General features: G+C 62.1%; 31 protein-coding genes. 11 read left to right on the plus strand and 20 right to left on the minus strand.

Features of this window, described 5'->3' with window-relative positions:
- Window positions 1–118 precede the first annotated feature (118 nt).
- The gene (locus APH41_RS17820; protein ID WP_032904207.1) at window positions 119–670 is read right to left on the minus strand and encodes an RNA polymerase factor sigma-70; all 552 of its coding nucleotides are present in this window, start codon (window positions 668–670) and stop codon (window positions 119–121) included.
- Window positions 671–971: 301 nt separating this feature from the next.
- On the opposite strand from APH41_RS17820, the gene APH41_RS17825 reads away from it, so the two are divergent.
- Both APH41_RS17825 and APH41_RS17830 read left to right on the plus strand, forming a co-directional pair.
- Window positions 972–1,724 carry a thioesterase II family protein gene (locus APH41_RS17825; protein WP_054920428.1) on the plus strand — a complete coding sequence of 251 codons (753 nt, stop codon included), beginning with the start codon at window positions 972–974 and terminating at the stop codon, window positions 1,722–1,724.
- Window positions 1,725–1,775: 51 nt separating this feature from the next.
- Window positions 1,776–14,672, plus strand: coding sequence for a non-ribosomal peptide synthetase (locus APH41_RS17830; protein WP_054920431.1), 12,897 nt, complete (start codon window positions 1,776–1,778; stop codon window positions 14,670–14,672).
- Between the two features lie 752 nt (window positions 14,673–15,424).
- Here APH41_RS17830 and dsbG read toward each other — a convergent pair.
- The 3 genes from dsbG to dsbD are packed head-to-tail and all read right to left on the minus strand — an operon-like array spanning window position 15,425 to window position 18,734.
- The gene (dsbG, locus tag APH41_RS17835; protein ID WP_020302229.1) at window positions 15,425–16,186 is read right to left on the minus strand and encodes a thiol:disulfide interchange protein DsbG; all 762 of its coding nucleotides are present in this window, start codon (window positions 16,184–16,186) and stop codon (window positions 15,425–15,427) included.
- Window positions 16,162–17,007, minus strand: coding sequence for a TlpA disulfide reductase family protein (locus APH41_RS17840; protein WP_034126122.1), 846 nt, complete (start codon window positions 17,005–17,007; stop codon window positions 16,162–16,164). Before APH41_RS17840 ends, dsbG begins: the two co-directional genes overlap by 25 nt.
- Window positions 17,007–18,734 carry a protein-disulfide reductase DsbD gene (gene dsbD, locus APH41_RS17845; protein WP_034126123.1) on the minus strand — a complete coding sequence of 576 codons (1,728 nt, stop codon included), beginning with the start codon at window positions 18,732–18,734 and terminating at the stop codon, window positions 17,007–17,009. The genes APH41_RS17840 and dsbD overlap by 1 nt, the downstream gene beginning before the upstream one ends.
- A gap of 175 nt (window positions 18,735–18,909) precedes the next feature.
- Between dsbD and APH41_RS17850 the strand changes: the two genes are divergently transcribed.
- The 5 genes from APH41_RS17850 to APH41_RS17870 all read left to right on the plus strand — a co-directional run bounded on the left by APH41_RS17850 (window position 18,910) and on the right by APH41_RS17870 (window position 23,782).
- Complete coding sequence (locus tag APH41_RS17850) at window positions 18,910–19,590, plus strand: response regulator (protein ID WP_014719307.1); 681 nt, start codon at window positions 18,910–18,912, stop codon at window positions 19,588–19,590.
- On the plus strand, window positions 19,590–20,909 hold the full coding sequence (locus APH41_RS17855; RefSeq protein ID WP_020302232.1) for an ATP-binding protein: 1,320 nt from the start codon (window positions 19,590–19,592) through the stop codon (window positions 20,907–20,909). Before APH41_RS17850 ends, APH41_RS17855 begins: the two co-directional genes overlap by 1 nt.
- 123 nt (window positions 20,910–21,032) lie before the next feature.
- Window positions 21,033–21,800, plus strand: a complete 768-nt coding sequence (locus tag APH41_RS17860; protein ID WP_054896342.1) for an N-acetylmuramoyl-L-alanine amidase — start codon at window positions 21,033–21,035, stop codon at window positions 21,798–21,800.
- 274 nt (window positions 21,801–22,074) lie between these two features.
- Window positions 22,075–23,475, plus strand: coding sequence for an aspartate aminotransferase family protein (locus tag APH41_RS17865; RefSeq protein ID WP_054896341.1), 1,401 nt, complete (start codon window positions 22,075–22,077; stop codon window positions 23,473–23,475).
- An 82-nt stretch (window positions 23,476–23,557) separates the two neighbouring features.
- Window positions 23,558–23,782, plus strand: coding sequence for an MbtH family protein (locus APH41_RS17870; RefSeq protein WP_003192847.1), 225 nt, complete (start codon window positions 23,558–23,560; stop codon window positions 23,780–23,782).
- Between the two features lie 109 nt (window positions 23,783–23,891).
- Here APH41_RS17870 and APH41_RS17875 read toward each other — a convergent pair whose 3' ends face one another.
- The 8 genes from APH41_RS17875 to minC all read right to left on the minus strand — a co-directional run bounded on the left by APH41_RS17875 (window position 23,892) and on the right by minC (window position 32,095).
- Window positions 23,892–25,238, minus strand: a complete 1,347-nt coding sequence (locus APH41_RS17875) for an amidohydrolase (RefSeq protein WP_054896340.1) — start codon at window positions 25,236–25,238, stop codon at window positions 23,892–23,894.
- Window positions 25,239–25,254: 16 nt separating this feature from the next.
- Window positions 25,255–27,420 (minus strand): mechanosensitive ion channel family protein, encoded by a 2,166-nt coding sequence (locus APH41_RS17880; RefSeq protein ID WP_034126128.1) that lies wholly within the window; start codon window positions 27,418–27,420, stop codon window positions 25,255–25,257.
- Between the two features lie 72 nt (window positions 27,421–27,492).
- Window positions 27,493–27,669 carry a hypothetical protein gene (locus tag APH41_RS29080; RefSeq protein ID WP_164692207.1) on the minus strand — a complete coding sequence of 59 codons (177 nt, stop codon included), beginning with the start codon at window positions 27,667–27,669 and terminating at the stop codon, window positions 27,493–27,495.
- Between the two features lie 191 nt (window positions 27,670–27,860).
- The gene (locus APH41_RS17885; RefSeq protein ID WP_054920433.1) at window positions 27,861–29,150 is read right to left on the minus strand and encodes a M18 family aminopeptidase; all 1,290 of its coding nucleotides are present in this window, start codon (window positions 29,148–29,150) and stop codon (window positions 27,861–27,863) included.
- 195 nt (window positions 29,151–29,345) lie between these two features.
- On the minus strand, window positions 29,346–29,981 hold the full coding sequence (locus APH41_RS17890; RefSeq protein WP_003192838.1) for an RluA family pseudouridine synthase: 636 nt from the start codon (window positions 29,979–29,981) through the stop codon (window positions 29,346–29,348).
- A gap of 106 nt (window positions 29,982–30,087) precedes the next feature.
- Window positions 30,088–30,342 carry a cell division topological specificity factor MinE gene (gene minE / locus APH41_RS17895; RefSeq protein ID WP_003175252.1) on the minus strand — a complete coding sequence of 85 codons (255 nt, stop codon included), beginning with the start codon at window positions 30,340–30,342 and terminating at the stop codon, window positions 30,088–30,090.
- Between the two features lie 3 nt (window positions 30,343–30,345).
- The gene (gene minD / locus APH41_RS17900; protein WP_003192835.1) at window positions 30,346–31,158 is read right to left on the minus strand and encodes a septum site-determining protein MinD; all 813 of its coding nucleotides are present in this window, start codon (window positions 31,156–31,158) and stop codon (window positions 30,346–30,348) included.
- Window positions 31,159–31,357: 199 nt separating this feature from the next.
- The gene (gene minC / locus APH41_RS17905) at window positions 31,358–32,095 is read right to left on the minus strand and encodes a septum site-determining protein MinC (RefSeq protein WP_014719299.1); all 738 of its coding nucleotides are present in this window, start codon (window positions 32,093–32,095) and stop codon (window positions 31,358–31,360) included.
- 119 nt (window positions 32,096–32,214) lie between these two features.
- Here minC and APH41_RS17910 point away from each other — a divergent pair, with 119 nt between their 5' ends.
- The gene (locus tag APH41_RS17910) at window positions 32,215–33,150 is read left to right on the plus strand and encodes a lipid A biosynthesis lauroyl acyltransferase (RefSeq protein WP_054920436.1); all 936 of its coding nucleotides are present in this window, start codon (window positions 32,215–32,217) and stop codon (window positions 33,148–33,150) included.
- Window positions 33,151–33,180: 30 nt separating this feature from the next.
- Complete coding sequence (locus APH41_RS17915; RefSeq protein ID WP_054920439.1) at window positions 33,181–34,329, plus strand: patatin-like phospholipase family protein; 1,149 nt, start codon at window positions 33,181–33,183, stop codon at window positions 34,327–34,329.
- 108 nt (window positions 34,330–34,437) lie between these two features.
- Here the strand turns inward: APH41_RS17915 and APH41_RS17920 are convergent, their stop codons facing one another.
- From APH41_RS17920 to puuE, 8 genes are all read right to left on the minus strand, one after another.
- The gene (locus APH41_RS17920; protein WP_003192827.1) at window positions 34,438–35,223 is read right to left on the minus strand and encodes an outer membrane protein OmpK; all 786 of its coding nucleotides are present in this window, start codon (window positions 35,221–35,223) and stop codon (window positions 34,438–34,440) included.
- Window positions 35,224–35,238: 15 nt separating this feature from the next.
- Complete coding sequence (locus tag APH41_RS28855; RefSeq protein WP_156359064.1) at window positions 35,239–35,616, minus strand: hypothetical protein; 378 nt, start codon at window positions 35,614–35,616, stop codon at window positions 35,239–35,241.
- A 44-nt stretch (window positions 35,617–35,660) separates the two neighbouring features.
- Window positions 35,661–37,004: a nucleobase:cation symporter-2 family protein gene (locus APH41_RS17930; RefSeq protein ID WP_054920444.1), complete on the minus strand. Its 1,344-nt coding sequence runs from the start codon at window positions 37,002–37,004 to the stop codon at window positions 35,661–35,663.
- Between the two features lie 195 nt (window positions 37,005–37,199).
- Window positions 37,200–38,483 (minus strand): urate hydroxylase PuuD, encoded by a 1,284-nt coding sequence (locus APH41_RS17935; RefSeq protein WP_003192825.1) that lies wholly within the window; start codon window positions 38,481–38,483, stop codon window positions 37,200–37,202.
- A gap of 51 nt (window positions 38,484–38,534) precedes the next feature.
- A complete protein-coding gene (locus tag APH41_RS17940; protein ID WP_003192823.1) occupies window positions 38,535–39,038 on the minus strand; it encodes an ureidoglycolate lyase in 504 nt (167 codons plus the stop codon).
- A gap of 135 nt (window positions 39,039–39,173) precedes the next feature.
- Window positions 39,174–40,169, minus strand: coding sequence for an allantoicase (gene alc / locus APH41_RS17945; RefSeq protein WP_017137848.1), 996 nt, complete (start codon window positions 40,167–40,169; stop codon window positions 39,174–39,176).
- Between the two features lie 41 nt (window positions 40,170–40,210).
- Window positions 40,211–40,726: a 2-oxo-4-hydroxy-4-carboxy-5-ureidoimidazoline decarboxylase gene (gene uraD, locus APH41_RS17950; protein WP_014719293.1), complete on the minus strand. Its 516-nt coding sequence runs from the start codon at window positions 40,724–40,726 to the stop codon at window positions 40,211–40,213.
- Window positions 40,723–41,649 (minus strand): allantoinase PuuE, encoded by a 927-nt coding sequence (gene puuE, locus APH41_RS17955; protein WP_054896335.1) that lies wholly within the window; start codon window positions 41,647–41,649, stop codon window positions 40,723–40,725. The genes uraD and puuE overlap by 4 nt, the downstream gene beginning before the upstream one ends.
- Window positions 41,650–42,090: 441 nt before the next feature.
- Here puuE and uraH point away from each other — a divergent pair, with 441 nt between their 5' ends.
- Both uraH and APH41_RS17970 read left to right on the plus strand, forming a co-directional pair.
- Window positions 42,091–42,444 (plus strand): hydroxyisourate hydrolase, encoded by a 354-nt coding sequence (uraH, locus tag APH41_RS17965; protein WP_034126134.1) that lies wholly within the window; start codon window positions 42,091–42,093, stop codon window positions 42,442–42,444.
- A gap of 158 nt (window positions 42,445–42,602) precedes the next feature.
- Window positions 42,603–47,111: dermonecrotic toxin domain-containing protein (locus APH41_RS17970; protein WP_054920448.1), on the plus strand; the 4,509-nt coding region annotated here is incomplete at its 3' end.

Genomic DNA, 47,111 nt, shown 5'->3' on the forward strand with positions numbered 1-47,111 from the left:
ATCAAAAGCCAGATCAAGATCACAAGCAGATCAAGATCACAAGCAGATCAAGATCAAGAGCGGCTCGCTTCTCATCGTAGTTTCCGTGGAGCCCTTACCCACATATGTCGGCGCTGCATTAAACCCGCCGCGCAAACGTATCACTATGACTGCCCGACACCTTGCGGCAATGCACCAGCGCATCGCGAATCATGAAGTTCACCAAGGTCGGAGACACCCCAAGCTCCTTGGCGATGTCTTTTTGCGGCACGCCATGCAAGCGGTACATCTCGAACGCGTAGCGGGTGCGCTGGGGCAGTTGCGTCAGGGCGTCGGCGATGTTTTCCAGGGTGTTGAAATTGATGTGCGAGGTTTCCGGTGAAGCGCCGTGAATAACCACATTCAAGCCTTCCTCTTCGGTCCCGGAGTATTTGAGCTCCAGGGCCTGCTTGCGGTAATGATCGATCGCCAGGTTGCGCACGATCTGAAACAGATAACTCAGTTGGGCCTTGAACGATGAGGTGATGGTCGGCGCCGACTGCAGCCGGAAGTAGGCGTCCTGCACCACGTCTTCGGCGCGGGAGCGGCACCCGGTGATACGGGCCGCGATCTTCACCAAAATCAGTCGATTGTCGACGAACGCCTGGAGAAGGGGTGAATCGCACCTGCCTGTGGATACTTGTTCCGTCATGGAAATCACCTTGCTGCGAATAGGTTAGGGGAGGGCATCCCTGCTGAGGCCTCCTACATATCGGGCAACAAATTATGCTTAATGATAATGATTGTCAAATGAGAAGACGAACTAATCTTATGCCTTGGGCGAAGGTGTGAACCGCGTCTCGCTCGCCCCCGGCGACTAATTATTTGAAGGCTCCGTCCGTTCTCATGGGTGACAGGTTCGTTAGTACAACGGCCAAGGATCAGCACCCGCAGGAGGACCAGATGGGTTTTTATCGTGCATTCAGCGTGTTTCAGTTCGGAGTCCTCGCGGGATGAGTACGTCCCTGCGGCTGCGCCTGTTTTGCCTGCCCCACTCAGGCGCCAGCGCCTCGGTCTACGCTCGCTGGCGCCGGGTCTTGCCGGACTGGCTGCAAGTGTGCCCGCTGGAATTGCCGGGACGCGGCATACGTATGGACGAGCCATTGCAGCGCGATATCAAGGCCTTGGCCGCGCAGCTTGCTGAAGAAATCAGCCGTGATCTCGATGGCCCCTATGCCTTGTTCGGCCACAGCCTTGGCGGGCTGTTGGCGTTTGAATTGGCTCACGCTTTAAACGCGCGCAATCTGCCCGCGCCCCTGGCGTTGTTCGTGTCCGGCACGGCGGGCCCGGCGCGTCGTGATGTGAGCGAGTACGCCGTCGAAAAGACCGATGCCCAACTCATTGCCCGACTGCGCGAATTGCAGGGCACCGCCGAAGAAGCCCTGGCCAACCCCGAGCTGATGCAACTGATGTTGCCGATCCTGCGCGCCGATTTCCTGCTGTGCGGCAGTTTCACCTATGGCGAGCGCCAGCCCCTGGCGCTGCCGATCCATGTGTTCGGTGGCAAGCAGGACAGCGTGCGTGCCGATCAGTTGCTCGACTGGCAACTCGACGCCGCCAGTGGGTTTTCCCTGGACATGTTTGACGGCCATCACTTCTTCCTCGTGCAGCACGAAAGCGCCGTGCTGCGCTGCGTGCGTCGCTATGCCGACGAGCACCTGGCGCGCTGGCGCATTGGCGCGGCGCGCCAGCTCGTCGCCGGCTGAACCCCACCGACTTCCCGAATTTCCCGTAAGCCGATTTCAGGCAGGAACCCCATGATGGACGCCTTCGAACTCCCCCGCACCTTGGCCCAGTCCCTTCAACAGCGTGCTGCGCAGACGCCGGACCAGGTGGCGTTGCGCTTCCTCGCCGAGAGCGCCGAGCACAGTGTGGTGCTCAGTTATCGCGACCTCGACCAACGCGCCCGCACCATCGCCGCTGCCTTGCAAGCCAACGCTGGCCTGGGCGAGCGTGCGGTGTTGCTGTTCCCGAGCGGCCCGGACTATGTGGCGGCGTTCTTTGGTTGCCTGTACGCCGGGGTGATCGCGGTGCCGGCGTATCCACCGGAATCCACGCGTCGTCATCACCAGGAGCGCCTGCTGTCGATCATCAGCGATGCCGAGCCGCGGCTGCTGTTGACCATTGCCAGCCTCAGCGAGGGCCTGGCGCAGATTGAAAACGCGCCCAAGGTGTTGAGCGTCGACACCCTGGAGGCGCAGCAGGCCGACCAGTGGGTCGAGCCCGACCTCAAGGCCGACGACATCGCGTTCCTGCAATACACCTCTGGCTCCACCGCATTGCCCAAAGGCGTGCAAGTCAGCCACGGCAACCTGGTGGCCAACGAAGTGCTGATCCGCCGTGGTTTTGGCATCGACCTCAACCCCGACGACGTGATCGTCAGTTGGTTGCCGCTGTACCACGACATGGGCCTGATCGGCGGCCTGCTGCAACCGATCTTCAGCGGCGTGCCCTGCGTGTTGATGTCGCCGGCCTACTTCCTTGGCCGACCTTTGCGCTGGCTGGAGGCGATCAGCGAATACGGCGGCACCATCAGCGGTGGCCCGGACTTCGCCTACCGCCTGTGCAGCGAACGAGTCAGTGAGTCGGCCCTGGAGCGCCTGGATTTGAGCCGCTGGCGCGTCGCCTATTCGGGTTCCGAGCCGATCCGCCTCGACACCCTGGAACGCTTCGCGGAAAAATTCGCGGCCTGTGGTTTCACCCCGAATAATTTCTTCGCCTCCTACGGCCTGGCCGAAGCCACCCTGTTTGTCGCCGGCGGTACCCGTGGCCGTGGCATTCCCGCCCTGCGCCTGGACGAACAGGCGCTGGCCGCCAACCGTGCCGAACCGGGGCAGGGCCCTGCGATCATGAGTTGCGGCACCAGCCAGCCGAACCACGCCGTGCTGATCGCCGACCCGCACACCCTCACCGAGCTGCCCGACCAGTGCGTCGGCGAACTCTGGGCCACGGGCCCGAGCATCGCCCACGGCTACTGGCGCAACCCGCAAGCCAGCGCCAAGACCTTCGTTCAGCATGCTGGCCGCACCTGGTTGCGCACCGGTGACCTGGGTTTTATCCGCGACGGTGAGGTGTACATCACCGGGCGCCTGAAAGACCTGCTGATCGTGCGCGGCCACAACCTCTACCCCCAGGACATCGAACAGACCATCGAGCGCGAAGTGGAAGTGGTGCGCAAGGGTCGGGTCGCCGCGTTTGCGGTCAATGACCAGGGCCTGGAAGGCATCGGCATCGCCGCGGAAATCAGCCGCAGCGTGCAGAAAATCCTGCCGCCCGAAGCGCTGATCAAAGCGATCCGCCAAGCCGTGGCCGAGGCCTGCCAGCAAGCTCCGAGCGTGGTGGTGCTGCTCAACCCAGGCGCTTTGCCGAAGACCTCCAGCGGCAAAGTGCAGCGTGCGGCCTGTGCGATTCGGCATGCCGATGGCAGCCTCGACAGCTACGCGCAGTTCCCCGGGCAGCCGGGGCAGGCGAGCGAAGTGGCGCTGGAATCGGACCTGCAACAGCAGATCGCGGCGATCTGGTGCGAACAACTGCAACTGGCTCATGTGGCGGGCGACGATCACTTTTTCCTGCTGGGGGGCAACTCCATCACCGCGACCCAAGTGGTCGCCCGCCTGCGCGAAAGCCTGGGGCTGGAACTGAGCCTGCGCCTGCTGTTCGAAGCGCCGACCCTCGCCGCCTTCGCCACGGCCGTCGCGCAACTGCAACAGGATGGCGGCGTGGCCCAAGGCGCAATCCACGTGCTGTCACGTCAAGAAGACCTGCCCCAATCCCTGGCACAGAACCGCCTGTGGATCACCTGGCAATTGGACCCTCACAGCAGTGCCTACACCATTCCCGGCGCCTTGCACCTGCGCGGCGAGCTGGATGAAGACGCACTGCGCCACAGCTTCCAGCAACTGATCCAGCGTCACGAAGCCCTGCGCACGCGCTTCTGCGAGCGCGACGGCCAGGCGTTCCAGCGTGTCGAGGCTACGGCGGATTTCGAACTGCCGATCATCGACCTCAGTGACCTGCCCAACACCGAGCGCGAAGCCCGTGCGCAAGAGGTTCGCGAAGACCAGGCGCGCAGCCCGTTCGACCTGGAAAAAGGCCCGTTGCTTCGGGTTACCCTGGTGCGCCTGGGCGATGAAGAGCACCAACTGCTGGTGACGCTGCACCACATCATTGCTGACGGTTGGTCGCTGAATATCCTGATCGACGAGTTCTCGCGCCTGTACGCCGCTGCCGCCCAAGGCCAGTCTCTGGAGCTGCCGCCGCTGGCCTTGCAATACGCCGACTACGGCAGCTGGCAGCGCCAATGGCTGGCCGAAGGCGAGGGCCAGCGACAGCTGACGTACTGGAAAGCGCAGTTGGGTGACGAGCATCCGGCCCTGAACCTGGCCACCGATCACCCGCGTGCAGCCCAGCATCGGCACAGCGCCTCGCGCCATAGCCAGCGCCTGGATGCGCGCCTCAGTGCGGCGATCCGCCAGACCGCCCAGGCCCATGACTCAACACCGTTCATGCTGCTGCTGGCGACGTTCCAGACCTTGCTCTATCGCTACAGCGGCCAGCGCGACATCCGTATCGGCGTGCCCAATGCCAACCGCCCACGCCATGAAACCCAGGGCCTGATCGGCTTCTTTATCAACACCCTGGTGCTGCGCGCCGAGCTGGACGGGCGCCTGCCGTTCAACCAACTGTTGGCCGCCACTCGCGAGACCACATTGGCCGCCCAGGCCCATCAGGACCTGCCCTTCGAACAACTGCTGGAAGCCTTCCCCCAGACCCGCGAACAGGGCCTGTTCCAGGTCATGTTCAACCACCAGCAGCGCGACCTCAGTGCCTTGCGCCGCCTGCCGGGCCTGCTGGCCGAAGAGTTGCCCTGGCACAGCCGCGAAGCCAAGTTCGACCTGCAACTGCACAGCGAAGAAGACCGCAATGGGCGCTTGAGCCTGTCGTTCGACTACGCCGACGAGCTGTTCGATTGCGCGACCATCCAGCGTCTGGCCGAGCACTTCATCCATCTACTTCAAGCTGTGTGTACGCAACCACAACACGCCATCGGCGATCTGCCGTTGATGCAGGCTGACGAACAGCAACCCTGGAGCGAAGCCCCCTGCGCGCCGGCCCGGCACTGGCTGCCCGAGCTGCTCAATCAGCAGACGTCGGACGCCACCGCATTGGTCTGGCAGGACGGCAGCCTGACATTCGCCCAATTGCACACCCAGGCCAACCGCCTGGCCCATTACCTGCGCGACAAAGGCGTCGGCCCGGACGTGTGCGTGGCCATCGCCGCCGAGCGTTCGCCGCAACTGCTGATCGGCCTGCTCGCCATCATCAAGGCCGGTGGCGCCTACGTGCCGCTGGACCCGGATTACCCCGCCGAACGCCTGGCCTACATGCTCAAGGACAGCGGCGTGCAACTGCTGCTCACCCAGACCGCGTTGCTGCCCCAACTGCCCAGCGCCGAAGGCGTGTGCGTGATTGCCATGGACAGCCTGCACCTCGACAGCTGGCCGACCCAGGCGCCAGGCTTGCACCTGCACGGCGATAACCTCGCCTACGTGATCTACACCTCCGGTTCCACCGGCCAACCCAAAGGCGTGGGCAACACCCACGGCGCCCTGGCCGAGCGTTTGCAGTGGATGCAGGCCACCTATCAACTGAACGAAACCGATGTGCTGATGCAAAAGGCGCCGATCAGTTTCGACGTGTCGGTGTGGGAATGCTTCTGGCCATTGATTGCCGGCTGCCGCCTGGTATTGGCCGGGCCGGGCGAACATCGCGACCCGCACCGCATCGCGCAGCTTGTGCAGGAACATGGGGTGACCACGCTGCACTTCGTGCCGCCGCTGTTGCAGCTGTTTATCGACGAGCCGCTGGTGGCCGAATGCACCAGCCTGCGTCGCCTGTTCTCCGGCGGCGAAGCCTTGCCCGCCGAACTGCGTAACCGTGTACTGGCGCGCTTGCCAGCGGTGCAATTGCACAACCGCTATGGCCCGACCGAAACCGCGATCAACGTCACCCACTGGCAGTGCGCCGCCTCGGATGGCGAGCGCTCGCCGATTGGCCGGCCGTTGGGCAATGTGATCTGCCGCGTACTGGACGAGCAGCTCAACCCGTTGCCGGCCGGTGTGCCGGGCGAACTGTGCATCGGCGGTATCGGCCTGGCGCGGGGTTACCTGGGCCGTGCCGGGCTGACAGCCGAACGTTTTGTCGCCGACCCGCTGGGCGCGGCGGGCACCCGCTTGTATCGCACCGGTGACCGTGCGCGCTGGAACGCCGATGGCGTGCTCGAATACCTCGGACGCCTCGATCAGCAGGTCAAACTGCGGGGGTTCCGGGTGGAGCCGGAAGAAATCGAAGCGCGCCTGCTGGCCCAGGTAGGCGTTGCCCAGGCCGTGGTGCTGGTGCGTGATGCACAGTTGATCGGCTACTACACCGCCGACACCGAACTGGATGAGCAAAGGGTCAAAACCGCCCTGGCCGCCGAGTTGCCGGAGTACATGGTGCCCGCGCTGCTGATGCGCCTTGACGCCATGCCCCTGAGCCCCAGCGGCAAGCTCGACCGGCGTGCCTTGCCAGAGCCGGTATGGCAAACCCGCGAACACGTCGAACCGCACACACCTTTGCAGCTGCAAATCGCCGCGATCTGGCGCGAGGTGCTTGGCCTGCCACGCATCGGCCTGCGCGATGACTTTTTCGCACTCGGCGGGCACTCGTTGCTGGCCACGCAAATCATCTCCCGCACCCGCCAGGCCTGCGACGTCGAACTGCCCCTGCGCACGCTGTTCGAAGCCAGCGAGCTGGGCGATTTTGCCCAGCAGGTCGGGCTGATGCAGGCGGCGGGCCAGCGCAACCAACAGACTGCCATCGCCAAAGTCGACCGCAGCCAGCCGGTCCCCTTGTCCTATTCCCAGCAGCGCATGTGGTTCCTCTGGCAGATGGAACCGGACAGCCCGGCCTACAACGTCGGCGGCATGGCGCGCCTGCGTGGGGTACTGGATGTGGGGCGTTTCGAGGCCGCCTTGCAGGCCTTGATCATGCGTCACGAAACCCTGCGCACCACCTTCCCAAGTGTCGATGGTGTGGCCTGTCAGAAGGTCTCGGCGCAAACCGGCGTGCGCATGGACTGGCAGGATTTCTCCGCGCTGAATGAGCCGCAGCGCCAGCAGCGTTTGCAGCAACTGGCCGATGTCGAGGCGCACACGCCGTTCAACCTGGAAACCGGGCCGCTGTTGCGCGCCTGCCTGGTCAAGGCCGGCGAGCAGGAACATTACCTGGTGCTGACCCTGCACCATATCGTCACCGAAGGCTGGGCAATGGACATCTTTGCCCGTGAACTCAGCGCCTTGTACGAAGCCTTTATCGACGAGCGCGACTCACCGCTGCCAGCGTTGCCGGTGCAGTACCTCGACTATAGCGTGTGGCAACGCCAGTGGATGGAAGCCGGTGAGCGCCAGCGTCAGCTGGACTACTGGACCGCCCAACTGGGCAACGAACACCCATTGCTGGAACTGCCCGGCGACCGTCCGCGGCCACCGGTGCAAAGCCACCGGGGCGAGCTGTACCGGTTTGATTTGAGCGATGAGCTGGCCGCCCGCGTGCGTGCCTTCAACGCCCAGCATGGCCTCACGCTGTTCATGACCATGACCGCGACCCTGGCAGTGTTGCTCTACCGCTACAGCGGCCAGACCGACCTGCGCATCGGCGCGCCAGTGGCCAACCGTATCCGCCCGGAAAGCGAAGGCTTGATTGGCGCGTTCCTCAATACCCAGGTGCTGCGTTGCCAGCTCAATGGGCAGATGCAGGTCAGCGAGTTGTTCGAGCAGGTGCGCCATACCGTGATCGAGGGCCAGTCCCACCAGGACCTGCCGTTCGACCATCTGGTGGAAGCCCTGCAACCGCCGCGCAGCGCGGCGTACAACCCGTTGTTCCAGGTGATGTGCAACGTGCAGCGCTGGGAATTCCAGCAAAGCCGCCAACTGGCTGGCATGACCGTGGAGTACCTGGCCAACGATGCGCGGGCGACCAAGTTCGACCTCAACCTGGAAGTCACCGACCTCGACCATCGCCTGGGTTGCTGCCTGACCTACAGCACCGACCTGTTCGACGAGCCGCGTATCGCGCGCATGGCCGAGCATTGGCGCAACCTGCTCGAAGCGTTGGTCGCCGATCCCGGCCAGCGCCTCAGCGAATTGCCGTTGCTGAGCGCAGATGAACAACGCGCCTTGCAAGACAGCCTGGGGGTGGAGAAGGGCGAGCATCGCCTCGACCAGTGCATCCATCAACTGTTCAGCCAGCAGGCCAGCCAGCGGCCGGATGCCCCGGCGCTGACCTTTGCCGGTGTGACCCTCTCGTATGCGCAACTGGATGAGCGCGCCAACCGCCTGGCCTGGATGCTGCGCGAGCGTGGCGTGGGCCCGCAGATGCGCGTGGGCCTGGCGCTGCCGCGTTCGCTGGAAATGGTCGTCGGTTTGCTGGCGATCCTCAAGGCCGGCGGTGCCTATGTGCCGTTGGACCCGGAATACCCGCTGGACCGCCTGCATTACATGATCGAAGACAGTGACATCGGCCTGCTGCTCAGTGATGCGGCGCTGTTCGAAGCTCTTGGTGAGTTGCCGGCGACGGTGGCGTGCTGGTGCCTGGAGGATGACTCGCCGGTGCTGGCGAATTACCCCGCCGAAGCGCTGCCGTTCGTGAGTCTGGCACAACACCAGGCGTACCTCATCTACACCTCGGGCTCCACGGGCAAGCCCAAAGGTGTGGTGGTGTCCCACGGTGAGATCGCCATGCATTGCCAGGCGGTGATCGAGCGCTTTGATATGCGCCCGGATGACTGCGAGCTGCACTTTTACTCGATCAACTTCGATGCTGCCACCGAGCGTTTACTGGTGCCGCTGCTGTGCGGGGCGCGGGTGGTATTGCGCGCCCAGGGCCAGTGGGATGCGGAGGAAATCTGCGCGCTGATCCGTACCCATCGCATCAATGTGCTCGGTTTCACCCCGAGCTACGGCAGCCAGTTGGCGCAGTGGCTGGCGACCCAGCAACAGACGCTGCCGGTGCGCATGTGCATCACCGGTGGCGAAGCCTTGACCGGCGAACACCTGCAACGCATCCGCGCAGCGTTCACGCCCCAGTTGTTCTTCAACGCCTACGGCCCCACCGAAACCGTGGTGATGCCCCTGGCCAGCCTGGCGCCCGAGCAGTTGGAGGAGGGCGCTGGCAGCGTGCCGATCGGCAGCATCGTCGGCGAGCGCGTGGCCTACATTCTCGACGCCGACCTGGCGCTGGTGCCCCAGGGCGCCAGCGGTGAGCTGTACATCGGCGGCGCCGGCCTGGCCCAGGGTTATCACCAGCGGCCGGGGATGACGGCGGAGCGCTTTGTCGCAGACCCGTTTGCTGGCAAGGGCGGGCGCCTGTACCGCACAGGCGACTTGGTACGCCAACGCGCCGATGGCCTGGTGGAGTACCTGGGGCGCATCGACCATCAGGTGAAGATCCGCGGTTTTCGCATCGAGCTGGGCGAAATCGAAACGCGCTTGCTCGAACATGACGCTGTGCGCGAAGCGGTGGTGCTGGCACTGGATGCGCCGAGCGGCAAGCAATTGGTGGCGTACCTGGTCAGCGATGCCGAGCACGCCGCCTTGCGCGACGCGTTGAAGGCGCACCTCAAGGCGCAACTACCGGACTACATGGTGCCCGCGCATCTGATCGTGCTGCAGAGCATGCCGCTGACCGCCAACGGCAAGCTCGACCGCCGCGCCTTGCCTGAGCCCGACCCAGAGGCCAATCGCCAAGCCTACGTGGCGCCGCGCAGCGAGCTGGAACACAGCCTGGCCGCCATCTGGTGCGCGGTGCTGAACGTGGAGCAAGTGGGCCTCGACGATAACTTCTTTGAACTGGGCGGCGACTCGATTCTGTCGATCCAGGTGGTGAGCCGGGCGCGCCAGGCCGGCATTCATTTCAGCCCCCGTGACCTGTTCCAGCACCAGACCGTACAGAGCCTGGCTGCCGTGGCGACTCGCTCGGAGCTCATTATCGCCGAGCAAGGATTGCTGACCGGCCCCTCGGGCCTCACGCCGATCCAGCACTGGTTCTTCGACACCGATATCCCGGCGCGCCAGCACTGGAACCAGGCGTTGGTGCTCAAGCCACTGCAACTGCTCGATGCCCATCGCCTGGAGCAAGCGCTGCTGGCGGTGCTGGAACACCACGACGCGCTGCGTTTGAGCTTTACCCCGCGCGATGCGCAATGGCATGCCGAACACCTGGGCGTGCCGGAAGGCGGCGTGCTGCTGCAGGCGCAGGTGCGCGACATGCAGGCGTGCACGGCGTTGTTCACCGACACTCAGCGCAGCCTCGACCTGGCACAGGGGCCGCTGCTGCGCGCCTTGCTGGTGGACGGGCCGCAAGGCCAGCAGCGCTTGCTGATCGCCATCCATCACCTGGTGGTGGACGGCGTGTCGTGGCGCGTCCTGCTGGAAGACTTGCAAAATGTTTATCGCCAACTCAGTGAAGGCCAGTCCGTCAGCCTGCCGGCCAAAACCAGCGCGCTGCGCGATTGGGCTGCGCGCTTGCAAGCCTATGCCCATAGTGAGTCCTTGCGCGAAGAGTTGAGCCTGTGGCAAGCGCAACTAGCTGGCCCCACCGTGGCCTTGCCAGTACAGCGTCCCCAAGGCGCACGGCGCCATAGCGATGCCGAAACGGTCAGCGTGCGCCTGGATGCCGAGCGCACCCGGCAGTTGCTGCAACAGGCGCCGAGTGCCTATCGCACCCAGGTCAACGACCTGTTGCTGACCGCCCTGGCCCGCGTGCTGTGCCGCTGGAGCGGGCAGGCCTCGGCACTGATCCAACTGGAAGGCCATGGCCGCGAAACCTTGTTCGATGATATCGACCTGACCCGCAGCGTGGGCTGGTTCACCAGTGCCTATCCGTTGCGTCTGACGCCGCAGGCCGAGCAGGGCGACTCGATCAAGGCGATCAAGGAGCAATTGCGCGGCGTGCCCCATAAAGGCTTGGGCTATGGCGTACTGCGTTACCTGGCCGAAGACCTGTGCAAGCAGAGCATGGCCGCATTGCCGAGCGCGCAGGTCACCTTCAACTACCTGGGTCAGTTCGACCAGAGCTTTGGCACTGACGCGCTGTTCCACCCGCTGGAGGAATCCGCCGGCCTGGCCCATGACCCGGATGCGCCGTTGCCCAATGAACTGAGCATCGACAGCCAGGTCTACGGCGGCGAGCTGGTGCTACGCTGGACGTTCAGCCGTGAGCGGCATGATCAGCAGGTGATTCGCGATCTGGCCGAGGCCTACCTGGGCGAATTGCACAGCCTTATCGCCCATTGCCTGCAGGACGATGCCGGTGGCCTCACGCCGTCCGACTTCCCCCTGGCGCGCCTGACCCAGGTGCAACTGGACGCCTTGCCGGTACCGGCCAGCGCCATCGAAGACGTCTACCCGCTGACCCCGATGCAGGAGGGCTTGCTGCTGCACACCCTGCTGGAGCCCGGCACTGGCCTGTATTACATGCAGGACCGCTACCGCATCAACAGCGCCCTGGACCCGGAGCGTTTTGCACAGGCCTGGCAAGCGGTGATCGCCCGCCACGAAGCCTTGCGCGCCTCGTTCTGCTGGAACGTCGGCGAAGACATGCTGCAAGTGATCCACAAGCCCGGCAGTACGCCGATCGAGTACCTGGACTGGAGCGCCGACCCGCAGGATCAGCAGGAGCCGCGTCTGCAAGCCTTGCTCAAGGCCGAGCGCGAAGCCGGTTTTGACCTGCTCAACCAGGCGCCTTTCCACTTGCGCCTGATTCGCGTGGGCGAGGCGCGCTACTGGTTCATGATGAGCAACCACCACATCCTGATCGATGCCTGGTGCCGTTCGCTGCTGATGAATGACTTCTTCGATATCTACACAGCCCTGGGCGAAGGCCGCGATGCGCAACTGGCGACGCCGCCGCGCTATCGCGACTACATTGCCTGGCTGCAACGCCAGGACCTCAACGAGGCGCGCCAGTGGTGGCAGCAAAACTTGCAAGGCTTCGAGCGCGCCACGCCGATCCCGAGTGACCGCCCGTTCCTGCGCGAACACGCCGGTGGCAGTGGCGGCATGGTGGTGGGCGACTGCTACACCCGCCTGGATGCCCGCGACGGTGCGCAACTGCGCGAACTGGCCCAGGCGCATCAGCTCACCGTCAACACCTTCGCCCAGGCGGCGTGGGCCTTGGTGCTGCGGCGTTTGAGTGGCGATCGCGACGTGCTGTTCGGCGTCACCGTGGCCGGGCGCCCGGTGGACATGCCCGAGATGCAACGCACCGTGGGGCTGTTTATCAACAGTATCGCGCTGCGGGTGAAACTGCCCGAGGACGGCCAGACGTGCAGCGTGCGCCAGTGGTTGAGCGCCTTGCTCGACAGCAATATGCAACTGCGCGAGTACGAATACCTTCCGTTGGTGACGATCCAGGAACACAGCGAATTGCCCAAAGGCCAGCCGCTGTTCGACAGCCTGTTTGTGTTTGAGAACGCGCCAGTGGAAGTCTCGGTGCTGGACCGTGCACAAAGCCTGAACGCCACCTCGGATTCCGGGCGTACCCACACCAACTTCCCGCTGACGGCGGTGTGCTACCCCGGCGATGACCTCGGTTTGCACCTGTCCTACGACCAGCGTTATTTCGACGAAAGCACCGTGCAAGGCATGCTCGCTGAGTTCAAGCGCCTGTTGCTGGCGCTGGTGCAGGGCTTCCATGGCGACATGGCCGAGCTGGCGCTGATTGGCGAGCAGGAACGTGAATTCCTGGTGGCGGGCTGTAACCAGAGTGAGCGAGCCTATCCGCTGGAGACGAGCTACATCGAGCTGTTCGAGGCCCAGGTGGCAGAGCATCCGCAGCGCATCGCCGCCAGTTGCCTGGACCAGCAATGGAGCTACGACGAACTGAACCGCCGCAGTAACGGCCTGGGCCACGCGTTGATTGCGGCCGGTGTGGGCCTGGACCAACCGGTGGCGTTGCTGGCTGAACGTGGGTTGGACTTGCTCGGCATGATCATCGGCAGCTTCAAGGCCGGTGCCGGTTACCTGCCGCTGGACCCAGGGCTGCCCGGCCCGCGCCTGAGCCGCATCATCGACATGAGCCGCACGCCGCTGCTGGTTTGCACCGAGGCGTGCCGCGAGCAGGCCGTCGAGTTGCTCGAAGGTGTCGATTGCCAGTTGCTGGTGTGGGAGGAAATTCCCGCCCGTGGTGAAAACCCAGGTGTCTACAGTGGCCCGGACAACCTTGCTTACGTGATCTACACCTCAGGCTCCACCGGCTTGCCCAAGGGTGTGATGGTGGAACAGCGCGGCATGCTCAATAACCAATTGAGCAAGGTACCGTACCTGAACCTGAGCGATGCCGATGTGATCGCCCAGACCGCGTCGCAAAGCTTCGATATTTCTGTGTGGCAGTTCCTCGCCGCGCCGCTGTTTGGCGCGCGTGTGGACATTGTGCCCAATACCATCGCCCATGATCCGCAAGGGTTGCTGGCCCACGTTCAAGCACAGGGCATCACCGTGCTGGAGAGTGTGCCGTCGCTGATCCAGGGCATGCTGGCCCAGGAGCGTATCAGCCTCGAGGGCCTGCGCTGGATGTTGCCGACCGGGGAGGCCATGCCACCTGAGCTGGCCCATCAGTGGCTGCTGCGTTACCCGCAGATTGGCCTGGTGAATGCTTACGGCCCGGCGGAATGCTCCGATGATGTGGCGTTCTTCCGCGTCGATCTGGCGTCGACCCGTGGCACTTACCTGCCGATTGGTACGCCGACCGACAACAACCGCTTGTACCTGCTGGACGGCGCTTTAGAGCTGGTGCCTCAAGGGGCGGTGGGCGAGTTGTGCGTCGCCGGCACCGGTGTCGGTCGTGGCTATGTCAGCGATCCGCTGCGCACCTCCCAGGTGTTTGTACCCAATCCCTTTGGCGCGCCTGGTGAGCGCCTCTACCGTACCGGCGACCTGGCACGGCGTCGCAGCGATGGGGTGCTGGAGTATGTCGGGCGTATCGACCACCAGGTGAAGATTCGCGGCTACCGCATCGAACTGGGTGAAATCGAAGCGCGCCTGCATGAACAACCCCTCGTGCGCGACGCGGCGGTGGGTGTGCAAGAGGGGGCCAATGGCAAACATCTGGTCGGCTACCTGGTGGCCGCCGATGCCACGCTGGAACCGAGTGAACAGCTGGAGCGCGTCAAGCAACGCCTGCGTACCGAACTGCCGGAATACATGGTGCCACTGCATTGGCTATGGCTTGACCGCCTGCCCCTGAATGCCAACGGCAAGCTCGACCGCAAGGCCCTGCCGGCCCTGGAGATCGGCCAGTTGCACAATCAGGACTATGTGGCGCCGCGCACTGAACTGGAAACTACGTTGGCGGGTATCTGGGCCGAGGTGCTGAAGGTCGAGCGGGTCGGGGTGCAGGACAACTTCTTCGAACTGGGCGGGCACTCGCTGCTGGCCACGCAGATTGCCTCGCGGGTGCAGAAGACACTGCAGCGCGATGTGCCGTTGCGGGCGATGTTCGAGTGCAGCACCGTGGCGGAGTTGGCCGAGTATATCGAGGGGGTGGCGGGCAATGAGATCAGTGCCGAGAAGGTGGATCGGTTGAGCGATTTGATGGCGGAGTTGGAGGGGCTTTGATCTTCGTTGTCTGTCAGGGCCTCATTGCAGCATAGGCATCTACACAGCTGGACCTGTGGCGAGGGAGCTTGCTCCCGTGACGGCCTGGCAGCCGACGCTGATCGAGCTGGTGCACCGCGATCCAAATGTGGGAGCTGGCTTGCCTGCGATGGCGGCCTGACAGCCGACGCAGTTATACCGAGTACATATCCATTCCTGCGGTAACGGCCACTTAGGGTTCCGCTTTTACAGCGGCTCACTTTTGAAAAGCGCAAAAGTAAGCAAAACGCTCTTGCCCCACTACTCGGCACCTCGCTTAGGCTCGGTGTGCCCGAACACAGGCTTGAATCCGTGGGCCGCCGCCACGCGCCATCCATGGCGCGGGGCGGCTAACCCGGCGTCCTGCCGGGTTACCCACGAATTCAAGCCAGCGTTCGGCCAGCGTGGTTTAACGGGGCGCCTGAGATCAAGATCAAAAGCAGATCAAGAGCGACTCGCTTCGCATCGTGGTTACCGTCTGCTGTTACAACCCACAAAGTTGTGTAGATACCTATGCTCATCGCAGGCAAGCCAGCTCGCACATTGGATCGCGGGGCATCAGTTATATCTGTGTCGGCTGCCAGGCCGTCACGGGAGCAAGCTCCCTCGCCACAGATTTAGCGTCGTGCCGAAGTTGTGTAGATACCTATGCTCATCGCAGGCAAGCCAGCTCCCATATTTTGAGTTGCGAATACATTCAAATGTGGGAGCTGGCTTGCCCGCGATGGCGGCGCTTATTTTGGCCCGAGAATTTTCACTAACTTATCCGGCGAAGGCGCCCCTTGCTGCTGCTGCAACCCACCCTTGTCATCCAGATAGAAGATCGCCGGCGTCGCCGACAACTCCAGTTCATCCATCAGCTTCATATTGGCATCAAGCTTGGCCTCGACCTCGGCCGGGATCTTTTCCAGCGCCTTGAGCTTGCTGCCCTTGCCGGCGGCTTCGTGTTCTTGCAGGGCTTTTTGCGGGTCTTTGGCGGCGAGCAGGGCGGCGGATTTGCCTGGGCTGTCTTCGCGGATGATGCCGACCATGATGTGGCGCAACTGCACCTTGCCGGCCTTCACCCACGGGCGGGCCTGTTCCCAGAACATGTTGCAGTACGGGCAGTTGGGGTCGCTGAACAGGTAGACGGTGCGCGGGGCGTTTTTATCGCCGTCCTGGATCCAGCTGCTGTTTTCCATCTTGGCCCAGACTTCCTTGGCCATCGGCGCGTACACCAGTTTTTCCAGGGGCGCGGTGCTCAGGTCATTGCCTTGGGCGTCGTACAGGTTGCCCGCGATCACGTGCTTGCCGTCGGCGGTCAGGTACAGGGCCATGCCACGGTTCTGGTACTGGGCGGCGTAGCCGGTGAGGCCGCTGGGGGCATCGAATTTGCCGATGATCTTGGCACCTTTGGCTTCGATCTGTTTGATCGGGGCCGGCAGGTCTTCGGCCTGGGCCAGCGTAGCGGCTAGCGTCAAAGGCAGCAGGGTCAGCAGGTGGCGGAGGCGAGGCATGTCGGTTTCCTTGTCGTGGTGTTGTCGAAGGGTTCCATGGCACGGGCCAGGCTGGCTTCGGAGAGTTCGCCCAAGTGGCTGTTGATCAGGCGCCCATCGGCTTGGTAGAACAACGTGGTCGGCAGCGCCATGGAACCCACAGCCTGGCCGAGGCGGCCGCTGGCGTCGAACAGCACGTTGTCGAGGTTCAGGCCCTGGGTGGCCAGGTAAGTGCTGACGCTCTGCATGCTTTCGGCCTGGTTGACGAACAGGAAGGTCACATCGGGGCGCATGCGCTGGGCGTTTTCCAGCACCGGCATTTCGCGTCGGCATGGCGGGCACCAGGTGGCCCAGAGGTTGATCACCAACGGGCCGCCTTGATAATCCGCCAGTTGCACCACCTCGCCATTGGCATTGCGCAGGGTGATATCCGGCAGGCGCGTGCCTTTTTCGTACAGACTGAGGGACAGGCTGGTCATGCCCCAGAACACCAGGCCGGTGATCACCCCGGCGCTGAGCGGCTTGCGCAGGGCAGGGCGACGCCAGCCGTAGACCAGCGCGCCGAGGATCAGCGCGATGATCCCGGGCCAGGCGAGAAAGCCGCCGTCACGCAGGTCGACCATCTCCACCCAGTCGTGGCTGTAATAACTCCAGTACATCAGCACAAAGCTGACGCGGGCGGCGAGCAGGCCCAGCAGAAACAGGCTGAACAGCACCGACTCCGGGTTTTCGCCGCCGCGCTTGGCCACGCGCCAGCCCACCAGGGTGGCGAGAATCAGCGCGCTGATCAGCAGCAGGTGATTCAGGGCGATGGCGAAGGTGCCGATGGTGAGGGTCAGCATCAGAGAGCGTCCCGCGTCTGGGTCCAGCGTTGCAGGAAGGCGGCGGCGTCTACTTCGCCGGTGATGCGTTGGGCGCGGCGTTCTTCACCGTCCGGGCCGATCCACACGAAGCTCGGTGGCCCTGGCACTTTGTAGCGGCCCAGCAGCTCGCGGCTGGCGGCGTTGTCGGCGGTGACGTCCAGGCGTAACAGGCGCACGTCTTTGAGCGCGTCCATCACCTCGGGTTTGCCGAACACCTGTTTCTCCATGATCTTGCACGACACGCACCAGTCGGCGTAGTAGTCCAGCAGCACCCATTGGCCCTGGGCCTTGGCACTGTCGAGCTGGCTTTGCAGCACGGCCGGGTCGTTGATCGTGGTGAAGGCATCGTGGGCGCTCGGTGCACCGGCGACCTTTGAGCCACTGTAAACCTTCAAGGGTTGCCACAGCTCATCGCTGCCACCGGCCGCCCCCACCACCAGCACCGCGCCCCACAGACCCAGCACCAGGGAACCAGCGCCGAATACCTTGGCCGCCAGGCCGGACTCACGGGCCAGCGCCCAGCCACAGTACGCCATCACCAGCGCCAAGGCGCCCCACAGGCCGATCCACAGGCTGTCGCCGACCACCGGGCGAATCATCAGCACCGCGGTGCCCAGGAACAGGAAGCCGAAGATGCCCTTGAGCACGTTCATCCAGGTGCCCGGCTTGGGCAGGAAGCGATTGCCCACAGTCACCAGCAGCAACAGCGGGATGCCGATACCGATGCCCATGGCAAACAGGATCAGCCCCCCGTGCAGCGCATTGCCGCTCTGGGCGATGTACAGCAGGGCGCCAGCCAGGGGCGCGGTCATGCACGGCCCCACCAGCAGGCCGGACAACGCGCCGAGCACACCGGCACCTACCAGGCTGCCACCGCTTTGCTGGCGGCTGACGTTATCGAGGCGGTCGCGCAGGAAGGCGGGCAGTTGCAGTTCAAAGAAGCCGAACATCGGCAGGGCGAGCAGCACGAACAACGCCGCAAAGCTGCCGAGGATCCACGGGGTTTGCAGTAACGCCGCCAGGTTGGCGCCGAGCAACGCGGCCATCACCCCCAGGGCGGCATACACCAGCGCCATGCACACCACGTAGCTGCCGGCCAGGGCAAAGCCGCGACGCGGGCTGGCGCCGCTACCGACCACCAGGCCAGCGAGGATCGGCAGCATCGGCAACGAGCAGGGCGCAAACGCCAACAGCAGGCCCAGGCCGAAGAACACCAGCAGGCTCCACCCCAGGCTGCGCTGCTGCAGGCCGCTGGCCAGGCTTTGATCCTGGGCTTGCGCGGTCGCGGCGACGGCCGGGTTGCCGCCCAGGTCCACGGTGATCGACTGCGGCGGATAGCACAGGCCCGCATCGGCGCAGCCCTGCCAGCCGAGCTTGACCTGGCCGGTGGTGCCAGCGGGGATCTTCACTTCCAGGCCCTGGCGATACACCTGTTGTTCACCAAAGAACTCGTCGCTATGGGCTTCACCCTCGGGCAGCACGGGTTTTTCGGCCAGGCCGTCGAACTTCATGCGCTGCTGGTACAGGTAGTAACCGTCGGCAATCTGCCAAAACAGCTGGGTTTCGCCGCTTTCAAGACGTTCGGAGGTAAAGGCGAAGGCTTTGCCTACCGGGAGGAAGTCGGGTTTGGTTTCGAAGGGGCTGCCCGGCGCTGCCTGGGCGAATCCCGCGAACAACACCAGCAGAAAGGTAAACAGATGCCGCATGGTCAAGCCTTAGTTCGATGCAAGTGAGGCACACAATGTGTGGCGTTGATTAACCGATGATTAACCGCCGCTATTCTAGAGCGTAGGGATTGTCCGGTGTTGCGAACTTTAGCGGCATAATGCGCGCTTAATCCGTGGCTTTTCTAATCGCGCCATCTTTCATGAAGGGTTAACCATGCACGTACTGGTCTGTGAAGACGACGAACTGATCGCCAGTGGCATCGTGGCCGGCCTGACCGCCCAGGGCTTTACCGTGGAGCGCGTGGCCACGGCCTCGGCGGCGCGGGCGATGCTCAAGGCCGCGGCCTTCGACATCATGGTGCTCGACCTTGGCCTGCCCGACGAAGACGGCCTCAAGCTGCTGCAACAACAGCGCAGCCAGGGGTTGGACATTCCGGTGCTGATCCTCACCGCGCGGGACTCGGTGACCAACCGCGTCGATGGCTTGCAAGCCGGCGCCGACGATTACCTGCTCAAGCCCTTCGACTTGCGTGAACTCGCCGCTCGCCTGCAAACCCTGTTGCGCCGGGTGGCGGGGCGCAGCGTCAACCTGATCGAACATGGGCGCCTGGCCTACGACCCCAGCAGCCGCGAGACCTTCCTCGGCGGCCAGCCGGTGGATCTGTCCCGGCGTGAACAGGCGTTGTTGCAGGCACTGTTGCACAACAAGGGCCGCGTACTGTCCAGCGAACAGCTCAAGGACAGCGTCTACGGCTTCAGCGACGAACTGGAAAGCAACGCCCTCAACGTGCATATCCACCACCTGCGGCGCAAGTTGGGCAATGGCATCGTCGAAACCGTCAGGGGGCTGGGCTATCGCCTGGGCACGGCTGATGGGGGAGAAAACACTCCGTGATGAGCTTGCGTCTGCGCCTGACGTTCAAGCTGGGCGCCGCTTTTGTACTGATCTGGGTGCTGGCGGCCGCCTGGATGCTCAACGATTTGCGCAACCAGATGATGTTTTCCCTCGACCAGCGCCTGGTGGCTTCGGCGCGCATGGTAGCCGGGCTCACCGAGCAGATGCCGGGCCTGGCCAGCGTCAGCGGTGGCGCGCATTTGCGTACCGAACAACTGAATGTGCCGGGCGGCATGGCCTGCCAGGTCAGTTCGTTGCGCGGCGAGATCCTGGCGCGCAGCCATACCACGCCGGAGGAAGGGCTGGAGTCGCGCCGCAGCGGTTTTCGCGACCAGATCATCGACGGCGTGGGCTGGCGCAGCTTTACCCTGTCCCGTGGCGACTTGCTGATCACCACCGCCGACCGCCAGGTGGAGCGTGAAGCCCTCAACCTGTCGATCCTGCTGGCGGCGTCGGTGCCGGTCGGCGTGGCATTGCTGGGCTGCCTGTGCCTGCTGTGGCTGGGCATTGGCCAGAGCCTGGTGCCGCTCAACCGTATGCGGGATGCCCTGATGCGGCGCAGTGTCGACTCCCTCGAGCCTCTGCAGATTCACCCTCTGCCCAGTGAACTCAAGCCGTTGCTCGACACCCAGAACCAACTGCTGCAGCGCATCGCCAAGACCATCGAGCGCGAACGTCGCCTGACCGGTGACGCCGCCCATGAACTGCGCAGCCCGTTGACCGCGATCAAGACCCACCTGCAAGTCGCGCGCATGACCGAGGGCGCGGCCCGCGACCAGTCCCTGGCGCACGCCGAGGAGGGCGCCGATCGCTTGCATCGCACCCTGGAGCAACTGTTGTTGCTGGCGCGGGTGGAGGGCAGCCTGTCGTTTGACGATGGCCTGCAGTCCAGTGCCGAGGAAGTCGCCCGGTTGGCGATCCAGGATGCCAACGCCGGCGACAATTCACGCATTGATCTGATCCTGGCGCCGGATCTTTCCCCTGTTCCAGTGGCAATGCCTGTGGGCCTTGCCGTCGCGGCCTTGCGTAACCTGCTGGACAACGCCTTGCGCCATACCCCGGCCGATACCCGCGTGGAACTGCAGGTGTTTTCTACCCCGGATAACGTGGTGTTCCGCGTGCGTGACCATGGCCAGCAGATCTCCAGCGAAGACCTGCAATACCTCACCCAACGCTTCTGGCGCAATGGCAGCAGCGAAGGCTGTGGCCTGGGCCTGGCGATTGTCCAGGCGATCGTGCAGCGCTGTTCCTGCTCGTTGCACTTCGACAGCCAGCCCGATGGTATGCGGGTCGACCTGGGCATGCCGTTGCGGCGCTGAGCAGTCCTATTCACGTGGCAAATAATTACCGCCCGCCTGAGGCTCAAGCCTTCAGGATGGCGGTAATTTTTTTGCGCTTGAACGGGCCGAATGAGTCGGCCTGAATTGAAAAGGACTGTTCTTATGTTGGTGATCGACACCAGTTTCCCCGCCAGGGATTTCAACGACCGCCGTGGCGAATCCGTGCAGCAGGTGCTTGTGCACTACACGGCCGCGCCCTTTGCTTCCTCGCTACGCACCCTCACCCAAGATGGCGTCAGCGCCCACTATCTGCTGCCCGACCCCGCTGAACCCAGCTACCGCGCTGCCGGTTATGAAGAGCTGCGGGTGTTTCGCCTGGTGGACGAGGACCAGCGCGCCTGGCACGCAGGCGTGAGCTATTGGGCGGGGAAGGCCGATCTCAACAGCCGCTCGGTGGGCATTGAAATCGTCAACCTGGCGCGGGATGAAGCGGGGGTCTTTACCTTTCCGGAGTACGCACCGGCACAGATTGACCTACTGATTGAATTGCTTCGCGACCTGCTGGAGCGCTATCCACAGGTGGGCCCCACTGACTGGCTCGGGCATTCGGACGTGGCCTACTGGCGCAAGAGCGACCCTGGGCCTCGGTTGCCCTGGCGTGTGCTGCATGAGGCCGGCATCGGGGCCTGGTTTGATGAATCGAGCCGGGCGATGTACCAGCGCCGCTTTTGTCTCGGCTTGCCGCCGGAGGTCGAAGTGGAGCGGGCGTTTCAGCGTTATGGCTACAAGCCCGCGCAGAATCGCCGGGCCTTTGAACAGCGCACCCGGGCGTTCCAGATGCACTTTCGGCCACGGGATTATTGTGGATTCCTGGATGCAGAGACGTGCGCGATCTTGTATGCCCTGAACGAAAAGTACCGCGGGATTTAATACCGAGCACTGTTCAAATGTAGGAGCGAGCTTGCTCGCGAAAAACGTCAACGATACCGCGGGCTTTCTGGATAAACGCGGCGCCGGGGAGTTTTTCGCGAGCAAGCTCGCTCCTACAATTGGATCTTCATTCATCAGTTAACAACCCTCGTCCCCTAAATCCTTTTCACGCTGAAGCGTCTCCACAACAGGAAATCCGTGCGCATGCCCTTGGGCCAGACGCCAACGGATCGGCAGTTTGGTCACGATCATCAGCGTATTGAGGGATCCACAGATGTCAGTCGCTACCAGCCGTATCGAAGACGCCCCGGTGCAGGCCGCGGAAACGCTCTATCAGTTTGACGAAAGCCCGCTGCTGGCCCGCCAGCGCCAGCAGGAATCCAACGCCCGCAGCTACCCACGGCGCATCCCCCTGGCACTCAAACGCGCCAAGGGCATTTACGTGGAGGACGTGGAGGGGCGGCGGTTTATCGACTGCCTGGCCGGCGCCGGAACCCTGGCGCTGGGGCATAACCACCCGGTTGTGATCCAGGCCATCCAGCAAGTGCTGAGCGACGAACTGCCCCTGCATACCCTGGACCTGACCACGCCGGTCAAGGATCAATTCGTGCAGGACCTGTTCGGTTTGCTCCCGTCGGAACTGGCGCGAGAAGCGAAAATCCAGTTCTGCGGCCCCACCGGCACTGATGCGGTGGAAGCCGCGTTGAAGCTGGTGCGCACTGCTACCGGGCGCAGCACCGTGCTGTCGTTCCAGGGCGGCTATCACGGCATGAGCCAGGGCGCGCTGAGTTTGATGGGCAGCCTGGGGCCAAAGAAACCCTTGGGCGCCTTGCTCGGCAATGGCGTGCAATTCCTGCCATTCCCGTATGACTACCGTTGCCCGTTTGGGCTGGGTGGCGCCGAAGGTGTGCGGGTCAACCTGCATTACCTGGAAAACCTGCTCAACGACCCGGAAGCCGGCGTGCTGTTGCCAGCGGCGGTGATTGTCGAAGTGGTCCAGGGTGAGGGCGGCGTAATCCCGGCGGACCTCGACTGGCTGCGTGGCCTGCGCCGTATCACCGCGCAAGCGGGGGTGGCGCTGATCGTCGATGAGATCCAGAGCGGTTTTGGGCGTACCGGCAAAATGTTTGCCTTCGAACACGCCGGCATCATTCCGGACGTGGTGGTCATGTCCAAGGCGATTGGCGGCAGCCTGCCGTTGGCGGTGGTGGTGTATCGCGACTGGCTCGACACCTGGCTGCCGGGCGCCCATGCCGGGACGTTCCGCGGCAACCAGATGGCGATGGCGGCGGGCTCGGCGGTGATGCGCTACCTCAAGGATCACGACCTGGCAGGCCATGCGGCGACCATGGGCGAGCGCCTGGGCGAACACCTGCGCATCCTGCAGCGCGACTTCCCGCACCTGGGGGATATCCGTGGGCGTGGGCTGATGCTGGGGGTGGAGCTGGTAGACCCGACTGGCACGCCTGATAGTCAGGGCCACCCACCGGTGCATCGCCAGTTGGCGCCGCTGGTGCAGCGCGAATGCCTCAAGCGCGGGCTGATCCTGGAACTGGGCGGGCGCCATGGCAGTGTGGTGCGTTTCCTGCCACCGCTGGTGATCACCGCTGGCGAAGTCGACCAGGTGGCTGAGATTTTCGGGCGTGCCTTGGCGGCGGCCGTGGCCAGCCTGTAATTTTCCAGGCCCTTGGTACGTTTCTACAGATATCGGTGCTGCGCGTGGTGCGCAGCCAGCCTTTGAGCGACGGAGAACAGCAATGACCTCAGTATTTGACCGCGACGACATCCTCTTTCAGGTAGTGGTCAACCATGAAGAACAGTATTCGATCTGGCCCGACTACAAGGCCGTGCCGGAAGGCTGGCGCACCGTGGGCAAGAGTGGCATGAAGAAGGAATGCCTGGCGTATATCGAGGAAGTGTGGACCGACATGCGGCCGTTGAGCCTGCGCCAGAAAATGGATGGCGCGGCCCTCGCCAACTGATTCACCCCAATACACTGTAGGAGCGAGCTTGCTCGCGAAGAACGCAAGAACGCCGCGTTTACCCTGAATAAACGCGGCGTTCTGAAGTTTTTCGCGAGCAAGCTCGCTCCTACAGGGGGGTATGGGTATAGAGGTAATCCGTCGCCAACGACGCCAGCGTCCTCACGCCTACCACCAACGCCGACTCATCCACAAAGAACCCTGGGTTGTGATTCGGCGCCGCCTTGCTCATGTCCTGATCCCTTGGGGTCACCCCCAGGAAGACAAACAGCCCCGGCGCCTCCTTGGCATAGAACGAGAAGTCTTCGGCGCCACCCACCAACGGGCCTTGCACCACATCATCCTGAGCCGCCCAGCGCAGGCTCGGCAGCATTTTCTCGGTCAGCGCCGGGTTGTTGATGGTGGGGTCGTACTTCTCGATGATCGTCACTTCGGCCTTGGCGCCACCGCTTTCGGCGATTTTCTCTACGGTTTGACGCACGTCTGCATGCAGCTTCTGGCGGATACCGTAGTCGTAGGAGCGAATGGTGCCGCTCATGTCCACCGACTCGGGGATGATGTTATAGCGGGTGCCACCGTTGATGGTGCCGATGCTCACCACAGAGGGGAATGACGAAATATCGGTACGGCGGCTGACCACGGTCTGCAGGCCGACAATGGTTTGAGCGCCAACGGTGATCGGGTCGATACCGTCCCAGGGGCGGCCGGCGTGGGTCTGTTTGCCGAGGATCCTGATGCGCAGGTCATCGGAGCTGGCCAGGGTTGGGCCCGGGCGGTAGGCGATTTGCCCGGCAGGCACACCGGCCCACACATGCAGGCCAAATACCGCATCGGGCTTGGGCGCTTTCATCACGCCTTCCTGCACCATCATCTTCGCACCCCAGGTGTTCTTGCCGTCGGGGATAAAGTCGCTGGGGCCTTCTTCGGCCGGTTGGAAATAAAACACCACGGTGCCGGGCAGGCGCTCGCGCATCCCGGTGAGAATCTTCGCAGTGCTCAGCAGGATAGCGGTATGGGCGTCGTGGCCGCAGGCGTGCATCACGTCGACTTCTTTGCCCAGGTAGGTGCCCTTGGCTTTGGAGGCGAAGGGCAGGTCGGCCACTTCCTTGACCGGCAGCGCATCCATGTCGGCGCGCAGGGCCACGGTCGGGCCGGGCAGGGCGCCTTTCAAGATGGCGACGACGCCAGTGCGGGCCACCCCGGTCTTCACCTCAAGGCCGAGTTCGCGCAACTGTTTGGCGACCAACTCGGCGGTGCGGGTTTCGGTATTGCCCAGTTCCGGATGGGCGTGGATATCGCGGCGGGTTTCCAACAGGCTGGGTTCGAGGATTTTTGCCTGGGCGGCAATGGTTTCCCGGGCACTGTCCTGGCCGCTGCTGGCGGCGATCACTGCACTGCTCGCGACCGCGCCGAGCAGACCCAAAACCCATTGGTGTGTCAGACCGTTCATTCGCATACCAACCTCTCCTTGCTTATTGTTGTGGATCTTTCTCCTGCACGCTGCCGGCAGTCTGCACCTGCACGCTCAAGCGCGGTGTCGCCAGGTCCAGCCCGGCTTCATCCAGGTGCCGCTTGAGCGACAGGTTGAATGCCCGCGACACTTCCCACTGCTTGATCGGCGCGGTCTTGAAGCGTGCGCGCAGGATCGCGCTGCCGGACTCGAAGCTTTCCACGCCCTGGATCTCCAGCGGCGACCAGATATTGCGGCGTTGCAGCGGGTCGTTGCGCATGGCATGGCCGACCTCGCGCATCAGTTTGATCGCGTCGTCGATTTCCATGTTGTAAGGGATCGCCACGCGGAAGATCGCGTAGCCGAACTCCCGGGAGTAGTTTTTGATGCTCTTGATTTCGCTGAACGGGATGGTGTGCACGATGCCGTCGATATCGCGCAGGCGCACGGTACGGATGGTCAGGCCCTCTACGGTACCGAGGTGGCCGCCGACGTCCACGTAGTCGTCGATGGCCAGGGAGTCTTCGATGATGATGAACAAGCCGGTGATCAAGTCGGCTACCAGCGATTGCGCACCAAAGCCGATGGCGATACCGATCACGCCCGCACCGGCCAGCAGGGGCGTGACGTTCATACCCATGTTCGCCAAGGCCACGATGGCGGCGATGATAAAGATGGTCACGAACAGCACGTTGCGGATCAGCGGCATCATGGTTTGCGCACGCGCGTTGGCCAGGCCTTTGCGCGAACGGGTCAGGGCGTGGTGAATCGCGGTGTCGCTGAGGATCCAGATCAGCCAGGCGAACAACAAGGTCCCACCGAGGCCGAACAGCTTCACGGCTATTTCATGGCCTTCACCTTCGGTAAAGCGAATCATCGACAGGCCCCAGACCCGCAGCCCCAGTTCGATAAATACCAGCCACACCACCAGGTGCACCAGGGTGTAGACAAAGCCTTTGAGGCGTTCGGAGTACAGCGCGTGGCGTTTGTGCCCGCGTTGCGGCTTGAGAGCGTGGCGGCGCACCAGGCCGTTGATCACCATGCACAACACCAGCAGCACCGTGCACAGCAACGACTGGCGCAGGGCGGTGCTGGTGTCGCCGGCCGACAGGAAGGTGGCGAACAGTGAGATACCCACCAGCAGAAGAGCCGGGATGTACCAGAAGGTGCCGATGATCGACAGAGTATCGGTGAGGGCGCGGCGCGTCAGTCGGCGCGACAGCGGTTGGTTGCGGATCAGGTGCGCGATGGGCCGGCGGAAACGCAGGATAAACACCCCGGTGGACAACGCCGCCATTACATTGGCCACGGTCGCGGCGGTGTGGGCCAGATGCTGGCCGAGCGCGGCAACCAGGCGCGGGTCGCTCAAGGCTTCGCCGAAGGCGGCAAAACTGCCGATCCACCACAGCGGGCGGAACGCCTGGTGGCGCAGGATATACAAGGCGCGGTGGCGGTGCGGGCCGTCGAGTACGGAGAAGGCAATCACGCAGATTGCCGAGAAACAGGTGCCGACCACCAAGGCATAGGCCAGCACCATGGCCAGGGATTTGCCCAGGGAGGAAGGCAGGGCGTAACTGAGGTAAACCGTAATCACCAAAGCGATCAGCCAGGGGCCCAGCTTGCGCAGGGCAAAGCGCAGCATGTCCCAGGTGCGCGGGTGCTGCGGCAGCTCTTCGGGCAGGCCGAAACGCTCGCGCACCCGATGGCTGAGCCAGATCAGCGCAGCGGCCAGCAGGCTCCATACGGCCAGGATCACGGCAAAACCGAAGATGATCGGCAGCCATTCGCTGGCCGGCAACATCAGGGCGGCCAGTTCATCCTTGGCCAGGTCAACTTCATTGGACCAGCGCCCCAACGGGCTGTCGGCGCCGGAAAACTGCTGCTCAAAGCCCGACAGCGTACTGCCGATCAACCCGAGTACCCCGAGTTCGGCGGCGGGCTGGGCCTTTTGCGTGGCGGCGCGCAGTTTTTTCAGGTCGCTGAGCAACTGGGTGCGTTGCTGGTCGTTTTCCAGGGTTTTGATCACTTCGTCCAGCGACTGCCCCAGGGGCACTTCCGCCTGGGGTTGGGTCTTGCTGGAACCGCCCAGCATCCCGGGCAGGCCCACGGCTTGGGCGGGCATCACTGGCAGCAGCGTGAGCAGGGCGATCAGCAGGTAGCAGGGCAGGGCAAACAGACGGGAGAACACGAGGCGGTCAACCTTGAAAACGACGAATTGACCGAGTGTACGAGGCCGCTATGCCCAATGCGAGCGCATTTGTCACTGCGCCAGTTTGGCGAGGATCTTGTAGAGCACGGTGCCGAGGATCAACAGCATGCCGATCCACATGCCAAACACGCCCAGAGGCTTGTCGCGAAAGTTGAAGCCGACCGCGAGCATGATCATACCGATCACGATGGGGATCAGCATGGCGTGGAATGAGGACATTGAGATCATGGCGAGGGGCGGCCTTGTCGGACTGGAAGTTCTGACAAGTCTAGGCCGGATTGGCAGAAGTGCAGTTGATGTGAGTCAGATAGCCTTATATCTGTTTGGAAACCCATCGCGGGCAAGCCCGCTCCCACACTGAAATGCATTCACAGATCAAATGTGGGAGCGGGCTTGCCCGCGATGGGCGCGCTTCGGTCTCAGGGTAAATCGCGGCTGGCGTAGAACGCCCCCAGCACCTTGACCAGATGCGCCAGGTCATGGCTGCCGCACAGCTCGCGGATCGAGTGCATGGCAAAGGTCGGCAAGCCGATGTCCACGGTGCGCACGCCCAGGTGGCTGGCAGTGATGGGGCCGATGGTCGAGCCGCAGCCCATGTCGCTGCGCACCACGAAGCTTTGCACTGGCACTTCCTGGGCCATGCACAGGTGGCGGAAGAACCCGGCGGTTTCGCTGTTGGTGGCGTAGCGCTGGTTGCTGTTGACCTTGATCACCGGGCCGGCGTTGAGTTTCGGGCCGTGGTTGGCGTCGTGTTTCTCGGCGTAGTTGGGGTGCACACCGTGGGCGTTGTCTGCCGACACCAGCAGGGATTTCTGAATGGTGCGTACGAATTCTTCACCTTCGGGCAGCAGGCGACGCAGGGTCTGTTCCAGCATCGGGCCATCGGCACCGCAGGCCGAGCAGGAGCCGACTTCTTCGTGGTCGTTGCACACCAGCACGCAGGTTTCATCGGTGTCGCTGGTGAGCAAGGCTTGCAAGCCGGCGTAGCACGACAGCAGGTTGTCCAGGCGCGCACCGGCAATGAAGTCGCCATTGAGGCCGATCACGGCAGCACTTTGGGTGTCGTAGAAACTCAGCTCGTAGTCGAGCACCACATCGGCATTCAACCCGTGCTCGCGGGCCAACTGTTCGGTGAGCACGGCGCGAAAATCCACGCGCTCGTCACCGGCAAACTGCGCAAGGATCGGCGGCAGCTCGGTCTGGGCATTGATTGCCCAGCCCTGGTTGGCTTCACGGTTGAGGTGAATGGCCAGGTTGGGAATGATGGCGATCGGCAGTTTGAAGTCGATCAGTTGGCTCTCGACCTTGCCATCGCGGCGGAAGGTAACACGCCCGGCGAGGGACAGGTCGCGGTCGAACCAGGGCGCCAGCAGCGCGCCGCCGTAGACTTCCACGCCCAGTTGCCAGAAGCCGTGGCGTTGCAGCTCCGGCTGGGGCTTGACCCGCAGGCATGGGCTGTCGGTGTGGGCGCCGACCATACGGATACCATCTTGCAGCGGCGATTGGCGGCCGAGCTTGAAGGCGATGATCGAGGAGTCATTGCGGGTCACGTAGTAGCGACCGTTGGCCTCGGTGGCCCAGGTGTCGCGCTCGTCGAGACGCTGGTAGCCGGCCGCCTCCAGGCGTTGGGCCAGGGCGGCAGTGGCATGAAAAGGAGTAGGGGAGGCCTTGAGGAAGTCGATCAGGCCTTGATTCAACGCTTCGCGCATAAATAGCTCCAGACAGCAGTGGCGAGAGTTTAACGTATTGGCCAGATATTTGGAGTGAGCGTGCATGGCCGAGAACCACATCAAACCCTGTGGGAGCTGGCTTGCCTGCGATAGCGGTCTTTCTGTGCCAGATGTATTGGCTGGCACGCCGATATCGCAGGCAAGCCAGCTCCCACATTTGACCGCATCAGCCCTTCAAAAAGGCGCAGGGCACTCGAAACGCAGGCGCTCGCCGCTTTGCGGATGGGTGAAGCTGAGCATGCTTGCATGCAGGCACAGGCGCGGCCACGCGGCCAGGGCTTGTTCATGGGCGTACAAACCATCGCCCAGCAACGGATGCCCAATGGACAACATATGCACACGCAGCTGATGCGAGCGCCCAGTGATGGGTGTCAGCTCTACGCGGCACCAGTCGCCGCAACGCTCCAGCACTTTCCAGAAGGTCAGGGCATGTTTGCCGAACTCATGGTCGACCACGTGGCGGGGCTTGGTCGGCGGGTCATAGCGCAGGGGCAGGTCGATGCTGCCGCTGTCCAGTGCCGGTTGGCCCCAGGCCAGGGCGGTGTAGGCCTTTTCGGTCTCGCGGTCGTGAAACTGGCGGGACAGTTCGCGGTGGGTATCCGCGTCCCGGGCCAGCAGGATGATCCCCGACGTTTCCCAGTCCAGGCGATGGACGATGCGGGCTTCGGGGTAGCCGTTTTCCTGCAGGCGAGTGATCAGGCAGTCCTTGTTGTCGTCGGCGCGACCAGGCACCGAGAGCAGCAGGGTCGGCTTGTTCACCACCAGGACAGCGTCGTCCTGATGCAGGATGTGGATATTGGACAGCGGCATTAAACAGCCTCGTAACAAACGCCAACGGCGGCTCCACTGACGGCCCCCTCACCCTGTAGGAGCGAGGGGGCCGTCAGTGGAGCCGCCGTGGCGACCGCCCGTTCGATCAACGATCGGGCAGGGTGATATTGAGTTCCAGAATCGAGCAGCTGCCGTCATTTTCCAGGGCGACATGCACGTCATCGTTGCCGATATTGACGTACTTGCGGATCACCTCGACCAGTTCCTTCTGCAAGGCTGGCAGGTAATCCGGCGTGCTGCGTTGGCCGCGTTCGTGCGCCACGATGATCTGTAGACGCTCTTTCGCTACCGACGCGGTACTTGGCTTTTTGTTGGCGCGAAAGAAGTCGAGAAATTTCATTGTTTAGTTGCCTCCAAAGATACGCTCGAAGAATCCCTTCTTCTTGACATCGAGGAAGCGGTGTTCCACGGTCTTGCCCAGCAAGCGATCAACTGCATCGCTGTACGCCTGGCCGGCGTCGCTCTGGTCGTCGAGAATCACCGGTACGCCCTGGTTGGATGCCTTCAGGACGGCCTGGGATTCCGGAATCACGCCCAGCAGGGTCACGGCGAGGATTTCCTTCACGTCTTCAACACCCAGCATTTCGCCGTTGTTGACGCGCTCCGGGTTGTAGCGGGTGAGCAGCAGGTGCTCCTTGATCGGGTCCTGGCCTTCTTCGGCGCGCTTGGACTTGCTGGCCAACAGGCCGAGCATGCGGTCCGAGTCACGTACCGAGGAGACTTCCGGGTTGGTTACCACGATGGCTTCGTCGGCGAAGTACATCGCCAGGTGAGCACCGGTTTCGATACCGGCCGGAGAATCGCAGACCACGTATTCGAAGGTTTCCTTGAGCTCGGCGAGGACTTTGCCGACGCCTTCTTTGGTCAGCGCGTCTTTGTCACGGGTCTGGCTGGCAGCCAGCACGTACAGGTTCTCAAGGCGCTTGTCCTTGATCAGGGCCTGTTGCAGGTTGGCTTCGCCGTTCACCACGTTGACGAAGTCATACACCACGCGACGCTCGCAGCCCATGATCAGGTCAAGGTTACGCAGACCGACGTCGAAGTCGACGATGACTGTCTTGTGGCCGCGCAGAGCGAGGCCGGTACCGATAGCGGCGCTGGTGGTGGTCTTACCCACACCACCCTTGCCGGATGTAACCACGAGAATCTTGGCCAAGGTGTTTCACCCCTAAGGAAAAAGGACTTTCGGTCCCTGAAAAACATCTCTTGGAACTCGCCGCAGGCGGACAGCCTTTGCAGGAAAAAGACGGGGTTTCCATGGGGAAACACCAACTTCCAAAAAGTCCTACACAAGTCTTGCCGGTTTCGCTTTGCTATCAGAGTCTAGAGATGCTTGGAAAATGCGGCAGTATCCGTTAAAGACGGATGATGTTCAACACATCGCCCGACAGGTTGACCTGTACCGAAGCGCCCCACAGTGGATCGCGGCGCAAATCTTCGGAAACCTTGTACTGACCCGCGATAGAAACCAGCTCGGCGGTCAACTGCTGGCAAAAAATACGTGCCTTGGTATCACCCTTGATGCCGGCCAGGGCGCGTCCGCGCATCGGGCCGTATACATGGATGTTGCCATCGGCAAGAAGTTCCGCCCCCGGGCTGACCGAGGAAACCACCACAAGGTCGCCGCCCTGGGCGTAAATCTGCTGCCCGCCGCGTACCGGCGAGGTGATGATCTTTGTAGGCCTGATCGCAGGCTCCGGTGGTTTTTCCGGTTTTTTCTTTTCTTCGCCGACCAATGGTTCCAGAGGGCGCTCACGGGCGCCGGACGGTGGCAGTACTGGCAGTTCAATGGCGATGGCGGCGGCAATGTCTTCGATGCGGCTGGCGCGAATCGCCAGTGTGCGCAGGCCATGGGAACGGCATACACGCATCAGGCCGGGCAAATCAATCACGCCCTGGCCAGCCGGCAGCTTGTCCAGCGCCAGCACCAGCGGGGCGTTGTTGAAGAAGTTCGGCGCCAGGGCGACCTTGGCGGCCAGTTGGCGGTCCAGGGCGTCGAGGTCATTGCGGGCCAGTTCCAGCACGGTAATGGCGAGCATGCTGCCTTTTAGCTGGAACACGGGATCTTGGTCTAGCGGTTCGGTTTGGCTCATGGTCGGCGAAAGCGGCTTGTCACGAAAAGTGTCGAGACTTATAACGAGAACACTCACCCGCCGCAAGCCGAGTCGAACCGTTGTAGAATGCGCGGCCCTTGTCTTTACCGGAATCTGTAATGGATCGCCCGCGTTTTCGAGCTGTATTTCTTCACCCGCGTTTTTGGCTGCTATGGCTGGGGCTCGGCCTGCTGTGGCTGGTCACTCAATTGCCGTATCGGGCGCTGTTGACCATTGGTCGCCTGCTGGGCGCGGGCATGTACCGCGTGGCAGGTGATCGTCGCCGCATCGCGGCGCGCAACCTAGAGCTGTGCTTCCCGGAAAAATCCGTCAAGGAACGCAAACGCCTGCTCAAGGAAAACTTCGCTTCCACCGGCATCGCCTTCTTTGAAATGGCCATGAGCTGGTGGTGGCCCAAGCCGCGCCTGGCGCGCCTGGCCCATGTCGAAGGGCTGGAGCACCTCACGCAGGCGCAGTTGGACGGCAAGGGCGTGATCCTCATGGCGCTGCACTTCACCACCCTGGAAATCGGCGCGGCGCTGCTGGGGCAGAAGCACACCATTGACGGCATGTACCGCGAACACGGCAACCCGCTGTTCGACTTTATCCAGCGCCGTGGCCGTGAACGCCACAACCTCGATTCCCTGGCCGTGGAGCGCGACGACGTGCGCGGCATGCTCAAGCTGCTGCGCGCCGGCCGGGCCATCTGGTACGCACCGGACCAGGACTACGGCGCCAAGCAAAGCATCTTCGTGCCGTTGTTCGGCATCCAGGCTGCTACCGTTACCGCTACCAGCAAATTCGCACGCCTGGGCAAGGCGCTGGTGGTGCCGTTTACTCAGGAGCGCCTGGCTGACGGTAGCGGGTACCGCCTGGTGATCCATCCGCCGCTGACCGACTTCCCGGGTGAAACCGACGAGATTGACTGCCTGCGCATCAACCAGTGGGTCGAAGCCTCGGTACGCGCATGCCCTGAGCAATACCTGTGGACCCATCGCCGCTTCAAGAGCCGGCCGCCGGGTGAGCCCAAGTTGTACGAAAAGCGCCGTCGATAAGCCCAACCCTTTCTCACATGGATTGATGCAATGCGCCCAGCTGAACCGGTCACAGGCTTGATTCTTTCTGGCGGCGGGGCGCGAGCGGCGTATCAGGTGGGGGTGCTGGCGGCGATTGCCGAGTTGCTGCCTGCGGGGACAGCGAATCCTTTTCCGGTGATCGTCGGCACCTCGGCTGGTGCAATCAATGCGGTGAGCCTGGCCAGCGGCGCCAGTGATTTTTCGGCAGCCATCCAACGGCTGACCGCATTCTGGCAGGGCTTTCGCAGCCATCAGGTGCTGCGCAGTGACTGGCCGGGGGTGATGCGCCAGGCCAGTCGTTTCCTGATCCATAGCCTGTTGGGCCTGGGTAGCCAGGTGCCGGTGGCGTTGCTCGACAGCTCGCCGCTGCGCGACCTGTTGCAGGAACGCTTGAACCTGGACGGCATCGACGAGGCTATCCGCCGCAAGCACTTGCAGGCGGTGGCGGTGACGGCCTTTGGTTATGAGTCCGGGCAAGCGGTGACCTTCTATCAGGGCGGCGGCACCATCGATGCCTGGTTGCGTCATCGGCGCATTGGGGTACCGACCCAACTGACGGTAGAGCACCTGTTGGCAAGCTCCGCGATTCCGCTGTTGTTCGCTCCGATCAAACTTGACGAAGAGTACTTCGGCGATGGCGCAGTGCGGCAGTCCGCGCCCATCAGCCCGGCCTTGCACCTGGGGGCCAGCCGCGTATTGGTCGTCGGTGTGAGCGGCAACCCAAGGGGCAATGAAGCCTCGACGCAACGCACCTACACCGGCCAGCAACCGACCCTGGCGCAAATCGGCGGGCACATGCTCAACAGCACCTTCATTGACAGCTTGGAAAGCGATATCGAACTGCTGGAGCGCTTGAACCAGTTCAGCCGCGTCGTGCCTGCGGATGCGGCGGTGCAGGGCCTGGCGCCGGTAGAGGTGTTGGTGATTGCCCCCAGCCAGCCCATCGATGAAATCGCCGCGCGACATCGCCAGGAATTGCCGGCGGCGTTGCGTGTGTTTTTACGGGGGCCTGGGGCAACCAAGACCAGCGGGGCAGGGGTGTTGAGCTATCTGTTGTTCGAGGCGGGGTATTGCAGTGAGTTGATCGAACTGGGGCGCAAGGATGCGCTGGCCAAGCGCGAAGAAATCACTCGGTTCCTCGGCCTGACGCCAAACTGAATGTGGGAGCTGGCTTGCCTGCGATAGCGGTATGCCAGCCAACACTGCTGGCACAGACACATCGCGATCGCAGGCAAGCCAGCTCCCACAGGGAACCGCGGTCAACCTTTAGAAGTGGTATTTGACCAGGAAGCTTGCTGTGTCCTGAGTCGTCTTGAAGGCGCCGCTGTCTTCAATCCCGTATTTGTTCTTCCAGTAGTCGTATTCAAAACCCACATACAACTGCTTGTCGCCCCAATGCAGCGCCTTGCCCAGGTCGTATTTGACCTGTGGGTTGAAGTGCAGGTTGGCGTGATAAGTGCCGCGGGCGTTCTTGTCGTTATCCACCACCCAGTCCATGAAACCGTCGATCAGCACGTCGGAATTACCCACGGGAATGGTGTACGACCATACCGGAGTGATCTGCCACACGCCGTCACCCGGACGATTGCCCTCGGTCTGGCGCTGGTAGAAGTTCAACTGGAAGTAGTCGAAACCGGGGATGTTCAAGTCGAATGCCGGCCCCAGCAGGTAGGATTCGTTATCGCCCTCGCCGAACTCATAGGTGAAGGCCAGCAGCACGTCCTTGATCGGGCCGAACGACAGGTCTTTGTCCAGGATCTTGCCGAACGACAAACGCGGGCTGAACTCGCCGTAGTAAGTATTCGGGCCGACATTGCCGTCTTCCTTGCCGTTGTAAAAGATACGGTCGAGGAAGAAGAAGTTGTCGCCGTACTTCCATGCGTCGGCATGTTCGAAGGTGACGGTTTGCTGGATCTGCGGGTTGACGGTAAAGCTCTTGCCCCACAGATAAGTCAGGCTGTTGTTTTGCCACTGCAACAAGTCACCGGCTACGGCCTGGCCACCGGCCAACAGTGATCCAGCCAGCATCAGGCCTTTGAACATAGGTTTCATTCGGTTGCTCCCGAGTTAAAATTTTATGGTTTTTCTTCTACGCAGGCGCTCTGGTGTGGCGCCTTTTGGTTCGCTGCAAAAATCGTCTGTTCGGTCAGCTTTGATGCTTTTAGCAAGAGCTGCGCCAAGGTGCTGAAAAAGCCAAAAAAATCCCCGTCGGCTGCAGCGGATGCAGTCGAATTCAGGGGACTTTTGTGCACTTTGGCAGCAAACATCAGGCCGGGATAAGTTGGCCTTGAGGTCAGCTTTTACATTCGCTGTTTTTTTTTGAGTCGATTCGAGCGGGCGCGGAGAATACTGGCTCCCAGGCCTGGGCTCAAGTGCGCTGTAACAGAGCGCGAGGGGCAAGAATGGGGCGCGGCGTGTGGCCGGCCCCATGTCAAGGTTGTGCATGTGGGGGTTCCCTGTTTGTTGTTATTTTTGTACTAACAAAGGAATCAATGCGTATGCGCGACTTCGGGGCGCTCAGCGCCGCCGAGGATGTTGAACAGGATGTTGAGCGACAGCGCGCTGAGGGTGGCCATGGCGATGCCGCTGTGGGTAATCGGGCTCATCCACAACGGCAGCTGTGCGAAGAACTCCGGGCGTACCACGGGGATCAGGCCCATGCCGATGCTCACCGCCACCAGCAACTGGTTACGGCGGTCGGCGATGTCGGCTTCCTGCAGAATCTTGATCCCGGTTGCCGCCACCATCCCGAACATCGCAATCGCCGCGCCGCCGAGTACCGCAGGTGGAATTGAAGCCACCAGATAGGCCGCCTTGGGCAACAGGCTGAGCACGATCAAGAACGCGCCGGCCATGAGCGTGACCGAGCGGCAGCGCACGCCGGTCATCTGCACCAGGCCGATATTCTGCGCGAAGGAGGAGTGGGTAAAGGTGTTGAAGAAGCCGGCAAAGAACGACGCGCCGGCATCACACAACAGGCCGCGTCGCAGCATCTTCGGCGTGACCTCCTGGCCGGTGATCTTGCCTAGGGCGAGGAACATGCCGGTGGACTCGACAAAAATGATCACCACCACCAGGCACATCGACAGGATCGGCGCCAACTCGAACTTGGGCATGCCAAAGTGCAACGGCGTCACGACCTGCACCCACGGCGCCTGCGCCAGGCCACTGAGGTCGACCATGCCGATCACACCACATAGCGCGTAACCCAGGCCCATGCCGATCAGTACCGAGATGTTCACCCAGAAGCCGCGCATGAAGCGGTTGATCAGCAAGATCGTGGCCAGTACCAGGGCGGCAATCGCCAGGTAGACCGGCGAGCCAAACGTGGCGGCGGCGCTGCCCCCGCCGGCCCAGTTCACCGCCACGGGAAACTGCGAAAGGCCGATGGCGGTGATCACCGTACCGGTCACCAGCGGCGGGAAAAAGCGCACCACCTTGGACATGAACGGTGCGATGAGCATGCCGAAGAACCCGGCGGCGATGGTCGCGCCGAAGATGCCCTGCAAACCGATGCCGGGCATACCGGCCATGGCGACCATGCTGCCCACGGCGGCAAAACTGGCGCCCATCATCACCGGCATGCGGATGCCCATGGGGCCGATGCCGAACGACTGCACCATGGTGGCGATACCGGCCACCAGCAGGTCGGCGTTGATCAGAAAGGCGATTTCTTCACGGCTCAAGCCGGCGGCCTGGCCAATGATCAGGGGCACGGCGACAGCACCGCCGTACATCAGCAAGACGTGTTGCAGGCCTACCAGGATCAGTTGCAAGAGGGGCAGCCGCACCATGGCGGGCGCGGCAGGAGTCTGCGTTTCTAACTGGGACATGCAACACCTCGAATCTTTTTATTTTTGTGTTGTTTGGCATTCAATTGCCGGATGAAACTTAATCTTCAAACCATCACTGATCTCCCTTGTGGGAGCTGGCTTGCCTGCGATGGCGGTGTGTCAGTCACCGAAAATGTTGGTGATCTGCCGCTATCGCAGGCAAGCCAGCTCCCACATGGGAACGGTGTGAAACAGTCAGTTGGTACGGGCCCCCTGATTAATCCAGGTGCCGATCAAATCCCGTTCCTGCTGGGTCATCTGGGTAATGTTGCCCAGCGGCATGATCTGGCTGGCCACGGCCTGCGCTTGAATCCGCGCCGCCTGCTGCTGGATCTGTGCCGGTGTGTCGAACATCACCCCAGCCGGTGCCGTACTGAACAGCGGGCTGGTGGGCTTGGCCGAATGGCACACGGTGCAGCGTTGCTCGATCACGTGGTGCACCTGGCCGAAGTCCGTGGTGGCCTGGGCCGGTGCCGGTTCAGCGGCGGGTGCGGCAGGCGCGGCCGGTTTCAAGCCACCGCCCAGTGCGGTTTCTGGCAGGGGTTGGTACTCGATGGCAGCCGGTGCCTTGGCAATCGGTTCAGCCGGCTTGGGCCCGGTCACGTAGGCCAGGCTGATCATCGCCAAGGCGCCTACGGGCAAGGTCCACGCATACTTCTGGCTGTCATGCCGGGTGTTGAAGTAATGGCGCACCAACACTGCTGCCACCGCGATACCGGCCAGGATCAGCCAGTTGTATTGGCTGCCATAGGTGCTCGGGAAGTGGTTGCTGATCATGATGAACAGCACCGGCAAGGTGAAGTAGTTGTTGTGGCGTGAGCGCAGCAGACCTTTGGCCGGCAGCGCCGGGTCGGGCGTGCGATTCTCGGCGATGGCCGCCACCAGCGCGCGTTGGGCCGGCATGATGATGCGGAACACGTTACCCACCATGATCGTGCCGATCACCGCACCCACGTGCAGGTAGGCACCGCGGCCGCTGAACACCTTGCTGAAGCCGTAAGCCGCCGCAATCAACAGCACGAACAGGATTAAGCCGAGCAGGGCAGGGCGTTTGCCCAGGGCCGAGTCGCAGAGGAAGGAGTAGATGAACCAGCCGGCGAACAGTGAACCGATGCCCAGCAACACGCCTTCGGTGCCGCTGAGGCTGCTGCCGGGGGCGAGCAGGTACAGCGTCGGGTTGAGGTAGAACACCACGCACAGCAGCGCGACGCCCGACATCCAGGTGAAATAGGCTTCCCATTTGAACCAGTGCAGGTTGTCCGGCATGGTCGGCGGGGCCAGTTTGTATTTTTCCAGGTGGTAGATACCGCCACCGTGGATCGCCCACAAGTCACCGGCCAGGCCGTTCTTGGGGTTGACGCGATTAAGGTTGTTTTCCAGCCAGACGAAGTAGAAAGAAGCGCCGATCCAGGCGACGCCAGTGATCATGTGAACCCAGCGCACGCTCAGGTTCAGCCATTCCAACAGATGTGCTTCCACAGTCTTTACCTCTCGCCTGTCACCCTTGTTGTCGGGTGATCAGACCTTCTCTTATTGGTGGGGGGCGAGGATCAACCGCTCATCCTCTTTGAAAAAATGCTCATCGCAGTTATTGCCTGTGCCACTGCGATCAACCACCAGGAAGTCATCCCGCTTTTCGATCGTCAGCACCGGGTGGTGCCAGACGCCGCGATGGTAATTAATGCCCTGCCTGCCGTTGGTGACGAAGGCGCGGACCAAGCCCGATACAGGTTCATCGCCAAGTGGCGCGACCACGATCAGAAAGGGGTTGCCGAGCAGCGGAATGAAAGCCTGGCTGCCCAGCGGGTGTCTCTCCAGCATGCACACGGTCAGCGGCATGTCCTGCGCGTCGGCGCGGAAGATGCTGATGATGGCGTGGTCTTCCGGCTTCGCGGTTTCGACCGTGGCCAGTTTGTGAAAGCGCATGGTCGACCCGTTGTTGATCATGAAGTGATCGCTGCCATCGGTTTCGATAACGTCTCCGAAAGGGGCGAAGGCTTCTTTGGTCAGGGGTTCGATCATCAGTGTGCGCATGGCTGTCTTCTTGTCTTGTCTATAGATCGTTCCCACGCTCTGCGTGGGAACGCTGCCCTGGACGCTCTGCGTCCGCTGTGTGACGCGGAGCGTCACGGGGTGCATCCCCACGCAGAGCGTGGGGACGATCGGGTGTTATTTGGCGACCTTGCCCAGGACGCGCAGGCGACTCACACCACCATCCGGGAACACATTCAAGCGGATGTGGGTAATCGGCCCCAGCGCCTTGATCTGCTCGGCGAAGGTGTGTTCGGCGTGCATTTCCAGCTTCTGCGCCGGCAGCAGTTCGCGCCAGAACAGCGACTGAGTTTCGATCTGGCTGTCGGTGCCGCCTTTCACGAAGGCGCCCTGGATCGAGCAGGTGTCCGGGTAGTTGCCCTTGAAGTGCAGGGTGTCGACCACGATTTTCTCGATCTCGCCCGGGTGACCCAGGGCGACGATCACCCAGTCATTGCCTGGCGTGCGACGACGTGCGGTTTCCCAGCCATCGCCCATGTTGATGCCGCGGCCCGGGTTGAGGATGTTGCTCATGCGGCCGAAGTGTTCGTCGGAACAGGCCAGGGCACGACCGCCATTGAGCGCGGCAGCCAGGTCGACCTGTTCGTTGTCGCCCACCGAAGACCAGTCGCGGAACGGCACGCCGTACACACGCAGACGGGCCACGCCGCCATCCGGGTAGATGTTGAAGCGCAGGTGGCTGAACGCCTGGTCGTTGTTGATCTCGTGGTAGTGGTGGCTGTTGCCTTGCAGCTCGACGGCTGACAGCACTTCCACCCACTGGGTGTTGGCATCCGGCTCGCCCGAGGCCAGGAAGCAGGCTTCCAGGGAAGCCGACGGCGGGAAGTTGCCGGTGAAGAATGAAGTGTCGATGTCCACGCCTTTGATCGAACCCGGCACGCCCAGGCGGATCACCGCACTGTCGTAGCCTTCGAAGCGCTTGCGGCGTGACTCCCAGCCGTCCATCCACTTGCCGTTGTCATCGAAAACGCCCTCCTTCCACACGGCCGGGGTCGGCTGGAACAGGCGGTTGGCGTCAGCGAACCAGTCATCGGTCACCGAGATGATCTTGGTACCCAGGCGGGCGTCGGCCAGGTTGACGAACTTTTCGAAAGGTACGGCGTAAGCTTTCATTCTTCTTGTCTGCCTTAGATAGAGTGGCTGGGGATGGACTGCTAGAGGGTCAGTAAGCGGAACAACGCGATCTTGTTGATCTCGTCCAGCGCGCACTTGAACTCGGTGTCTGCCGAGTTGTGGATGCGCGTTTCGAAAGCGGCGAGGATCTGATGCCGGTTGCTGCCTTTTACCGCCATGATGAAGGGAAACTTGAACTTGGCTTTGTAGGCCTCATTCAGCTCGGTGAAGCGAGAAAACTCTTCGGCCGTGCATTGGTGAATACCCGCGCCCGCTTGTTCATCGGTGCTGGCTTGGGTCAGTTGGCCCTGGACGGCAGCTTTTCCGGCCAGGTCCGGGTGAGCATTGATCAGCGCCAGTTGCGAGGCGTGATCAGCACTCAACAGGATATCGCTCATGCGCTGGTGCAGGGTTTCGATCTGGTCGATCGACGCGTCCTGGCCCAGGTCGAAGGCCTTTTCGGCCACCCATGGCGAGTGTTCGTAGATATCGGCAAAGGCCTGGACGAAGGCGTCGCGGCTCAAGGTCGAAGGTTTCAGGGTCTGGAACGCAGTCATTTCGCTGCTCCCGGGAAAGGGTGGGTTTGGTGCCAGTGACGGGCGATGTCCACGCGGCGGGTGAACCACACATGGTCATGGCTTTTGACGTATTCAATAAAGCGCTTGAGCGAGGCCAGGCGTGCCGGGCGACCGATCAGGCGGCAATGCAGGCCGATCGATAGCATCTTCGGCGCTTCGGCGCCTTCTGCGTACAGCACGTCGAAGGCATCCTTGAGGTACTCGAAAAAGTCATCGCCCTTGTTGAAACCCTGCACCTGGGTGAAGCGCATGTCGTTGGTGTCCAGGGTGTAGGGGATTACCAGGTGCGGCTTGCCGTTCGGGGTGTTGGGTTCCCAGTAGGGGAGGTCGTCGTCGTAGGTGTCGCAGTCGTACAGAAAGCCACCTTCCTCCATCACCAGGCGACGGGTGTTGGGGCCGGTGCGGCCGGTGTACCAGCCCAATGGGCGTTCACCGGTAAGTTCGGTGAGGATGCGGATTGCTTCGAGCATGTGCTCGCGCTCCTGGGCCTCGTCCATGTACTGGTAGTCGATCCAGCGGTAGCCGTGGCTGCAAATCTCGTGGCCGGCGGCGACCATGGCGCGGATCACATCCGGATGCCGCTGGGCGGCCATGGCCACGGCGAAGATGGTCAGCGGGATGTCGAATTCTTTGAACAACTTGAGGATGCGCCACACACCGGCACGGCTGCCGTACTCGTACAGCGACTCCATGCTCATGTTGCGCTCGCCTTGCAGCGGTTGCGCCGAGACCATTTCCGAGAGGAAGGCTTCGGACTCTTTGTCACCGTGCAAAATGTTGCGCTCGCCGCCTTCTTCGTAGTTGAGTACGAACGACAGCGCAATGCGTGCCTTGCCCGGCCAGTGGGGGTGAGGAGGGTTACTGCCGTAACCGATCAGGTCGCGTGGGTAGTCAGCGCTCACTGCAGTCTTCCTTCTTGTTCGTGGTAGCAGGTGTGTGTGGCGTCCGGGCAGTGGAATGACTGAGTGGCGTCACAGCGATGAGTGATTGTATACAACTTATTGCAAACTTTGTAAGCCTGCATTTCTGCATTTTTTCTGAACGGGCTCTCTACGGGTCTGTGCAAGAAACTTGCCTGAGTGGTCAGGTTAAAATGAAAAAGCCCACTGTAGGAGCGAGCTTGCTCGCGAATAACCTGAGGGCGCCACTTTTCATCCTGGAAGCCCGCGTTATCGTTGGCGTTTTTCGCGAGCAAGCTCGCTCCTACAGGGGGTTGAAGCGCTGTGAAATTTATTGTGTACAATTTTCTTTGAAAATGTCTTAATCAGCCATCGCCGGCTTTTTCACTGCCCTGAAAGAGTGCGGGTTTCTCTATGACTGACTTCGGGAGGCGCATAAAAGCCATGGGACGTTTGACCACACACGTTTTGGACGCCGCGCACGGTTGCCCCGGCAGCGCAATCAAGGTCGAGCTGTACCGCGTCGAAGGTGCGCAGCTTGAGCTGGTCGCTACCGCCACCACCAACAGCGACGGCCGCTGCGATGCGCCGCTGTTGCAAGGCGACGATTACCGCAGCGGTGTCTACCAGCTGCAATTCAACGCCGGCGATTACTACCGCGCCCGGGGCGTGCAGCTGCCGGAGCCGGCTTTCCTGGATGTAGTGGTACTACGCTTTGGCATCAGCGCCGAGCAAGAGCATTACCATGTACCCCTGTTGATTTCGCCTTACAGCTATTCCACCTATCGCGGTAGCTGAGTCGTCACCTCGCTTCATACCCCCAAATGCTCTTCGTTGGTTTCGCCCGCGCACACTGCGGGCTTTTTTTCGCCCGTGGTGTGTTCAATTATCTAACGCCTTTTGAGCCGCGACGCTGCCTAGGCTGGTGTTTGTCCTTCCATCAAGAAGAAAGCACCATGACTTCAGCCATCGGCAACATCTATTCAGATGATCCGGATATCACTGCCGAACGCGTGCAGCAGATGCGCGATCAACTGACTCGGCGCATCAACACTCATCCCCAGCCCGGCCGCCTGATCAACCAGCTCGCGGAGGCCGACCGGCGGTGTTTCCAGTCGACCAGAGTGCTCGCCCGCTTGATAGGTCATGCGCCCCGGGTTCTGGGAGTGATTCGTGCCGCGCTGCGCAAGGAATTTGAAATTGACCCCGACAGCCTGCTGTTTACCCAGGCGGCATTGCCGGGGGCGGCCGCCAAAGTTGACAGTTTGACCGACCGGGCGCTGCTGTCGCTGGCATTGCCTTCGGTACCGGACAACCTCAATCAATTCACCTCCTTGAGTGTCAAGGGCGATCCAAACCGTCGGCTGCCGTATACGCCTTTGCAGGTGTTGCGACGCATGATCGCGATGAACCTGCTGGAGCGGCTGCCTCAAGCGGTAACGGAATATTGGCAGGCCTTGGCGCATGGATCGTGGCACACACGTCAGGAACGCTGGGCTGAATCATACGCCGCAGCTTTTGCCGAGCAGGCTTTCATGGCACGGCAACTGGATGAGATTTCCATTGCGGGAATGACCCTGGTCCAGCAATTGGTGGATGCCCCCGACACCGAGGCGCGCCAGCGCGCCGGGGGCAGTTGGGCCAGCGTGCGGGTAAGCCAATTGATGTGGCCAGGCTTGCCTGCAGTCGCGATTCCCGGGGCACTGCATATTTATCGAGACGGCGACCCCGAGGGTGCGCCGCATGTGATTTACCTGCCGGGCGTGGCCCGCCATTTTTACGAGTACCCGTCGTTCTTCTCGCTTCAATGCGGCCTGTTGGCGTTGACCAGTCAGACGCTGTTCGATGAACTCTGGCAATGCTTGCCACTAAAGCGTCGTCACCAATTATGCCGACCCGATCACCTGAGCCCAGCCTCCGTTGTCGTGCGTGGCGCGGCGGTGACGGAGGATGCGTTGGCTCTGAGCGCCCGGGCGTTGCTGGATGGCCAGTGGGCGAATGAGTTGGCCTGCGCGCTGGCGATCAATCACGCGCATGTGTTCGCTGCAAGCAGGCCGCGGCCTGAAACGTTGTCGGCCACGGCCTTTCTCCGTTCGATCGAGCAAGCTCGCAAACGGCTGGCAGGCAGCGCCCGGCTGCACAACGTGTGCGACCAATTACTTATCTGGGACCGGCAGCGACGGGAGCCAGAAATCCTGTTTGCCAGTGCGATGCCCGAGCTGGCCCGGCTTACGGCAGAGCAACAGGTCAAACGCTATGAAAAAGGCCTGGTTGCGTTGCTTAACCAGGATGATCCGAGTGCGCAGAGCGCGGCGTTTGAGCAGGTGTTGGCGCTCGAGCGTCAGCGCAAGGAGCACACGCAGGTGTTGAGCGCACAGATCAAGGATGCGCAGCATCAACTGTTCGATTTGCCGTTCTGGCTTGCGCGCCCTGGGGGAGGGCGCAGGCGTGCTGCGCTGTTTTTGAGCGCCCAGGTCGAAGCATTGCGCTGTGAGGTTGAGTTGCAACACCAGCTCAAGCTCATATCCACGGCGCATCGTGACGTGATTAGCGAAGTGCTGGACCAGCCTGCAGCGCGCAAACGCCCTGGCAGTCAAACCCAGGTGCTGTCGGTCTCGGTGGGCAGCGCGCCGGATGCCTTCTATCCGCTGCATAACGTGTGGGTGGTGACGCGAGTGACCGCGCTGAAAAAACCGGCAGGCGCAATTCCGGTGGTGCTGTATGCGTTTGGAGATTATGGCGGGCTTATGGCTTTTTCCGGCCTGGAGGCGCTGACGCAGGGGCTCAAAGCGACACTGGGCAGCAGTGACTATTCCAGGTTATGGGGTTGTGTCGAACGGGATAAGCTCCACGACTTGCGCGCCCATGCGGTGCGCAACACGCTGGCTGTGCGTTACGAGCCTGTCTACATCAGCCCCACGGGTCTCTCGCTGAAAAACCTGGTGATGTACTACGCAGGGTTGAGCAAACGCATCGGTGGCATGACGGGGCTTTTCGGCGAGGTGAAGGATGCGATGGTCAGCCGCTTGTTGTGGGTGGTCGAGCTGCACCAACATCTGGCGTTTCCTCCCAACCATGCTTTGAGCCAGGCGTTGGCCAATGTGGACGTGCTGCGTAAAGTTGCGCTTGAGATGAAAAGTTCCCCAGCGTGGCTGGCCAGCGCAACGCCTACCCAAGTCAAACAATTCCAACGCCTCAAGCGCAGGTACCTGGGCAGTGCCGCTGCCGCTGAAAGCGGGCTCGTGCAGATCCTGCCTGACCTGGACACCTTCGCCCGCAGTGCATTGATCGCTCGTTTGACTGAAGACGGTTTTTACCCGGAACTGGACATCGACAAGCCGTTGATCGACTTGCCGGATGACACCTACAGCAGTTTTTGTGGCCACGAAAGTCGCTGCACGCCGGGCGATCGCAAAGTCATCGTGACACCCAGCCTCAAACGCCACACGTTCAGCATGCTGCAACTGGCGTTGCATAACCTTGACTCGCAAGCACCCTGGACACGCCCGCGATTGACACGCGGCCGCTATCTGCAACCGCAGTGGCGCCAGCGACTGAACGCCGATTATCTGATCAACACCGTGTCTTCGCTGGATATCGGCGGTCATTACGCGATACGGGCCCACCGTGCATTTTACCCTGCGGGGGCGAGCGGTCAGAGGGAAGAACGTATCCCTGTGCTGATAAATCGCACGTTGCGGGACTGCGCGCAGATGCAGCTTTTTTCAGCGGCCGCCCAGGGTTTGAGCGCCCAGGCGCAGAGCCTGTTCAAGGTTGCAATGGCAGCCCGCACGGCTGAAGACCTGTTAAAGAACGGGCATCGGCTGACGCTCAGTGTGGTTCATTTGGTAGGACACACGATGCTGCATGATCGTTACATCGCAGGCATTGTGGTGATGGCGGACCAGGCCAGCGGACGCTGCGTGGTTTACTGGCCGGCCGCGCCCCAAGCCTTGGTCATCAGCGAATACACCAGTGTGGGAGTAGCCCTGGCGGCGCTCAATCGTATGGCTGCAGAGCCCGATTACGTTAAGGTTCTGGCGCGACAGGTTGCACCGGGTTGGGCATTCGAGGCCATCGCCCATAACGTCGATGCAACAAACAAGAACAGCTCGATTTATGACGTGGACCCTATCCTCGCCGGTTTTTCATTCTTCGAAGGTGTGTGGAGGAGCTATGAGTTTTTCCGCTCATTCAAAATCACGCACCTTGAGCCTACGCCAGCGGTCAATGAAATCGAAGAGCTGATCCACGAGCAGATTGCCAGTGCACCATCGAACTGGTTGGCGGTGGTGCCCACCACCTACCGTGACGCCATGGCACTGCTGTACGCGGCCAGCTCGCTGGAGCTGCAAGGGCGGGTTCAAGCCGTCAGTAACTCCAGCTGGATGTTGGCGACTTATCGGGTTCAACGTCTTGAAGAGCAGAGCGAGGCCACCAGGCGCGGGTTGCTGGGTATTTTGATTCCGTTATTCGGTAAGGCTAACGACTTCCATGATTTGCTGTTGGCTGCCCGACGCTATCATCGCTTTGGCGACCCTAACGATGCCGTGGATGTGGCGTTCATGACCCTGTTTCTGGCGGTCGAACTGGCGACAGACTTTGCACCTGTTCCCAAAGTGAAGGGCGGTAAGGTCATAGGTATGCGTTCGCCGATGAAGGTTCTGAGTCGTATCCGTCGCTTGCCGATGGCAATACGTAGTCATTTGCCCAGCGCGTCTTCGTCGCTGGTGACGCAATCGAAGCTCTTGGACCGTTTCAGAATCAAGGGTAAGCCCGAGGGCGCCGTAGCGTTGAAAGGGCCGGGCAGGCAAGGCGTGCATGTCAAGAACGGTGAGCAGTTCATAGCGGACGATACGCACCATTACCCGGTTTACCAGCGCGAAAGCGAAGAGGTATTTCGTCTGCGAAATAGCCGGGAACCGGGACTGGATGAGTTGGTCATCAACATTCAAGAGCCTAAAGAGTGGTTGTTGGGCATGAATGCGCCACAACCTGGGCCCAGCTCCGGGGTGCATAACCCATGGCCCGTTTCCCCATTGCCGGATTGGCAACCCCCTCGTACGCGCACGGCTACCGAGAATCGGATTGTGCAGTCACGTACAACGGATACTCAGTGGCTGAGTTGGCGTGTTCAAGTCCAACCCAGTCAAATTGTAGACTTTCCGGCGGCTGGCGTGTTTGAGGTAGGCGTGGGTCCCAGAGGTTCTGAGCTCAATGCCAGGTTTTTACGCGTGGCTCCTCCTTATACCGCCATCCAGGATCCGAGCAGCGGTTTCTACCGGATGCTCCCGCAGGGTGATCGTGCACCGTTGAACGGCCTGGTGTTTATCACCCGAAATGAGCCACCGGGGCGATCCGCGCTAACCGATATCATGCGCTGGACAAGCACTGATATTCGCGACCAGCCTATTCCCGTATCACGCCTGCCTTCAGGTGGGTGGCAAAATCATCCGGCACTGTTC

The sequence above is a fragment of the Pseudomonas sp. NBRC 111138 genome, from assembly GCF_001320835.1.
Taxonomy (GTDB): Bacteria; Pseudomonadota; Gammaproteobacteria; order Pseudomonadales; family Pseudomonadaceae; genus Aquipseudomonas; species Aquipseudomonas paracarnis.

Excerpts from the sequence above, each read along its gene's own strand:
- APH41_RS17820 (WP_032904207.1), bottom strand. The coding sequence starts at position 670 with ATGACGGAACAAGTATCCACAGGCAGGTGCGATTCACCCCTTCTCCAG.
- APH41_RS17825 (WP_054920428.1), top strand. The coding sequence starts at position 972 with ATGAGTACGTCCCTGCGGCTGCGCCTGTTTTGCCTGCCCCACTCAGGC.
- APH41_RS17830 (WP_054920431.1), top strand. The coding sequence starts at position 1,776 with ATGATGGACGCCTTCGAACTCCCCCGCACCTTGGCCCAGTCCCTTCAA.
- dsbG (WP_020302229.1), bottom strand. The coding sequence starts at position 16,186 with ATGCCTCGCCTCCGCCACCTGCTGACCCTGCTGCCTTTGACGCTAGCC.
- APH41_RS17840 (WP_034126122.1), bottom strand. The coding sequence starts at position 17,007 with ATGCTGACCCTCACCATCGGCACCTTCGCCATCGCCCTGAATCACCTG.
- dsbD (WP_034126123.1), bottom strand. The coding sequence starts at position 18,734 with ATGCGGCATCTGTTTACCTTTCTGCTGGTGTTGTTCGCGGGATTCGCC.
- APH41_RS17850 (WP_014719307.1), top strand. The coding sequence starts at position 18,910 with ATGCACGTACTGGTCTGTGAAGACGACGAACTGATCGCCAGTGGCATC.
- APH41_RS17855 (WP_020302232.1), top strand. The coding sequence starts at position 19,590 with ATGAGCTTGCGTCTGCGCCTGACGTTCAAGCTGGGCGCCGCTTTTGTA.
- APH41_RS17860 (WP_054896342.1), top strand. The coding sequence starts at position 21,033 with ATGTTGGTGATCGACACCAGTTTCCCCGCCAGGGATTTCAACGACCGC.
- APH41_RS17865 (WP_054896341.1), top strand. The coding sequence starts at position 22,075 with ATGTCAGTCGCTACCAGCCGTATCGAAGACGCCCCGGTGCAGGCCGCG.
- APH41_RS17870 (WP_003192847.1), top strand. The coding sequence starts at position 23,558 with ATGACCTCAGTATTTGACCGCGACGACATCCTCTTTCAGGTAGTGGTC.
- APH41_RS17875 (WP_054896340.1), bottom strand. The coding sequence starts at position 25,238 with ATGCGAATGAACGGTCTGACACACCAATGGGTTTTGGGTCTGCTCGGC.
- APH41_RS29080 (WP_164692207.1), bottom strand. The coding sequence starts at position 27,669 with ATGATCTCAATGTCCTCATTCCACGCCATGCTGATCCCCATCGTGATC.
- APH41_RS17885 (WP_054920433.1), bottom strand. The coding sequence starts at position 29,150 with ATGCGCGAAGCGTTGAATCAAGGCCTGATCGACTTCCTCAAGGCCTCC.
- APH41_RS17890 (WP_003192838.1), bottom strand. The coding sequence starts at position 29,981 with ATGCCGCTGTCCAATATCCACATCCTGCATCAGGACGACGCTGTCCTG.
- minE (WP_003175252.1), bottom strand. The coding sequence starts at position 30,342 with ATGAAATTTCTCGACTTCTTTCGCGCCAACAAAAAGCCAAGTACCGCG.
- minC (WP_014719299.1), bottom strand. The coding sequence starts at position 32,095 with ATGAGCCAAACCGAACCGCTAGACCAAGATCCCGTGTTCCAGCTAAAA.
- APH41_RS17910 (WP_054920436.1), top strand. The coding sequence starts at position 32,215 with ATGGATCGCCCGCGTTTTCGAGCTGTATTTCTTCACCCGCGTTTTTGG.
- APH41_RS17915 (WP_054920439.1), top strand. The coding sequence starts at position 33,181 with ATGCGCCCAGCTGAACCGGTCACAGGCTTGATTCTTTCTGGCGGCGGG.
- APH41_RS17920 (WP_003192827.1), bottom strand. The coding sequence starts at position 35,223 with ATGAAACCTATGTTCAAAGGCCTGATGCTGGCTGGATCACTGTTGGCC.
- APH41_RS28855 (WP_156359064.1), bottom strand. The coding sequence starts at position 35,616 with ATGCACAACCTTGACATGGGGCCGGCCACACGCCGCGCCCCATTCTTG.
- APH41_RS17930 (WP_054920444.1), bottom strand. The coding sequence starts at position 37,004 with ATGTCCCAGTTAGAAACGCAGACTCCTGCCGCGCCCGCCATGGTGCGG.
- APH41_RS17940 (WP_003192823.1), bottom strand. The coding sequence starts at position 39,038 with ATGCGCACACTGATGATCGAACCCCTGACCAAAGAAGCCTTCGCCCCT.
- alc (WP_017137848.1), bottom strand. The coding sequence starts at position 40,169 with ATGAAAGCTTACGCCGTACCTTTCGAAAAGTTCGTCAACCTGGCCGAC.
- uraD (WP_014719293.1), bottom strand. The coding sequence starts at position 40,726 with ATGACTGCGTTCCAGACCCTGAAACCTTCGACCTTGAGCCGCGACGCC.
- uraH (WP_034126134.1), top strand. The coding sequence starts at position 42,091 with ATGGGACGTTTGACCACACACGTTTTGGACGCCGCGCACGGTTGCCCC.